General features: G+C 62.8%; 64 protein-coding genes and 1 tRNA gene (2 of these 65 cut by a window edge). 37 read left to right on the forward strand and 28 right to left on the reverse strand.

Annotated elements, in window-relative coordinates:
- Positions 1-795, forward strand: the 3' portion of a protein-coding gene (locus R4P70_RS07910) for a PucR family transcriptional regulator (protein WP_317830637.1). 723 nt of this gene lie to the left of the window's left edge; 795 of the gene's 1518 nt are visible here — the last part of the coding sequence; the start codon falls outside the window, past its left edge; its stop codon occupies positions 793-795.
- Between the two features lie 36 nt (positions 796-831).
- Here the strand turns inward: R4P70_RS07910 and R4P70_RS07915 are convergent, their stop codons facing one another.
- From R4P70_RS07915 to rpmB, 7 genes are all read right to left on the reverse strand, one after another.
- Positions 832-2193: a flavin monoamine oxidase family protein gene (locus tag R4P70_RS07915; protein ID WP_007727552.1), complete on the reverse strand. Its 1362-nt coding sequence runs from the start codon at positions 2191-2193 to the stop codon at positions 832-834.
- 152 nt (positions 2194-2345) lie between these two features.
- Positions 2346-2810, reverse strand: coding sequence for a hypothetical protein (locus R4P70_RS07920; RefSeq protein ID WP_007727550.1), 465 nt, complete (start codon positions 2808-2810; stop codon positions 2346-2348).
- Positions 2811-2829: 19 nt separating this feature from the next.
- Positions 2830-3765 (reverse strand): AEC family transporter, encoded by a 936-nt coding sequence (locus tag R4P70_RS07925; RefSeq protein ID WP_029255926.1) that lies wholly within the window; start codon positions 3763-3765, stop codon positions 2830-2832.
- Positions 3766-3877: 112 nt separating this feature from the next.
- Positions 3878-4135, reverse strand: a complete 258-nt coding sequence (gene rpsR, locus R4P70_RS07930; RefSeq protein ID WP_003946414.1) for a 30S ribosomal protein S18 — start codon at positions 4133-4135, stop codon at positions 3878-3880.
- Between the two features lie 9 nt (positions 4136-4144).
- A complete protein-coding gene (rpsN, locus tag R4P70_RS07935) occupies positions 4145-4450 on the reverse strand; it encodes a 30S ribosomal protein S14 (protein ID WP_095971064.1) in 306 nt (101 codons plus the stop codon).
- Positions 4451-4452: 2 nt separating this feature from the next.
- Positions 4453-4617, reverse strand: coding sequence for a 50S ribosomal protein L33 (gene rpmG / locus R4P70_RS07940; RefSeq protein ID WP_003946358.1), 165 nt, complete (start codon positions 4615-4617; stop codon positions 4453-4455).
- Positions 4618-4621: 4 nt separating this feature from the next.
- Positions 4622-4858 (reverse strand): 50S ribosomal protein L28, encoded by a 237-nt coding sequence (gene rpmB, locus R4P70_RS07945; protein ID WP_020908631.1) that lies wholly within the window; start codon positions 4856-4858, stop codon positions 4622-4624.
- A gap of 104 nt (positions 4859-4962) precedes the next feature.
- Between rpmB and mrf the strand changes: the two genes are divergently transcribed.
- The 9 genes from mrf (at position 4963) to R4P70_RS07990 (ending at position 11917) form a co-directional block, all read left to right on the forward strand.
- Complete coding sequence (gene mrf, locus R4P70_RS07950; protein WP_279163661.1) at positions 4963-6216, forward strand: ribosome hibernation factor-recruiting GTPase MRF; 1254 nt, start codon at positions 4963-4965, stop codon at positions 6214-6216.
- Positions 6213-6467 carry a type B 50S ribosomal protein L31 gene (locus R4P70_RS07955; RefSeq protein ID WP_003946367.1) on the forward strand — a complete coding sequence of 85 codons (255 nt, stop codon included), beginning with the start codon at positions 6213-6215 and terminating at the stop codon, positions 6465-6467. Before mrf ends, R4P70_RS07955 begins: the two co-directional genes overlap by 4 nt.
- Positions 6467-6640 (forward strand): 50S ribosomal protein L32, encoded by a 174-nt coding sequence (rpmF, locus tag R4P70_RS07960; protein ID WP_007727540.1) that lies wholly within the window; start codon positions 6467-6469, stop codon positions 6638-6640. The genes R4P70_RS07955 and rpmF overlap by 1 nt, the downstream gene beginning before the upstream one ends.
- An 18-nt stretch (positions 6641-6658) precedes the next feature.
- The gene (locus tag R4P70_RS07965) at positions 6659-7270 is read left to right on the forward strand and encodes a trimeric intracellular cation channel family protein (protein WP_003946409.1); all 612 of its coding nucleotides are present in this window, start codon (positions 6659-6661) and stop codon (positions 7268-7270) included.
- Between the two features lie 70 nt (positions 7271-7340).
- The gene (locus R4P70_RS07970; protein ID WP_003946387.1) at positions 7341-8027 is read left to right on the forward strand and encodes a response regulator transcription factor; all 687 of its coding nucleotides are present in this window, start codon (positions 7341-7343) and stop codon (positions 8025-8027) included.
- A gap of 65 nt (positions 8028-8092) precedes the next feature.
- Complete coding sequence (locus R4P70_RS07975; protein ID WP_020908630.1) at positions 8093-9472, forward strand: sensor histidine kinase; 1380 nt, start codon at positions 8093-8095, stop codon at positions 9470-9472.
- A 226-nt stretch (positions 9473-9698) separates the two neighbouring features.
- A complete protein-coding gene (locus tag R4P70_RS07980; RefSeq protein WP_169801354.1) occupies positions 9699-11156 on the forward strand; it encodes a S1C family serine protease in 1458 nt (485 codons plus the stop codon).
- Positions 11157-11236: 80 nt separating this feature from the next.
- On the forward strand, positions 11237-11734 hold the full coding sequence (locus R4P70_RS07985; RefSeq protein ID WP_176720912.1) for a molybdenum cofactor biosynthesis protein B: 498 nt from the start codon (positions 11237-11239) through the stop codon (positions 11732-11734).
- 6 nt (positions 11735-11740) lie between these two features.
- Positions 11741-11917 carry a hypothetical protein gene (locus tag R4P70_RS07990; RefSeq protein WP_020908628.1) on the forward strand — a complete coding sequence of 59 codons (177 nt, stop codon included), beginning with the start codon at positions 11741-11743 and terminating at the stop codon, positions 11915-11917.
- Positions 11918-11977: 60 nt separating this feature from the next.
- On the opposite strand, the gene mscL is transcribed toward R4P70_RS07990, so the two are convergent.
- The 4 genes from mscL to R4P70_RS08010 form a co-directional block, all read right to left on the reverse strand.
- On the reverse strand, positions 11978-12400 hold the full coding sequence (gene mscL, locus R4P70_RS07995) for a large conductance mechanosensitive channel protein MscL (RefSeq protein ID WP_029255923.1): 423 nt from the start codon (positions 12398-12400) through the stop codon (positions 11978-11980).
- Between the two features lie 99 nt (positions 12401-12499).
- Positions 12500-13246 carry an SAF domain-containing protein gene (locus R4P70_RS08000; RefSeq protein WP_060939734.1) on the reverse strand — a complete coding sequence of 249 codons (747 nt, stop codon included), beginning with the start codon at positions 13244-13246 and terminating at the stop codon, positions 12500-12502.
- A 77-nt stretch (positions 13247-13323) separates the two neighbouring features.
- The gene (locus tag R4P70_RS08005) at positions 13324-13635 is read right to left on the reverse strand and encodes an FmdB family zinc ribbon protein (RefSeq protein WP_003946378.1); all 312 of its coding nucleotides are present in this window, start codon (positions 13633-13635) and stop codon (positions 13324-13326) included.
- A 111-nt stretch (positions 13636-13746) separates the two neighbouring features.
- On the reverse strand, positions 13747-14325 hold the full coding sequence (locus R4P70_RS08010; protein ID WP_019744726.1) for a 5-formyltetrahydrofolate cyclo-ligase: 579 nt from the start codon (positions 14323-14325) through the stop codon (positions 13747-13749).
- 59 nt (positions 14326-14384) lie between these two features.
- On the opposite strand from R4P70_RS08010, the gene R4P70_RS08015 reads away from it, so the two are divergent.
- From R4P70_RS08015 to R4P70_RS08035, 5 genes are all read left to right on the forward strand, one after another.
- Positions 14385-15296 (forward strand): UTP--glucose-1-phosphate uridylyltransferase, encoded by a 912-nt coding sequence (locus R4P70_RS08015; protein WP_019744725.1) that lies wholly within the window; start codon positions 14385-14387, stop codon positions 15294-15296.
- A gap of 125 nt (positions 15297-15421) precedes the next feature.
- Positions 15422-16681, forward strand: coding sequence for a gephyrin-like molybdotransferase Glp (glp, locus tag R4P70_RS08020; RefSeq protein ID WP_003946353.1), 1260 nt, complete (start codon positions 15422-15424; stop codon positions 16679-16681).
- Between the two features lie 21 nt (positions 16682-16702).
- Entirely contained in the window at positions 16703-17338 is a 636-nt protein-coding gene (locus R4P70_RS08025; RefSeq protein ID WP_007727523.1) for a GNAT family N-acetyltransferase, read from the forward strand.
- 267 nt (positions 17339-17605) lie between these two features.
- Complete coding sequence (gene glpR, locus R4P70_RS08030) at positions 17606-18340, forward strand: gephyrin-like molybdotransferase receptor GlpR (protein WP_060939735.1); 735 nt, start codon at positions 17606-17608, stop codon at positions 18338-18340.
- Positions 18341-18442: 102 nt separating this feature from the next.
- A tRNA-Ala gene (locus R4P70_RS08035) sits at positions 18443-18518 on the forward strand.
- A 292-nt stretch (positions 18519-18810) separates the two neighbouring features.
- Here R4P70_RS08035 and R4P70_RS08040 read toward each other — a convergent pair.
- Both R4P70_RS08040 and R4P70_RS08045 read right to left on the reverse strand, forming a co-directional pair.
- A complete protein-coding gene (locus R4P70_RS08040; protein WP_172933040.1) occupies positions 18811-19026 on the reverse strand; it encodes a hypothetical protein in 216 nt (71 codons plus the stop codon).
- Between the two features lie 8 nt (positions 19027-19034).
- Positions 19035-19649: a hypothetical protein gene (locus R4P70_RS08045; protein ID WP_317830638.1), complete on the reverse strand. Its 615-nt coding sequence runs from the start codon at positions 19647-19649 to the stop codon at positions 19035-19037.
- Positions 19650-19827: 178 nt separating this feature from the next.
- Here R4P70_RS08045 and R4P70_RS08050 point away from each other — a divergent pair, with 178 nt between their 5' ends.
- Positions 19828-20328: an ImmA/IrrE family metallo-endopeptidase gene (locus tag R4P70_RS08050; protein WP_003946241.1), complete on the forward strand. Its 501-nt coding sequence runs from the start codon at positions 19828-19830 to the stop codon at positions 20326-20328.
- Entirely contained in the window at positions 20325-21326 is a 1002-nt protein-coding gene (locus tag R4P70_RS08055; protein ID WP_020908623.1) for a hypothetical protein, read from the forward strand. The genes R4P70_RS08050 and R4P70_RS08055 overlap by 4 nt, the downstream gene beginning before the upstream one ends.
- 60 nt (positions 21327-21386) lie before the next feature.
- Here the strand turns inward: R4P70_RS08055 and R4P70_RS08060 are convergent, their stop codons facing one another.
- Positions 21387-21803 carry a helix-turn-helix domain-containing protein gene (locus tag R4P70_RS08060; RefSeq protein ID WP_003946231.1) on the reverse strand — a complete coding sequence of 139 codons (417 nt, stop codon included), beginning with the start codon at positions 21801-21803 and terminating at the stop codon, positions 21387-21389.
- Positions 21804-22295: 492 nt separating this feature from the next.
- Here R4P70_RS08060 and R4P70_RS08065 point away from each other — a divergent pair, with 492 nt between their 5' ends.
- From R4P70_RS08065 to R4P70_RS08075, 3 genes are all read left to right on the forward strand, one after another.
- Entirely contained in the window at positions 22296-22439 is a 144-nt protein-coding gene (locus R4P70_RS08065; protein WP_162267916.1) for a hypothetical protein, read from the forward strand.
- A 142-nt stretch (positions 22440-22581) separates the two neighbouring features.
- Entirely contained in the window at positions 22582-23427 is an 846-nt protein-coding gene (locus tag R4P70_RS08070) for an SDR family oxidoreductase (RefSeq protein ID WP_019744717.1), read from the forward strand.
- Positions 23428-23475: 48 nt separating this feature from the next.
- The gene (locus R4P70_RS08075; protein WP_029255916.1) at positions 23476-23958 is read left to right on the forward strand and encodes a DUF2505 domain-containing protein; all 483 of its coding nucleotides are present in this window, start codon (positions 23476-23478) and stop codon (positions 23956-23958) included.
- Here the strand turns inward: R4P70_RS08075 and soxR are convergent.
- Together soxR and R4P70_RS08085 are read right to left on the reverse strand one after the other, a co-directional pair.
- Positions 23944-24423 carry a redox-sensitive transcriptional activator SoxR gene (gene soxR / locus R4P70_RS08080; protein WP_019744715.1) on the reverse strand — a complete coding sequence of 160 codons (480 nt, stop codon included), beginning with the start codon at positions 24421-24423 and terminating at the stop codon, positions 23944-23946. The genes R4P70_RS08075 and soxR overlap by 15 nt on opposite strands.
- 5 nt (positions 24424-24428) lie before the next feature.
- Complete coding sequence (locus R4P70_RS08085) at positions 24429-24917, reverse strand: FABP family protein (protein WP_020970333.1); 489 nt, start codon at positions 24915-24917, stop codon at positions 24429-24431.
- Between the two features lie 99 nt (positions 24918-25016).
- Between R4P70_RS08085 and arcA the strand changes: the two genes are divergently transcribed.
- Positions 25017-26234 (forward strand): arginine deiminase, encoded by a 1218-nt coding sequence (arcA, locus tag R4P70_RS08090; RefSeq protein ID WP_019744713.1) that lies wholly within the window; start codon positions 25017-25019, stop codon positions 26232-26234.
- 10 nt (positions 26235-26244) lie between these two features.
- Here the strand turns inward: arcA and arsC are convergent, their stop codons facing one another.
- Entirely contained in the window at positions 26245-26598 is a 354-nt protein-coding gene (arsC, locus tag R4P70_RS08095; RefSeq protein WP_020970331.1) for an arsenate reductase (glutaredoxin), read from the reverse strand.
- 94 nt (positions 26599-26692) lie between these two features.
- Between arsC and R4P70_RS08100 the strand changes: the two genes are divergently transcribed.
- From R4P70_RS08100 to R4P70_RS08115, 4 genes are all read left to right on the forward strand, one after another.
- Positions 26693-27376, forward strand: a complete 684-nt coding sequence (locus R4P70_RS08100) for an SDR family oxidoreductase (protein WP_020970330.1) — start codon at positions 26693-26695, stop codon at positions 27374-27376.
- A 25-nt stretch (positions 27377-27401) separates the two neighbouring features.
- Positions 27402-27761, forward strand: a complete 360-nt coding sequence (locus R4P70_RS08105; RefSeq protein ID WP_020970329.1) for a GntR family transcriptional regulator — start codon at positions 27402-27404, stop codon at positions 27759-27761.
- A 48-nt stretch (positions 27762-27809) separates the two neighbouring features.
- Complete coding sequence (locus R4P70_RS08110) at positions 27810-28241, forward strand: DoxX family protein (protein WP_020908616.1); 432 nt, start codon at positions 27810-27812, stop codon at positions 28239-28241.
- Between the two features lie 84 nt (positions 28242-28325).
- Entirely contained in the window at positions 28326-29960 is a 1635-nt protein-coding gene (locus tag R4P70_RS08115; protein ID WP_019744709.1) for a BCCT family transporter, read from the forward strand.
- 54 nt (positions 29961-30014) lie between these two features.
- On the opposite strand, the gene R4P70_RS08120 is transcribed toward R4P70_RS08115, so the two are convergent.
- A complete protein-coding gene (locus tag R4P70_RS08120; RefSeq protein ID WP_080909177.1) occupies positions 30015-31574 on the reverse strand; it encodes a dolichyl-phosphate-mannose--protein mannosyltransferase in 1560 nt (519 codons plus the stop codon).
- 23 nt (positions 31575-31597) lie between these two features.
- Here R4P70_RS08120 and rsmI point away from each other — a divergent pair, with 23 nt between their 5' ends.
- Positions 31598-32428 carry a 16S rRNA (cytidine(1402)-2'-O)-methyltransferase gene (gene rsmI, locus R4P70_RS08125; protein ID WP_019744707.1) on the forward strand — a complete coding sequence of 277 codons (831 nt, stop codon included), beginning with the start codon at positions 31598-31600 and terminating at the stop codon, positions 32426-32428.
- Here rsmI and R4P70_RS08130 read toward each other — a convergent pair.
- Entirely contained in the window at positions 32425-33672 is a 1248-nt protein-coding gene (locus R4P70_RS08130) for a DUF2786 domain-containing protein (protein ID WP_315873667.1), read from the reverse strand. The two genes, rsmI and R4P70_RS08130, sit on opposite strands and share 4 nt — an antisense overlap.
- 81 nt (positions 33673-33753) lie before the next feature.
- On the reverse strand, positions 33754-35352 hold the full coding sequence (gene metG / locus R4P70_RS08135; RefSeq protein ID WP_070385507.1) for a methionine--tRNA ligase: 1599 nt from the start codon (positions 35350-35352) through the stop codon (positions 33754-33756).
- Positions 35353-35373: 21 nt separating this feature from the next.
- Between metG and R4P70_RS08140 the strand changes: the two genes are divergently transcribed.
- Together R4P70_RS08140 and R4P70_RS08145 are read left to right on the forward strand one after the other, a co-directional pair.
- Entirely contained in the window at positions 35374-36201 is an 828-nt protein-coding gene (locus R4P70_RS08140) for a TatD family hydrolase (protein WP_317830639.1), read from the forward strand.
- A gap of 77 nt (positions 36202-36278) precedes the next feature.
- On the forward strand, positions 36279-36668 hold the full coding sequence (locus tag R4P70_RS08145; protein WP_317830640.1) for a DUF6578 domain-containing protein: 390 nt from the start codon (positions 36279-36281) through the stop codon (positions 36666-36668).
- A gap of 36 nt (positions 36669-36704) precedes the next feature.
- Here R4P70_RS08145 and R4P70_RS08150 read toward each other — a convergent pair whose 3' ends face one another.
- Together R4P70_RS08150 and R4P70_RS08155 are read right to left on the reverse strand one after the other, a co-directional pair.
- A complete protein-coding gene (locus R4P70_RS08150) occupies positions 36705-37472 on the reverse strand; it encodes an amino acid ABC transporter ATP-binding protein (RefSeq protein WP_317830641.1) in 768 nt (255 codons plus the stop codon).
- The gene (locus R4P70_RS08155) at positions 37469-38917 is read right to left on the reverse strand and encodes an amino acid ABC transporter substrate-binding protein/permease (protein ID WP_020908609.1); all 1449 of its coding nucleotides are present in this window, start codon (positions 38915-38917) and stop codon (positions 37469-37471) included. The genes R4P70_RS08150 and R4P70_RS08155 overlap by 4 nt, the downstream gene beginning before the upstream one ends.
- Positions 38918-39153: 236 nt before the next feature.
- On the opposite strand from R4P70_RS08155, the gene R4P70_RS08160 reads away from it, so the two are divergent.
- Genes R4P70_RS08160 through rsmA form a run of 3 tightly spaced genes read left to right on the forward strand, consistent with a single transcriptional unit; the run spans position 39154 to position 42348 of the window.
- Positions 39154-40278 carry a resuscitation-promoting factor gene (locus R4P70_RS08160; RefSeq protein WP_019744700.1) on the forward strand — a complete coding sequence of 375 codons (1125 nt, stop codon included), beginning with the start codon at positions 39154-39156 and terminating at the stop codon, positions 40276-40278.
- A 33-nt stretch (positions 40279-40311) separates the two neighbouring features.
- Complete coding sequence (locus tag R4P70_RS08165; protein WP_317830642.1) at positions 40312-41439, forward strand: transglycosylase family protein; 1128 nt, start codon at positions 40312-40314, stop codon at positions 41437-41439.
- A 9-nt stretch (positions 41440-41448) separates the two neighbouring features.
- Positions 41449-42348: a 16S rRNA (adenine(1518)-N(6)/adenine(1519)-N(6))-dimethyltransferase RsmA gene (gene rsmA, locus R4P70_RS08170; protein ID WP_003946263.1), complete on the forward strand. Its 900-nt coding sequence runs from the start codon at positions 41449-41451 to the stop codon at positions 42346-42348.
- Between the two features lie 58 nt (positions 42349-42406).
- Here the strand turns inward: rsmA and R4P70_RS08175 are convergent, their stop codons facing one another.
- Genes R4P70_RS08175 through R4P70_RS08185 form a run of 3 tightly spaced genes read right to left on the reverse strand, consistent with a single transcriptional unit; the run spans position 42407 to position 45799 of the window.
- On the reverse strand, positions 42407-44668 hold the full coding sequence (locus R4P70_RS08175) for a heavy metal translocating P-type ATPase (protein WP_151531999.1): 2262 nt from the start codon (positions 44666-44668) through the stop codon (positions 42407-42409).
- Positions 44668-45582: a hypothetical protein gene (locus R4P70_RS08180; protein ID WP_317830643.1), complete on the reverse strand. Its 915-nt coding sequence runs from the start codon at positions 45580-45582 to the stop codon at positions 44668-44670. Before R4P70_RS08180 ends, R4P70_RS08175 begins: the two co-directional genes overlap by 1 nt.
- A gap of 7 nt (positions 45583-45589) precedes the next feature.
- The gene (locus R4P70_RS08185; protein WP_003946267.1) at positions 45590-45799 is read right to left on the reverse strand and encodes a heavy-metal-associated domain-containing protein; all 210 of its coding nucleotides are present in this window, start codon (positions 45797-45799) and stop codon (positions 45590-45592) included.
- Positions 45800-46113: 314 nt separating this feature from the next.
- Here R4P70_RS08185 and R4P70_RS08190 point away from each other — a divergent pair, with 314 nt between their 5' ends.
- Positions 46114-46317 carry a cold-shock protein gene (locus tag R4P70_RS08190; RefSeq protein WP_003946232.1) on the forward strand — a complete coding sequence of 68 codons (204 nt, stop codon included), beginning with the start codon at positions 46114-46116 and terminating at the stop codon, positions 46315-46317.
- A 97-nt stretch (positions 46318-46414) separates the two neighbouring features.
- On the opposite strand, the gene R4P70_RS08195 is transcribed toward R4P70_RS08190, so the two are convergent.
- Complete coding sequence (locus R4P70_RS08195; RefSeq protein WP_097387077.1) at positions 46415-47383, reverse strand: helix-turn-helix transcriptional regulator; 969 nt, start codon at positions 47381-47383, stop codon at positions 46415-46417.
- 96 nt (positions 47384-47479) lie between these two features.
- On the opposite strand from R4P70_RS08195, the gene R4P70_RS08200 reads away from it, so the two are divergent.
- The 4 genes from R4P70_RS08200 to R4P70_RS08215 all read left to right on the forward strand — a co-directional run bounded on the left by R4P70_RS08200 (position 47480) and on the right by R4P70_RS08215 (position 52114).
- The gene (locus R4P70_RS08200) at positions 47480-48475 is read left to right on the forward strand and encodes an ABC transporter ATP-binding protein (protein WP_081329010.1); all 996 of its coding nucleotides are present in this window, start codon (positions 47480-47482) and stop codon (positions 48473-48475) included.
- Between the two features lie 37 nt (positions 48476-48512).
- A complete protein-coding gene (locus R4P70_RS08205; protein WP_317830644.1) occupies positions 48513-49289 on the forward strand; it encodes an ABC transporter permease in 777 nt (258 codons plus the stop codon).
- Between the two features lie 81 nt (positions 49290-49370).
- Complete coding sequence (locus R4P70_RS08210; RefSeq protein ID WP_060939748.1) at positions 49371-50306, forward strand: 4-(cytidine 5'-diphospho)-2-C-methyl-D-erythritol kinase; 936 nt, start codon at positions 49371-49373, stop codon at positions 50304-50306.
- Positions 50306-52114, forward strand: a complete 1809-nt coding sequence (locus R4P70_RS08215; RefSeq protein ID WP_195790628.1) for an ABC-F family ATP-binding cassette domain-containing protein — start codon at positions 50306-50308, stop codon at positions 52112-52114. The genes R4P70_RS08210 and R4P70_RS08215 overlap by 1 nt, the downstream gene beginning before the upstream one ends.
- Here R4P70_RS08215 and R4P70_RS08220 read toward each other — a convergent pair.
- A complete protein-coding gene (locus R4P70_RS08220; RefSeq protein ID WP_317830645.1) occupies positions 52111-52608 on the reverse strand; it encodes a TetR/AcrR family transcriptional regulator in 498 nt (165 codons plus the stop codon). The two genes, R4P70_RS08215 and R4P70_RS08220, sit on opposite strands and share 4 nt — an antisense overlap.
- 273 nt (positions 52609-52881) lie before the next feature.
- Between R4P70_RS08220 and R4P70_RS08225 the strand changes: the two genes are divergently transcribed.
- Positions 52882-54120 carry an HNH endonuclease signature motif containing protein gene (locus tag R4P70_RS08225; RefSeq protein WP_317830646.1) on the forward strand — a complete coding sequence of 413 codons (1239 nt, stop codon included), beginning with the start codon at positions 52882-52884 and terminating at the stop codon, positions 54118-54120.
- 66 nt (positions 54121-54186) lie between these two features.
- Here R4P70_RS08225 and R4P70_RS08230 read toward each other — a convergent pair whose 3' ends face one another.
- On the reverse strand, positions 54187-54319 hold the final stretch of the coding sequence (locus R4P70_RS08230) for an acetyl-CoA acetyltransferase (protein WP_317830647.1). It continues 1358 nt past the right edge of the window; the window shows 133 of its 1491 coding nt (coding positions 1359-1491); the start codon falls outside the window, past its right edge; it ends in the stop codon at positions 54187-54189.

The raw sequence follows: 54319 nt of genomic DNA on the forward strand, positions 1-54319 counted from the left end.
ATACTGCTCGGTCACGCGAACTCGTTGCTGGCGTTGGACTTCGAGAAACCTGCGCGCCTGCGCGCCACTCAGGATCAGTTGAATTCGCATGCCCTCGGATTGCTGCTCACCGAAGACCGTGACCCGGCGCCGGCGTGGCAACAGATCCGGCAAGCCGCCGACGGCGAGGGAATGATCCGAGGGTTGACAGTTCTTGCCGACACGTCCGACGTAGCGGGACGCGTCGGAGTCGAGATTGCCGAGTTCATGAACAAGGCAGGGCGGCAGTTGTTCTCGCGGATCAACGACACTCGCGTCACGGTGCTGCTGCGTGGAACCGACGACGTCCAGTTCGCCCGAGAGCTACTGGGTGGGGTATCGAGGTCGGATCTTCGCGCGCTTCGAGTCGGCTTGAGCGCGCGACGGGTGGTCGCTGCGCTGGCGGTCGCCGTCGAGCAGTCTCAGCTGTGTGCGTCTGCCGCGGAAATCGGCGCCGAGCCTTTGGAATTCGCGGCGCTGACCGGAAGTGTGCTGCTGTCTTTCGATTCGACGCGTGAAGTGCTCAACACGCTGGCGGAAACGATGATCACGCCGATCGAGGACTATGACCGTGACAACGGCACCGAACTGCTGGCGTCGCTGCGGGCATTTCTCGAGGCCAACGGGCACTGGGAAGCGGCAGCCATCACGATGGGCGTCCACCGGCACACGCTGCGAAGCCGAATGGCGAAGGTGGAGAGCTTGATCGACTGTCGACTCGAGGTAGCGAGAGTTCGTGCGGAACTGCTGCTCTCGATCATTGCCCGGCAGTCGTGACTGCCGGGCAATGATCGAGACTTGGCAAAGTGGCCGTCAGGCCTTGCTGCGGGCGATGATGTCGGCGGCGGTTCGCTGCCCCATCCGAACAGCACCGTCGACGTGCTGGTACCCCTCGGCCGCGATGTCGGAGCACGAGAAGTGGATCGGGCCGACGGGTGTGCGGGAATCCGCGCCGTATCGGTGCAGGCCACCGAGGTCGAAGCTGGCCGCGTACGCACCGCGGGTCCATTCCTCCGAGCCCCAGTCGGATTCGTAGTACACAACCGGTTCTTCGGCCTTCGGGCCCAGGTAGCGGGCAAGTGAGGCCAGAATCGTGGCCTTACGCTCCTCGACGGAAAGCTCGAACATCGCGTCGGCCTTCTCGTCGGAGACGAAAGCGACCAGTGTGCCGCGATCGTCCTCGTGGTTGGTGTTGTCGTACACCTCCTGTACTACCTCGGACGCGCCGAAGCCGGTGCCGGAGAGGCCGTCTTCGCGCCAGAAAGGCGTCTCGTACACCGCGTGCACCTTGATGACGAGGCCGAGGGACTGGTGCTGGTGCATCTGGTGCTGACGACGCGGCAGCGGGGGATCGTACGAGATCCGGGAGTAGAGGTTGGGCGGTACGGCCAGGATCACTCGGCTTGCCTCGACGCGAACATCGCCGTCCGCCAACACCGTTGCACCGGATTCGTTCCACTTCACCGTTCGCACGGGTGCGTTGAGGAAGACGTCGTCACCGAGGGCCTCCGCCATGCGGATCGATACCTGCTGCATTCCGCCGATCACTCGCTTGTCGAGGATGAAGTCCTCGTCGACGAGGTGGGAGAACGAGCCTGCGGAAGCGGCCATGAGTACGGCCTGCAGGGCAGAGAACGAGTGGGCGGGCTTGGTGAGCATGCCACCGGCGATGAAGAGGCCGATGTTGTCACGTGCCTCGGCGTCGTCGGACTGATTGATCAGCCACTGCTTGAAGGAGACTGTGTCGAGATCGCGGGCGAGGGGATGTGCCCACGGTTCCTCGGCGCCGATCTGTGCTGCGAGATCGTCCATCTCGTCGATGAGACGGTCCATCTCCTTCTTCGTGGTGTCGTTCGTGGGGAAGGAATCACCCGTGTACTGCGTCCGCTCACCTGCCGACGAGATGTAGACGGACTCGCCCTCGCGGTAGCGCTCGAAAGTTTTCAGGCCGAGTTCGTCGAGCAAGGAGATCAGCGCGGTCTGGTCGGGGGAGACCCACTGGCCGCCGATTTCCAGAACTGCTCCGTCGATGGTGTCGGTCCACGTGCGGCCGCCGACGCGGTCGCGCGCTTCGATCACAGCGACGGTCAAGCCGGCCTTGCGCAGCGCGGTTGCAGCTGCCAGGCCAGAGGGGCCGGCGCCGACGATTGCAACGTCTCTCTGGAGAGTAGGCACTTGCGAGCTCCTTCATGTTGAGCACCGCTCGAGTCGAAAGCTGCCGACGAGCGAGTGCACGGGTGTCGGTTTTCAGTCTGTCCCGACGAGACGCACACCACACCTGACGAAACGGAGTGTTCGATCGTTGATCTTGTGCCGTTTAGGCGCGGCTAGCCGTTGATGACGTGGCGATCGCCGAGCGGTCGGCTCAGCGGAACGTCCAGGCTGCCGAACACGGCAACCAAGATGCACATCTTGTCCGCGGCCTCCGGCAATGCTCCGGTTCGGAGCGTGACGATCACCGTCGTATCAGTCTCTTCGACGGTTGCGTACGCGCCGTAGCACTCCGGAGTGCCGGTCACGAAGTGGACTGCCACCGTGTGATCGTCGACCTCGGACCACGATTCGAACATGGTGGCCGTCGCACCCACGATGTCGGTGCGGCTGTCGAACTCCGTGCCCATCTCGCTGTCGTCGACCTCGTCGGGAACGGGGGTTCCGAGCGACCAGTCGGCGGGACTTGCTTCGTTGGCCGCCATCGGATTCGGCGCAGCAACCGGCCCCGTTGTCTGGGCCCCGACGGAGCATCCGGCCACAGCAAGGCAGGCCAGAACGGCGAGGGTTAGTACACGCATGAATCCACCGTAACCCTGCTCAAGCGAGTAGCGCCGTGACCAGCGCAATCGCCGGTATCGACGCCAAAGTGGTGACAAAGGCGCTGTCTCGGGCGAGGACCATTCCGCGCCGATATCGGCTTGCGTAGATGAAGACGTTCTGTGCCGTCGGCAACGTCGAGACGACCACGATGGCGAACAACTGATGGCCGTCGATGCCGAGTAGGAAGTGCGCCATCAGGTAAGCCAGCACTGGTTGGACGACGATCTTGAGGGTCGACGCAAGCGCGACGTCGCGGCGCGGACTGGAGCCCTTCTCGAGCACTCGTACGCCGTACAACGAGAGCCCGAATGCCAGCAGTGCGCCGGGGACCGAAGTGGCGCCGATCAATTCGAAAGGCTGCATCAAGGGTCTCGGCGGCACCCAACCGATCAACGCCACGATCAACCCCGCAGCGCCCGCGAGCACGATCGGATTCTTGAACGGAGCGGTGACAGTGTCGATCAGTGACAGTTTTTCGGCTTCGCCCCGCAATGCCGTGAGATCGAGGATCGTCAAGGCGATCGGGGAGTACACGACGATCTGGAAGAGCAGGAGCGGCGCGACGAACGTGGCATCGCCGAGCACGAACACCGCGATCGGGATACCGAGGTTGGCCGAATTCACGTACGACGCCGACAGTGCGCCGATGGTCAGCTCGGGCAGCGGCCGGTCGAGCCAGATTTTTGCGACGACGACGTACAAGGCGCCGACGGCAAAGGCGGTGGCCGACGCGACCGCGAGCGTCGGCGAGAAGATCACCGAAAGATCGGACGACGCGAGCGTGGTGAACAGCAGGGCAGGCGTCGCGACGAAGAAGACGAGCCGACCGAGAACGAACTGTCCTTGGCTACCGAGGGTGCCGAGGCGACCGAGGAGATACCCGACCGCGATGACGACAAAAATGACGGTGAAACCCGCAACAACTCCCGACACGCTGCGGGCACCTCTCGACTGGAATGAACGACTCCGGGAAATCTTAGTCCGGGCAACGAAAAGGCCGCGCAGTCGAGTGACTGCGCGGCCTCTTCGGTACTTCTACGTATGACTACCGTGCGGCGGTGAAGGGGAGCAACGCCATTTCGCGGGCGTTCTTCACTGCAACGGCGACCTGACGCTGCTGCTGCGGGGTCAGGCCCGTGACGCGACGGCTGCGGATCTTGCCGCGGTCCGAGATGAACGTGCGAAGCAAGTTGATGTCCTTGTAATCGACATGCGTGATCTTCGCTGCGAACAACGGGTTCTTCTTGGGCTTACGACCCTCTACGGGGCGTGGCTTCTTCGACGGTGAACGCTTGACTGCCATCCGACTTCCTTACCAGCTCGACTTGTGTACGCCAGGCAGTTCCCCACGGTGCGCCATTTCTCGCACGCGAATCCGGGAGAGCCCGAACTTCCGCAGGTGGCCGCGCGGACGTCCATCCGCAGCGTCTCGATTGCGCAATCGTACCGGACTGGCGTCGCGTGGTAGACGTTGCAGGGTCGCTTGGGCCTTCGCGCGCTCCTCGGGTGAGCTTTTCGGGGAGCGGATCGTCTCCTTGAGTGCCGACCTCTGCTCCGCGTATCGCTCGACGACGACCCGTCGCTGGTTGTTCTTCGCGATCTTCGACTTCTTGGCCATGCCTACTTCTCTTCTCGGAAATCGACGTGCTTGCGCAGCACCGGGTCGTACTTCTTCAGTACGAGTCGATCGGGGTCGTTGCGACGGTTCTTGCGGGTCACGTACGTGTACCCGGTGCCCGCGGTGGACTTGAGTTTCACGATCGGGCGGATCTCGTTGCGTGCCATCTGCTCAGACCTTCTCGCCGCGCGCGCGGATCCGGGCGACGACGGATTCGATGCCGTCGCGGTCGATCGTCTTGATGCCCTTGGTCGAGAGGGTGAGCGTGATGCGACGACCCTCGCTGGGCAATACGTATGTCTTGCGCTGGATGTTCGGGTTCCAGCGACGATTCGAACGCTTGTGGGAGTGCGAGACGGATTTTCCGAACCCCGGCACACGTCCGGTCACTTGGCAGTGAGCCGACATGGGTGTTCCTTTCAACTTGCAGATGACAATCATTTTCGACAATGCGGTGAGATCAATGTAGCGTTCATCCCCGGTAATGACAATCATTCCCAGAAAGGTCCGCTGTGAACACGATCCTGGACGGCAGGACTCCGCTGGTCCTGGTCGCCGGCATGAGCGAATCCACTCCACACACCGCACGAGCGTTGCTGCGAACCGGAACTGTTCTGGTTCACCACGACCTGAGCCACGTCCGTGAAGGGGTGGTCCGGCGGACGGTCACCTCGATGACCGGGGGCACCGGGTCTGCCGGGACGGTGTCCGAACGCGAGACGATCCTCGAGCTCGCGCACGGCTGCGTCTCCTGCACCCTGCGCGAAGACTTGCTGCCGCTGCTGCGTCGCCTTCACTCGCACAGTTCGGTTCAGCGGATCGTCTTGCTGCTTGACCGCCAACTCGAACCCGAAGCGCTGTGCTGGGCGATCGAGCATGTCGTCGTGACCGGCGTCGTCGGCCAATTGGACGGACCGGCGCAGCGTGACTGCCGCGTCGACGCCGTCGTGACGTGCATCGACGCCCAGACCTGGCTTGCCGACGCCACCGGCGACGAAGCTCTCGACGACGACCGCACCCTGGCTCAAGTCGTCGTCGGGCAGGTCGACTTCGCCGACGCTCTCGTAATGCGCGGGTCCGATGGACTCGACGGCTGGCAGCGGTCCCGCTTGAACGCGGTTCTCGCGCGCATTGCTCCGCGCGTACCCGTCTTCGATGAGGGAGACGACATCGAGGCACTGCTCCTCGAGGTGCCTGCGGATGCGCGACGCGGTGAGCTGGCCGACGCTCACTCACCGCTGTTGCGTCGTCAGCCGCCGCTCGACGACGACGGCGGAGTGATGCTCGTCGAGTTTACCGCTAACCGGCCGTTCCACCCCGAGCGTCTGCACGAGGCGATCGACGTCCTGCTCGAAGGTGTCGTCTATTCCCGCGGGCGCGTCTGGGTGGCGACTCAACCGGGCGAAGCGCTCTGGCTCGAATCGGCGGGCGGTGGCCTGCGAGTTGCCAGCGCGGACACCTGGCTGGCCGCGATGACGCCGCAGCAACGCGAGCGCGTTCCAGCCGAGCGCCGTGCGCTCGCGGCCCTGAAATGGGACGAGCGTTTCGGCGACCGCGATACCTCGATGGTGGTTCTGGCGTGCGGAGCCAATCCGCTCGAGATCGACCGAACGCTGCAGCACGCCCTGGTCACCGACGAGGAGTTGGCCGACGAAGCGTCGTGGACCACCTGGGAAGACCCGTTCGGAGAGTTCCACGAAGACCCGTGCGACGAATCCGAATCACCTTATGCCGAAACCGAATCAACGCGAGAGGGAAACGAATGAAGAAGCAGATGCACCCCGACTACCACCCCGTGGTGTTCCAGGACGCCAGCACCGGCAAGAGCTTCCTGACCCGGTCGACCGTGACGAGTGAGCGCACCGTCGAATGGGAAGACGGCGGCACATACCCGCTGTTGGTCGTCGACGTCACGAGCGACTCGCACCCGTTCTGGACTGGAGCACAACGAGTGATGGACACCGCCGGACGCGTCGAGAAGTTCGAGCGTCGCTACGGAAAGCGCAAGGCACTCTGATGGCCGTTCCCAAGCGGAAGATGTCGCGTTCCAACACCCGCAGTCGCCGTGCCCAGTGGAAGGCGACGGCGCCCGATCTGGTCGAGGTCACGGCCTTCGGCCAGACCCACCGGGTTCCTCGGCGACTGGTCAAAGCAGTTCGACTCGGGGTGATCGACCCGAGCCGCATCTGACCGTGCGATCCTTGGCCGGTGCTGCTGAGGATCCTCGAACTGGTGGGCATCGTGGCGTTCGCGGCCTCGGGTGCCCTGGTGGGCGTCACCAAGCGACTCGACATCTTCGGGGTGTGCTCGGTGGGTGTGTTCACCGGCATCGGCGGCGGTATCGTCCGCGACGTCCTTCTCGGCGTCCATCCGCCCAGCTCGCTGAGCAGTTGGCCGTACTTCGGAACGGCCGCCGCCACCTCACTCGCCGTGTTCTACCTACACGAGCCGCTCAATCGACTGCGTCGTGAAATCCTGGCGCTCGACGCGCTGGGGATGGGCTTGTTCGCGAGTACCGGCGCCGTCATCGCGCTGGACAACAACGCCAGTTCGCTGGCGGCGACATTGATCGGTGCGACCGCGGCGATCGGCGGCGGAGTGATCCGCGACGTCCTCGTCAACGAGGTACCGCTGCTCCTGCACAAAGACCTGTACGCGGTTCCCGCACTGCTCGGCGCTGCGTTGGTGGTCACAGTCTCGCAAGCCGGACTGTCCACCAACGCCGCGCTGGTGTGCGGCACGGCGTTCGCCGCGGTGTTCAGACTGCTTGCGTTATGGCGTCATTGGAGCCTGCCCGGGCCCAGGCGAACCCGGGACTGACCGCGACACGCCGGAGGCCGGAATCGGACCCTCTCAGCCGCATCTCAGCACTTCAGTCCAAACTGTCGGTATGCGTATTTTGGTGGTCGACGACGACCGGGCGGTTCGCGAGTCGCTTCGGCGGTCGCTCAGCTTCAACGGCTACACGGTCGAGCTCGCGGTCGACGGGCTCGACGCACTCGAGAAGATCCTCGCCAACCGGCCGGACGCCGTCGTGCTCGACGTCATGATGCCGCGACTCGACGGACTCGAAGTGTGCCGTCGTCTTCGCAGTGCCGGCGACGACCTGCCCATCCTCGTGCTCACCGCCCGCGATTCGGTCAGCGAGCGAGTCGCCGGCCTCGATGCCGGAGCGGACGACTACCTGCCCAAGCCCTTCGCTTTGGAAGAGTTGCTTGCCAGGTTGCGTGCACTACTGCGTCGCACCGCGCCCGATCTGGACGCCGATTCCGAAATGATGGCCTTCGAGGACCTCACCCTCGACCCGGTCACCCGTGAGGTCAAGCGCGGAGAGCGATCGATCAGCCTGACCCGCACCGAGTTTTCCCTCCTCGAAATGCTCATGGCCAACCCGCGTCGCGTGCTCACCCGTGGACGCATTCTCGAAGAGGTGTGGGGGTACGACTTCCCGACGTCCGGCAATGCGCTCGAGGTGTACGTCGGCTACCTGCGTCGCAAGACGGAAGCCGACGGCGAACCGAGGTTGATCCACACCGTCCGCGGAGTCGGCTACGTCCTGCGGGAGACGCCTCCGTGATCACCGCTCCGTTCGGCAAGAATGCCGAACCGAAGAAATCCTCCACCACCCAAGCGTCCGTCGAAATGCGCCCGCCGATGCCACTGACCCGTTCGGTGTCATTGCGTTGGCGTGTGACGCTCCTCGCTGCGTCGGTGGTGGCCATTGCCGTCGCGGTCATGGCGATCGCGGCGTACGCGGTGGTTTCGCGTGCGCTCTACGCGGACGTCGATCACCAGTTGCGGACCAGAGCAGCGGTGCTCATCGACAGTAATGTCGTGCGCTTCGATCCTCGCTACATCTCCGGCGCGACGCTCTACACCACCGACATCAGTGTTGCCCTGATCTTCTCGGATCTGAGCACGTACCAGCCGCCCGGTTCCGACGTGCCGATCGGCGAAGCTGAAGATGCCGTTGCGCGGGGCGAATCGGATTCCTCGCTGCGAACCGTCGACGGCCAGCGCGTGTTGGCCCAACGAACCCATGACGGAAGCACTTTGGTGATCGGGCAGCGGCTCGCGCCGACCGTTGCGGTACTGGACCGTCTGGCCTGGGTTCTCTTCGTGGTCGGTGGGTGTGGTGTCATTCTTGCGGCGGTGGCGGGTACTACCGTGGGCCGCACCGGTTTACGGCCCATTGCCAGGCTGACTGCAGCCACCGAACGCGTCGCCCGGACCGACGATCTGACGCAGATCCCCGTGACAGGCAGCGACGAATTGGCGCGCCTGACAGAGAGTTTCAACACGATGCTGCGGGCACTCGCCGAGTCCCGCGAGCGCCAGTCGCGTCTCGTCGCGGATGCCGGACACGAGTTGCGCACACCGTTGACTTCGTTGCGTACCAACATGGAATTGCTGATCGCGTCCAGTCGCCCCGGTGCGCCGCAGATTCCCGACGAGGACATGGCCGAACTGCGCGCCGACGTCGTCGCGCAGATCGAGGAACTGTCGACTCTTGTCGGTGACCTTGTCGATCTGGCCCGCGAAGACGCGCCCGAAACCGTGTACGAGCGCGTAGACGTCAGCGACGTCGTCGAGCGTGCGCTCGAACGAGCGCGGCGCAGGCGCAACGAAATCGAGTTCGAAGCGGTCACCACTCCGTGGTACGTCTACGGAGATCAAGCGGGCCTGTCGCGTGCGGTGCTGAACGTCCTCGACAACGCTGCGAAATGGAGTCCGAAGGGCGAACAGGTACGCGTCGAAATGCGTCCGGTCGGCCAAGGATTGTTGGAATTGACCGTAAGTGATGCGGGACCCGGCATTCCGGAGGAGGATCGGGAGTTGGTGTTCGATCGTTTCTACCGGTCGACCGCGGCACGTTCGATGCCGGGATCGGGTCTGGGACTTGCGATTGTGCGTCAGGTCGTCGTCAAGCACGGCGGCACCATCGCGATCGACGAATCCGATCGTGGGGGAGCGCTTGTTCGTATCGTGCTTCCCGGCGAACCAGGGCCGAGCGCCGAGTAGCGTGTTCTGTAGACCCGTTGGTCCCGTGCTTCGGTGACTGACGTCACGAGTTAATGCGTTCGGCCCGAGAGTCTTTCACGCCGAACCGACAACACCGGATTTTCACGTCGAACTCTGGGTAAAGTGACAGGCACGTCTCAGCGCCTTCTCAGCAGCGCAAGGCAGCATTGTCGGCAGAACAGTTGTGACTGCCCGTCCGGTGGTCACCGTAGACGAAAGCGAGCCGATGACCGAGGACCGTAACGTCGGGCCGACCCGGCCCGAGCAGCCCAACAGCGAGCCCACCGCCCAAGCGCAGCCGCAAGCACCTCAAGTGCAGCCGCAGCAGCCTCAGGGGCAGGCGCCTCAGCAGCCGTACCAGCCGACCGAATCCTTTTCTCGACCCACCGAAGCCTTCGGGCAGGCGCAGCAGCAGCCCACGCAGGCTTTCGGCCACCCGCACGGTGCCCATGAGGCCGCGTACCAGCAGAGCGCCCCGTACGGCGCACCCAACCCTGGTGGCCCCAGCGGTCCGAACGGCCCGGGCGGCCACAACCAGATCCCCGCACCGCTACAGGGGCCGAACTCCGGTTCGACCACCACCAAGCCGAAGTCGGGACGCATGGCGCTGGTTGCCGGCGCTCTCGCCCTGGTCCTGGTCAGTGGTGGTGTCGGTGGCGTGGTCGGTGCCGTCGTCGCGGACCGCAACGGTGGAACCGCGACGGTCACCAACTCTCTGAACGCTCCGAAGCCTACTGCGACCAACACGTCCAACGCTCCCGCCGGCTCGGTTCAGGCCGTTGCCTCGAAGGTGGTGCCCAGCGTCGTGCAGATCGAGGTGGCCACCGCGCAGGGACAGGGCGGTGAGGGTTCCGGTGTCATCCTGTCCTCCGACGGTCTGATCCTGACCAACAACCACGTTGCCGGTGCTCAGGGAGCGCAACTTCGCGTCGCGTTCTCCGACGGAACCAAGGCCTCGGCCACCCTTGTCGGTGCCGATCCCGTCTCCGACATCGCCGTCATCAAGGTCGACGGCCGCAACGACCTCACGCCCATCGATCTCGGGAACTCCGGCGACGTTCAGGTCGGACAGCAGGTTGTGGCCGTCGGGTCCCCGCTCGGCCTGGCCGGCACGGTCACCGAGGGCATCATCTCCGCACTCGATCGCCCGGTGTCCACGAGCGGCGAGTCCGGCAACCAGAACACCGTCATCGACGCGCTGCAGACCGACGCAGCGATCAACCCCGGCAACTCCGGCGGCGCCCTCGTCAACATGGACGGCCAGCTGATCGGCATCAACACGGCGATCGCCTCGCTCGGAGCCTCGTCGGGTACCCAGGGCGGTTCGATCGGCCTCGGGTTCGCCATCCCGATCGATCAGGCACGCCGCGTCGCCGACGAACTGATCAAGACCGGCAAGGCGACTCAGGCCATGATCGGCGTGACCGTGCCGTCGCAGGACAACGCCGACGGCGCAACCGTCATGGATGTCACTGCTGACGGGCCGGCCGCCAAGGCCGGTATCCCGAAGGGTGCAGTCATCACCAAAGTCGACGATCGTGTTGTCGCAGATGGCGATTCGCTGATCGCGGCAGTGCGTTCACATGCTCCCGGCGACAAGGTCTCGATCACGTACAGCGACGGCGGGCAGACCAAAACCGTCGACGTCACGTTGGGAACCGCGGCAGCGCAGGGCGGCCGATGATGTTCGGCGATCAGCAGACGATCGACCCGATCTTCGGCCAGATCGCAACGGCGTCGGGATCGGACACTACGGTAGGTGTCATGGAACTCGAAGCCACATCGGCCGGCCGCGCTCTGGTCGTCATCGTCGACGATCGCACAGCCCACGGCGACAACACCGACTCCATCGGTCCACTGGTTACGGAACTGCTGAACGAAGCGGGTTTTCTCGTCGATGCGACGGTCGCCGTCGCCGCCGACGAAGTGGAGATCCGCAACGCTCTCAACACCGCAGTCATCGGTGGCGTCGACCTCGTCATCTCGGTCGGCGGTACCGGGGTATCCCCGCGTGACGTCACTCCCGACGTGACCGCAGAGGTTCTCGATCGCGAGATCCCGGGAATTGCCGAAGCACTTCGCGCTTCCGGTCTGTCGGCCGGATCGCTCGAAGCAGGCTTGTCCCGCGGCCTCGTCGGGGTTTCGGGAAGCACCGTGGTCGCCAATCTGGCGTCGACCAGGCCGGCAATTCGCGACGGCATGGCAACCCTGACGGCATTGGCGAGTCACGTCATCGCCGAGCTGTCCAGCCTCGAGGGCTGAGATAGCTTGTCGGAGCAACCAGATACCCCGAAGAAGCCGCCAGTCGACAAGAAGCGCCTGGCGCACATCTTCGGGGACGTCTTTCCCGAGACGACGTCGGACGAGCGGGGTCCTGAAGGTTCCTCGCGATCCTCGGACGACGACTGGCTGCGCAGTCAGCGGCCCCCGCACCACGGCGGTTGAGAAGTAAATCAGGCCCTCGGACACAATGTCCGAGGGCCTGATTTGTTCTGTGAGCGCTGCCTATTCGAGCGTCTTGGCGTGAGCTCCCGTGTCGGCGCCACCGGCATTGGCGGAGAGGATGTCGCGGATCTGGATGAGCAGATCGGTTTCGCTGGCTTCCTTGTCCTCGGGCTCGGAGACGAACTTCTTCTTCGCCGCATTCGCGGGAACGATCAGCACGAAGTAGACGACCGCCGCGATGATGATGAAGTTGATGATCGCGGTGACCACGGCGCCGAAGTTCAAGAACGTCTCAGCGGTGTCACCCGTCAGCTGAATGCCCCACCCGTATTCGTTGCCGCCGCCGATCGAAGCGACGAGTGGGTTGATGATGTTGCTGGTGAATGCCGTGACGATGGCGGTGAAGGCTGCGCCGATGACCACGGCGACGGCCAGGTCGAGCACGTTTCCGCGAAGCAGGAAATCCTTGAATCCCTTGAGCATGTCGGTGTCCCCTCGAGTCTCCGATGGCAAGTGCCAGATGGTCCGTTGATACCGAACCGACTGGAAAAATCCTAGAGGAGCTTCGGACGCTTTGTGCGGTCAGCGGAATGTCACGGTGATCGCATTGGACAGGGATGCCGCGGCAACGACGTTGGCTGCCGGTGTCGGCAGAGCCAGCAGAATCACCTGTTCCTGCTGGTTACGTGTACTTTCCGACGTGGTGACCAGAGCGACTACTGCTCCCGCCGCAAGAATCTGCGGGGCCTGGTCGGCAATTGATTCGTTGGGTGTGTCGGGGCGGGATGTGTCAGTGCGGGATGTGTCAGGGCCGACGGTCAGGACGTCGACGACATCCCCGCTGCGCAACATGTCCGCGACGGCTGCATCGGCCAATCGAACGGGGACGATACGGGCGTCGTCGGTTCCTACCGACAACCCGGCCAGCCGTGGGCTGAGAACGCGCACGTCGGTAACGGTTTCTCCGGAGCGAATCGGGCCGGCAACGGTTCTCCCGACTACCAGGTCGGTATCGGAGACAATTCCTTCGGGAAGTTGTTTCGAGTCGATCTCTCGGATCTCGACATCCGAATCCGCGATCACCTGTCCGGGAGTGAGATCGCGACTCGAGACAACTGCAGAGACGGTATCGGTCGCTGGATCGCCTCGGAAGAAAAGAACGACGCCGAGTGCGGCCAGGGCAACGGCTGCGATCTTGCGGACTGTCGCCGTGCGGAACCGAGTGCCGCGCGTCAGTTCGACGACGCGATCGAAGGTGCTCGGGGTGAGATCGAGCTGGGCGCGCAGTGGATCGGAGCGCCTCGGCGAGCGAGAACGTGCTGACGGCATTCATGCACGTTAGGGCCGGAAGCGGTGCTTCCGGCCCTAACGATGTGAAACTGTGGACAACCCGGAGGTTGTGGAAATCAGCTTGCGGCAGCCTTCGCGGGCGCCGGCGTGCTGGTCGACGAACTCGATGTCGAAGAGGAGTCCGACTTGGACTCGGACTTCGCAGCGGGTGCCGAATCACTCTTGGCGGGCTCGCTCGCAGTCCCGGAGCCGCCGCGGCTGTCGGTGCGGTAGAAGCCGCTGCCCTTGAACACGATGCCAACAGAGTTGAACAGCTTGCGGAGCTTGCCTGAGCAAGCTGGGCAGACCGTCAGCGAATCTTCGCTGAAGGACTGGACGATGTCGAAACGGTTGTCACATTCCGTACATGCGTATGAGTAGGTGGGCACCGGGCTTCCTCCGCACTGTGATGTTCGAGCAGCCGCGTATTTACACCGCAGCCTTTAGCACTCTACAAGTGACAGTGCCAACAGCGCTAATCAGGGATCTATTCCCGCAGATCAATCGCCTTGGAGCCGCGTGAGACCGCCGCTCGGCGTCAATGCCCATCCCATCGGAATGTCGTGGTCGTCGGCAGGCAAGGTCTCGACGAGTTCGGAGTCTCTGACAATTGCCACGAGCCGAGTCTGCGGTCCGACCGACCCGAGCGTCCGGTCGTAGAAGCCTGCGCCGCGGCCGAGGCGTGTTCCACGAAGATCCACCGCGAGAGCAGGGATCAGCATGCATTCCACGTCGGACAGGGTTTCCGGTGGTAGGACGGGTCCGGCGGGCTCCCGAATGCCGTACTTCGCGGGGCGTAAACCGTCGGCACCGCTGTATTGAACCCAGGACAACGGTCCGGGTTCCCCGGTGATCGGAAGTAGTACACGCTGCGCGATCTCGGCAACGGCGTCGAGCAAGTCGGTGGATCCTGGTTCGGTGCGGGTGGGGACGTACGCACAGACGGTTGAGCCGTCGACAATCACTGAACGTATGTGCGTGATCAACGCCGCAGTTTCCGTATTTCGAGTGTGCTCGGAGACTGCATCACGTGCTGCGAGTGCGATTTGTCGCCATTGTGCTTTTGTCTGAGGTGTCACCCCGCAACGATATTCGTCGTGCTGACCGAGCGGTAACAAGCGGCGGCTAAGGTGTTGGCATGACAGACGTTGTCGCTAGCAGCACGAGGGCCTTCCGTACGGCCGTGGTTCCCGCAGCCGGACTTGGTACGCGTTTCCTGCCTGCCACCAAGACGGTTCCGAAAGAATTGCTGCCGGTCGTGGACACACCGGGTATCGAACTGGTGGCGGGTGAAGCTGCGGACTCGGGAGCCGAGCGGCTCGTCATCGTGACGTCCCCGGGCAAAGACGGAGTGGTTGCGCACTTCGTCGAGGATCTCGTGCTCGAAAGCAAGCTGGAAGCGAGCGGAAAACTTGCTGCCCTGGCAAAGGTGCGCAAAGCGCCGGGTTTGCTCGAAGTCGATTCCGTGATTCAGGAGCAGCCCCTCGGCCTCGGGCATGCAGTCGGTTGCGTCGAGTCGGTTCTCGACGACGACGAAGATGCCATCGCGGTCCTTCTGCCCGATGATCTCGTACTCCCGCGTGGCGTCCTGGAGATCATGGCGCGAGTTCGGGCCAAGCGCGGCGGGTCCGTTCTCTGTGCAATCGACGTTCCCAAGGACGCAGTGAGCGCTTACGGCGTCTTCGACGTCGAAATCGTTCCCGACGCGGTCAATCCCGACGTCCTCAAGGTCGTCGGCATGGTCGAGAAGCCGGCTGTGGAAGACGCGCCGTCGACCTTTGCCGCTGCGGGTCGCTATCTGCTCGATCGTGCGATTTTCGACGCACTTCGTCGCATCAAGCCGGGAGCCGGCGGTGAGTTGCAACTCACCGACGCCATCGCTCTCCTGATTTCCGAGGGTCATCCGGTTCACGTGGTGGTGCACCGCGGAACGCGTCATGACCTGGGCAACCCCGGCGGGTACCTCCGCGCTTCGGTTGACCTGGCACTCGACAGCGACGATTACGGTCCGTCCTTGCGTAAGTGGCTCGCGGATCGGCTCGACCGCTGAGCGTGTCGCCACGGTGGTTGATCGCCCGATAACGCAGTATCAATGTGCTTGTCCCTTTTCGAAGGCAAGGCATCATGAGCTGACGGATATCACCGAATTTCCAGACACAGGAGGACGCGGACCAGATGCGGTCGGTTGAGGAGCAGCAGACCAGGGTTACCGCTGCTGCAGTGGCACCCCGTCCGGTTCGGGTCGCCATCTCGGAGGCGCAGGGACTGCTGTGTGCCGAGGAAGTGGTGACCGAACGCCCATTGCCGGGATTCGATCAAGCTGCCATCGACGGTTACGCGGTTCGCAGTGTCGATGTCGCCGGCGCTGGAGCCGACCTCCGCGGCGAGGACGGCGAGCCTACGGACCTCAGCTTGCCGGTGGTCGGCGAGGTGACGGCGGGCTCACGCCAACCGATCCGGTTGCAACCGCGTCAGGCCGTGCGAGTCGACACGGGCGCGCCGTTGCCCACGCTGGCCGACGCAGTTCTTCCGCTCGAGAACACCGACGGTGGTCGCGCTCGCGTTCGGATCTTCGAGCCGGTGCGTTCGGGCGATTACGTTCGCCGTGCAGGCGACGACGTCCAGCCGGGCGACGTGGCCGTTCGGGCAGGCACCATCATCGGAGCCGCGCAGGTCGGTTTGCTTGCCGCGGTCGGTCGCGACAAAGTGCTCGTCCATCCGCGTCCGCGTCTCTCCGTCATCAGCGTCGGTGGAGAACTTGTCGACGTGGATCGCACGCCGGGGCCTGGTCAGGTCTACGACGTCAATTCGTATGCCCTCGCCGCCGCAGCGCGCGATGCCGGCGCCGACGTCAACCGTGTGGGAATCGCAGGCAACGACTCGCGCCGTCTTCGCGAAGTAGTCGAGGGACAGCTGATTCGCTCGGAAATCGTTGTCATCGCCGGTGCCGTGGGCGGCGGAGCGTCCGACGAGGTTCGTGAAGCGCTTGCCGACCTGGGGACACTCGAGGTGGAGCGCGTTGCCATGCATCCGGGATCAGTGCAGGGCTTCGGCAAGCTGGGACGAGACGAGGTTCCGACCTTTCTCCTACCGTCCAACCCGGTCAGCGCACTGGTGGTATTCGAAGTCATGGTTCGCCCGCTGATCAGAATCGCGCTCGGACGCCGCCAACCGATGCGGCGAGTAGTGAAGGCGCGCACGGTGGGAACGATCACGTCGATTGCCGATCGCAAGGGTTTCCTGCGTGGTCAGCTGATGCGTGACGAAGCGACGGGGGAGTACCTGGTGCAGGCACTCGGGGGTGCGCCCGGTGCGTCCTCACATCTCCTCGCGACCTTGGCGGAAGCCAATTGCTTGGTTCTTGTCGATCGAGACGTCACCGAAGTGCACATCGGTGAAGAAGTCGACGTAGCTTTTCTCGCCCAACGTGGGTAACGCCGACCCGAGTGGGGTGTGATGTCAGTCCATCCAGGATGGCCGGAAGATCTCGGCCCACTGCGAGTGCCCGCGGGAGTGGTGACCGTCCGCCCCGTGAAGCTCCGTGACGCTGCTGTGTGGAGTCGCCTCCGCATTCGCGATCGCGAGCACCTGGAGCCGTGGGAGCCCACCGGAGAGTCGCCCTGGGATGCTCGCCACCACATCACTGTCTGGCCGTCCCTGTGCGGGAATCTTCGCTCCGAGGCGCGCAAGGGCCGGATCCTTCCCTTGGTGATCGAACTCGACGGGAAGTACTGCGGGCAGGTCACCATCGGAAATGTCGTGCGCGGCGCTCTGCGGTCCGCCTGGGTGGGCTATTGGGTCGCCTCGCACGTCACCGGTGGGGGCGTAGCCACAGCGGCCGTGGCGCTCACACTCGATCACGCATTCTCGAAGGTCGGTCTGCATCGAGTGGAGGCGACCGTTCGGCCGGAGAACGCGTCGAGTCGCGCAGTCCTACGAAATGTTGGGTTCCGGGAGGAAGGTCTTCTCAAGCGCTATCTCGATGTCGACGGCCAATGGCGTGATCATCTTCTGGTCGGAATGACCATCGAGGAAGTACCCACCACCGTCGTCGACAGATTGGTGCGGTCCGGACGCGCTTCGTGGGTGTGACCAATACGGCGCCACGAGCGTGAGAAACGCGAGCTAAACGGCAGTTACCGCTGAGTAGTCCTACTTTCGGCCGGAAAAATGTGGTTTTTGATTCAACCAGAACTTGAGACTTTTGGGACTGAACCGGAAGTTCAGTTCGGTACGCGTGTGACACATGAGTATGGTGGGGTTCGGCGCGTCGGCAACGATGCGAGGGCGTCGGCCGTTAACCTTGACTCGTCAACGGCTGGCATAGGTGCTGGTAGGTGATCGGGAGGAGGCCGCGGCATGCCTAGCTCATTCGTGTGGATCGGGCTGGTGGCCGTGTGGCTGTTCGTCCTGGTGCCGATGCTTGTCAACAAGCGCCCCAGGATCCGGCAGACGAGTGACGCGGCGCTCGCGACTCGAGTACTCCACCGCGGCGACAGCAACCCTGTTCAGCGCGGGCCGGCAGCAGGACATCGAAGCGATCCGAACTGGCAACCAGAACCAGTGCGCAGCAGCTACGACGCGGAGGACCAGATGGACACTCACGCAGAAGACGACTACACCGGCGGTCGTGCACCGGTCGGAGAATTTGTTCCCGTTCGGCGCGGCCGAGGCGGATTCGACCCCGAAGCGGATGCCATCGCCCGGGAGGCGCGGTACGCATTCCGTCAGCGGACATTGTTGGGCCTGGCATTCGTCGCGATTCTCTCGGGCGCTCTCGCATTGATCATCTCGCCGATGGTGTGGTGGTTGTTTGTGCTGACCGTGTGCGGCCTCGGTGGGTACATGGCGTACCTACGTCGGCAGGTTCGTATCGAGCAGGAGATTCGCCGTCGTCGCACCGAGCGCCTCAACCGATCGCGACTCGGAGTCGAATCGCACACCGACGAAGAGTTGCGCCTGATTCCAGCGCGATTGCGCCGGCCAGGAGCGGTTGTCCTCGAGGTCGACGACGAAGATCCGGCGTTCGATCACTTGGATCACTACGAAGAAGAGGTCAGGCACACCGAGATGCGTCGCGCATCCGGTCAGTGACCTTCTGGGCCGATCTTGTCAGGTCGAAAGTTCGTGTCGGGTGATTCCAACGGGAGTATTCGTTCCTGTTAGAGTTGCCGAGCACCGCTGAGGCGGTGGCACGGGGCTGTGGCGCAGTTGGTAGCGCGCTTCGTTCGCATCGAAGAGGTCAGGGGTTCGATTCCCCTCAGCTCCACCAAGAAGTACCAGCAAAAAGGGTCTTTCAACGAAAGTTGAACGGCCCTTTCCTGCATTTTCAGAGCCTGCCCGAATTGTGAAGATTTAGCTCGAGTGTGCGCCGTTTCATACGATTGCGACCGCTGATCCGGACCGTTGAGCTTCCAAGTGAGGGATGATCCTTGGGCGGATACATGTTTGCCGGAAATGTAACGAGGGTGTGTCCGGTGCGATAGGCACGATGAGTCTGCCGCAGTTTTTCGCAGGTCGGACGTATGTGTCGGGGAGGAATGTCGATGAGCCAGCCACGACGGCTAGCGATGATGCTTGTTGCTGTGATGTGCCTGATGGGTATCGGCGTCCTTGCCGTATCGGTCTTCCCTGCCATCGTCGCCGCCCAACCTGGCGGCAACAGTGGCGGTGGAAACAATGGCAACGGAAACGGCAACTACGGCAACAACGGCGGCAATAACAACGGCAACAACGGTGGCGGTAACAACGGCAACGGCAACGGCAACTACGGCTGGCATTGCCACCATCACAACTGCGGTACAACGGTAATTCCGACGCCGACCACGACGACTGAGCCGACCACGACGACTGAGCCCACGACGACGACTGAGCCGACCACGACGACTGAGCCGACCACGACGACTGAGCCGACCACGACGACTGAGCCCACGACGACGACTGAGCCCACGACGACGACTGAGCCCACGACGACGACTGAGCCCACGACGACGACTGAGCCGACCACGACGACTGAGCCCACGACCAACCCTTCGGCGTCGCAACGTCCGAGCAGCAGCGCTTCCCCTGCGACCAACGCAACTTCGCAGACTGAGAGTTCATCTAGCGAAGCAGCCTCCGAGACGACGCAGTCCCCTTCCGAGTCGCAGTCGAGTTCCGAGCCATCCTCGGAGGCCGCGGTTCCGCCGGCTGGACCGTCTGATCCGCAGGGGCCGTCAGCGGGCGGCGGAGCACCTGCACCCTCTGCCGGTGGACCGGCGAACGCTGCGCCGGGCGCAGTCGCAGCACCGTCCGCGCCCGAGGTTCTGGCCGCACCGGCTCCCGTAGCTCCCCAGGTACCGTCGAACGCTCCGAACGTCGCGAGTCCCAGTGAGAACCCGCAGGCATTCCCGACGGCGTTCACTCAAGGCCTTCCACCGATTCTCAACGCTGCCGCCGTCGCAGGCGGTGTGGGCGGAATGGCAGTCGTAGCGGCCGGTGCGGGAGCAATGACTTTCCGCGGAGCATCGTTGCAGAAGGCACGTTTGGCTGCCGCACGTGCCGAATTCCTGGCACCCGGATCACAGGGAGGTGCGTGAGTCGTGCCGGACAGACGTTCACATCGCCGCGTTCTGGCCGCGGTGGATGCCGTATGCGACGCAGCAGCGTCATCGGAGGCTGTGTCACTGCTGACGGTGGTGCAGACAGTCGCTCGCGAGCGTGGGCGCCCGATCGAGATCGATCTGGAAACCCCGCTCGCCACCGGAGTGTGCGGTCAGCGCCGGGCCTACGACGACCACGACGTCATCGTTTTGGCTCCCGGACTACCCAATGTCGAGCGAACTCTGGCACATGAGTTGGGACACATAGTGTTTCGCCACGAAGGTGCCGAGATCGCCGAGGCGACGCTCGAGGTCAGTGACGATTTGATCGCCTACATGTTGAGTCAACGTTCTCTGCGGCGCAACGAACCCGTGCCGATGGATGACATCGCGGAGTGGGAAGCCGAGACGTTCGCGTCGATGTTGATCATGCGTCTGCGAACGATGAGTGGCCGTGGGACACCGCTGTCGGTATTGCGGTACGACGAGGCGATCGGATGATCTTTTGGGCTGTGGCCCTTCTCGTCTGGGTTGCAGCCGGCGCGAGACTGGGTCGAGTTGTCGCGCGCACCGCGACGCCGTTGCGAATGTCGATGGTCTTCGCAGGCTTCTCGGTCGCATTGTCGTCGACGGTCATGGTGCCTGCGGTGTGGGACATCGTCGATCGAATTGCGCCGGAGCAACATGCCGCAGCGATGATCGTCATCGTCTTGTGGACCGCGTTGTCCGCGGCCAGCGCAGTCGGCGCCGTGTCTGCCTGGCCGGTGATGTCGCGTCCAGCCATGCGCGGTCTCGCCACGGTGCTGTACTCGGTGGGACTGCTGGTGGCGATCGCGGTTTTCTTCGGATACCCAGCGCCGGCTCTGATCTTTATCATCGTCGCTCTGTCCCTTGTCATTTCGACGGGGCTACGGCACGTTGCTTGGGCGCCGTTGGGGCGCGGAATCGCATTGATCGTGACAGGTTCGTCGGTCTTGCTTGTCGTGGTCGTCGTGATGCTGGTCGAATCGATCGGTGGCACCAGCGCACTCGAATCGGATATCTGGACGGGCGCAGGGGTGTGGTTCATCGCTGCCTCGAGTGTTCTGATAGCGCTGGGCATTACGTGGGTGCTTCTCGAGACGTGGTTGCGCGCACGACGAGACTTGTATCGCCTACGGCGGATGCATGCGCTTCTGGTGAAGCGATTCCCTGAGGTTGTCGACGCGGACAGTGCCGGAAGTACGTCAGTACTCCGGGCATCGGACATGATCGCCCAGATCATGGATGCGATGTACATACAGTCCGGCGCCGGGATGTTCGACGTCGGTGGTCAGGAACCGCCCCGGGCAGTTACCGCCCATGCAGGAATACTTGCGGGGTGGATCGCGGATCCATTGGCCTCGGATGTGTTGGACACCAGATGGATTGCGCCACCTGAGAAGATGTCGGCGCGCCGATGGGTGTTGTTGTTGGCGAAGGAACTCGATGAAACGACAAAAGTAGGTCGACGATCGTAGTCGACCTACTCCATGTCAATTCAGTGCTTCAGATAAATTCAGTGCTTCAGCACATTTGCATCAGCGTGACGCGTCGGGCGGAACCTCTGGCAAACCCTCACTCGCGCGGAGCTTTTCAGCCATCGTGGTGAGCAGATTCTGCGATTCTTCCGACAGGTCGAATGCGCGGCTCGAGAGGCGGCGAAGGCCGTAACCTTGGAGCTGCGAGAGCAGTTCGAGGTCGTGATCGATCTTGGCAGCGTAGATGTCGTTGAAGAAGTAGTCGGGCTTCACCTTGAAGAACCGGGCGAACGCAGCGACTGTCTCGTCCGAGGGGTTGGTGCGCTGTCCCGAGCGGAGCTGCGAGATGTACGGCTTGGAGATCTGATGGCCGTCTTCGATGAGCGCTGCCGCAACCTCGGCGTTGGTGTGGGGTTTGCGCCCCGGAGGATGAACACTGTCGAACAGTTTGTTCAATCGTTCTGCAAAGTCAGCCATTGTGAACCGCCCCGTAATCCTCTCTAGCTAGCAATTGTCCGTTCAGTGAATCCTACGGTATCACGCGGATAACCGATCGGTAGCTCACCGTAGTCTGTTTAGTGGACCAGTTGTCAAATGTGTCCGAGATTCGATTCGTTCGGCCATTGAGTGCTCAGCTATGTCTCAGCGCACATTGAGTATCGGCCGCACGAAGATTGTGCAGCTACGGTCGCGCTATTCGAACCTTCCATTACTTGGTTAATGTGCCCAGTATCAAACCTTTTACCCGTTTTGGCGATATTAGCTAAGCGTTAGCCTGGTTTTTCATATGTGTTCCGAAAGGAAAACCGCAGTTCAGTGACGGTGTGGAGTGATGCGGTTGCAATTATGGCGACTGTTCGCGATGTTGCTCGAATCACTTCGGGGTTGAACCTTGAACGGTTTGCCGGAATGCAATCTGCGCTAGCTAAACCCCCTGCGTAGGTGCAGAATTGTGATATGAAACACACGATGAGCGATGACGAACTGCGCCGCGCGATCCGTGAAATCCAGGATCGAGCCCACGACGCACGCAAGCGTGGGGACGATGTAGCGGCGGAAGAACTCGACCGTACGGTCAGGGGCTATCAAGAGCAGATGGCTCAGCGTCTGTAGCTGTCGGTGGGTTCGGCGGCTGCCGCCGAGGTCGTGGGTTCTGGCATGCTCACGGCCGCAATGCGTGTTTCGGGGCGGCCGCACAACGCGTGCGTAGACTTTCCCGCATGTCCACAGTACGAGTGCGGGGGAGTGTCGATCCATGTCAGTAAGGTCGCTCGAGGGTAAGAAATGCCTGATCACCGGCGCTGGTAGTGGGATAGGACGCGCAACTGCACTGCGGGCATCCGAGGCCGGAGCCGAATTGTTTCTCACTGATATCAACGACCGTGGATTGCAAGAGACTGCCGCAATGGTTGGTGCCGGAGGCGGCACGGTCAGTTTGGCCAAGGCACTCGATATCTCGGATTACGACGAGGTTGTGAAATTCGGTACCGAGATTCACACTCAATTCTCTCCGATGGATGTCGTCATGAATATCGCCGGCATTTCAGCGTGGGGAACTATCGAGAACCTCGAGCATCGGCACTGGAAGTCGATGGTTGACGTCAACCTGATGGGACCGATCCATGTCATGGAGACGTTCGTTCCGCCCATGATCCGCGCCGGCAAGGGTGGGCACCTGGTCAATGTGTCTTCGGCCGCTGGGCTCTTGGCACTGCCGTGGCATGCCGCTTACAGTGCGAGCAAGTTCGGCCTTCGTGGGGTCTCCGAGGTGCTGCGATTCGATCTGAAGCGGCACGGAATCGGCGTCAGTCTGGTTGTGCCTGGTGGGGTGAAGACGCCTTTGGTGGGAACCGTGGAGATCGCGGGTATCGACCGGGATGACCCGCGGGTCAAAAAGCTCACGCACCGGTTCGAGAAGCGCGCGGTCTCCCCGGAGAAGGTGGCCTCGTGCATTCTGCGGGGAATCGAGAAGAACACGTACCTCGTGTATACGTCCAATGACATTCGATTCGGATACTGGTGGGCCCGCAAATTCGCCCCGCCTTACGAGTTCGTGATGCAAAAAGCGAACGACCAGTTCAGTAAATTGCTCAAGCGATGAGCATTACCTCCGACGGGACTTTTATCTAGTCGAATAGGGACCAAAGTCATGCCGAAGAGTTTTCACTTCGATATCGAATTCAAATATCCGATCGACGACGTGCATCGAACTTTGACTGACCCGAGTTATTGGAAAGTCCGACTCGGAGACCTTTATGCCACCTCGGACATCGAAGTTGGAGACGGATCGATCGAAGTATCCGTGTCCGAGGAAATCGACTCTGCCTCCCTCCCGACCCTGGTCGCCAAGGTTGCGCCGAGTCGACTGGGTCTGACACGGGTCGACCACTGGGGGCCTCTGTCTGACGGGAAGGCCGCAGGGTCGGTCACCGGAATCGCGCACGGACTGCCGATACGAATCGAGACGACGCTGGACCTCACCGCCGCCGAGTCCTGCACGCGACTGGTCGTCGACGGGACGGCCGAAGTGAAGATGCCGATCATCGGCGGCCAGATCGAGAAGTTGCTGAAGAAGACCGTCGAGGACTTGCTGGGGCGCGATCGGGACGCTGTCGAGTCATTTCTCGCCTGAGTCGGCGCCGAAATCCACCTCCAGAACGCGTGCACCTGGGCCGGCGGCAGCGAGTTGATCGTGAGGGTTTGCGAGGGCGCATCCCTCCAGTGAGAGACACCCGCAACCTATGCAACCGGTGAGATTGTCGCGTAGTCGTTCCAGTTGCTCGATGCGGAGATCGAGGTGGCGCCGCCATCCGGTCGACAACCGTTCCCAATCTGCGCGGTTCGGGGTACGGCCTTCAGGAAGTGTGCCGAGGGCTTCCCGGATTTCCGACAGCGGAATGCCGACGCGTTGCGAGATTCTGATGAAGGCGACACGTCGAAGCGTGTCTCGTTGGTATCGACGCTGGTTGCCGCTGGTCCGGCGACTGACGATGAGGCCTTCTCGTTCGTAGAAATGCAGGGCCGAGACGGCGACACCGCTGCGCTCGGAGAGCTGGCCGGGCGTAAGTTCCTTGGCTTTCCACGACGGCATCTCCATGGCGACTACCGGTCCGTCGCCCGGTGGAGGGTGGCGTGGAGATGATGCGTCAGCGGGGTGTCGCCGTGCGCCATCCACAAGTCGTAGGTCAGGGTGTCGCCTTGGACGCGCATGACTCGCCGGACGTCGTGAACCGGTTTTGCGTCGGGCGATGCTGCGAGCGTGAGACGGGTCAAGGCAAGAGTGCCTTCGGAGTCGACGGTGCCGCGATGGATCTCCACAAATCCGGTGGGCTGGCTGACCAGCAGTTCGAGCTCACCACCAGGTGTCGGGCGCAGGTAGCCCGATTCCATGTGAAGTGGTCGGCCGTCGGGGAGCCCTCGAGTGCGCGACGAGTAGGTGACAAACGGTTTCGGAGTCGGAGCGAACTCGATCTCCTCGGAGTACTCGAAGTCGTCGATGGTGGGGAAATGTCCGGCTCCAGCGCCGACCCAGCGCCCGGTGAACCTGTCGATTCCGGCGCCGCCCAGCGCCGCCTGATCCGTGCTACTCATTGCGTGGTCCTCTCGCCTGCGTCGGATCAGACGTTACGCGGGAAGATATGGCAGCTGCTCATCCCTGCTGGGTGGGGCCTACGGGATTAGTGTTCACTCATGAACGCTTCTGGCTCCGTCCCCCTCGGTGTCGATTCCGAGGTGGGCCGATTGCGATCGGTCATTCTTCATCGTCCGGGCGACGAGTTGAAACGATTGACTCCGCGCAACAACGACGAGCTGCTGTTCGACGCGTTGCCGTGGGTGGACCGCGCGCAGGAAGAACACGATCAGTTTGCGACCGTCCTTCGTGAGCGCGGCGTCGAGGTACTGCTTTTGTCCGATCTCCTCACCGAGGCGCTCGAGGTCAGTGGCGCAGCGAGGATCCAGGGAATCGCGGCCGCCGTCGACGCACGCAAGATCGGCCACGCGCTCGGGCAACACCTGGCTGCGTACCTGCGAAAGGTAGAGCCGAAGGAGCTGTCGTCGATCCTTACTGCCGGAATGACGTTCGACGAGCTGCCGATCGACGCCGGCTCGACCTCGTTGGTGCGCAGGATGCATCACGGCGGTGACTTCGTGATCGACCCGCTGCCCAACTTGCTCTTCACCCGCGATTCGTCGTTCTGGGTCGGGCCACGGGTCATCATCACGTCCTTGGCGTTGTCAGCGCGAGCTCGCGAATCCTCGATCACGGATCTCGTCTACGCGCATCACCCTCGATTCAAAGGCGTGCGCCGCGCGTACGAGTCGCACACGGCTCCTGTCGAGGGAGGTGACGTGCTGCTTCTCGCGCCGGGGGTGATCGCGATCGGTGTCGGTGAACGTACGTCACCCGCCGGCGCAGAAGCATTGGCGCGTAGCGTGTTCGACGACGGTCTCGCCCACACGGTGTTGGTTGTTCCGATCGAGCAACGCCGAGCGTCTATGCATCTCGACACGGTCTGCACCATGGTCGAGGCCGACGCGGTCGTCATGTATCCGGCCATTCAGGACACATTGGCAGCGTTCACCCTTCGCAAGGAAGACGACGGGGTGAGTATTCGCGGTGCGACGCCGTTCCTCGAAGCGGCAGCCGACGCCATGGGAATCGGAAAACTTCGAGTGATCGACACCGGACTCGACACGGTCACTGCCGAGCGTGAGCAATGGGACGACGGCAACAACACGTTGGCCGTCGAACCGGGCGTCGTCGTCGCTTACGAGCGCAACGTCGAAACGAATGCCAGGCTGGAGGCCTCGGGTATCGAGGTTTTGCGAATCGCGGGTTCCGAACTGGGCTCCGGTCGCGGTGGACCTCGCTGCATGTCCTGCCCGATCGCCCGCGATCCGCTGTGAGCGGTAGACGTCAGAGAATCTCTTCCACCTTGGCTGCCGGACGCGCGAGCACCGTGCCCTTGTCAGTGACGACGAATGGGCGTTCGATCAGAATTGGGTGCTCGATCATCGCGTCGAGGATCTCGGATTCGGAAGCGTCGGCGAGTCCGAGGTCCTTGTACTGCGTTTCGCGCTTGCGAACCGCTTGACTGGGCTCGAGGCCGGCGTCGGCGATGAGTTTTTCCAGCTCGGATCGGGTAGGCGGAGTATCGAGGTACTTGACAATGGTGGGTTCGATGCCGGCTTCCCGGATGAGCCCGAGAACGGTCCGCGAGGTGTTGCACCGTTGATTGTGGAAGATGGTTGCAGATGCCATGTTCGTCATTCTGCCTCTGCGTCCGAACTCGTGGGACAAACAGGGGAACAACGGGCCGCTCCGGAGTGCTGCACCTGAAGTACCGACGTGTGAGGAGAAAACGATGACGGAACATCGAAGTGTGGACGAACGACGCGTGGTCATTGCCGGCGGGCACGGCAAGATCGCGCAGCACCTGACGTACCTGCTGGCAGGACATGGCGATCGGCCGGTAGCGCTGATCCGCAACTCCGCGCACGAGGGTGCGGTCCGCACACTCGGCGCGTTCCCCGTGGTGATCGATCTGGAATCCTCCACGGTCGAGGAAGTTGCGAAGGTACTCGACGGTGCCGACGTCGCGGTCTTCGCCGCGGGCGCCGGACCTGGTAGCTCGATCGAGCGCAAGGACTCCGTCGACCGAGCTGCGGCGGTGCTGTTGGCCGATGCCGCCGAGAAAGCGGGAGTACGTCGGTTCATTCAGATCAGCGCCATGGGTGCTGGTGACGAAATACCGGAGAACACCGACGAGGTTTTTGCCGCCTACCTGCGGGCGAAGACGGCAGCGGAGGAAGACCTGAAGACAAGGTCTTCGCTGGATTGGACGATTCTTCGGCCAGGCCTTCTGACGGACGACGACCCGACCGGTGAAGTATTGCTTGCGCAGCCGCCCGTCGATCGAGGCTCTGTGCCTCGAGCCGATGTCGCCGCGGTCGTCGAAGCGCTCATCGATGCGCCGTCCAGCGTCGGCAAGACATTGGTTCTGACCTCCGGCCCGCATACGATCCGCGAGGCGATCGAGGGCTTGTGACCGAGAAGATACGACGAGGGTGACGATGAAGATCGCAATCGAACACGATTCCTCCACAGCTCCGTACGACCAACTGCGGCAACAGATTATCGAGCAGGTTCACGGCGGCGGATTGATCGCGGGAACCAAGATCCCGACGGTGCGAGCGTTGGCCTCGGAGCTGGGATTGGCGGCCAACACCGTCGCGAAGGCTTATCGCGCGCTCAGCGATCAGGGCGTCATCGAAACGAGGGGAAAGCAAGGGACATTCATCGCTTCGGGGACCGATCCGGTGCAGGCGCAGGCCGAGCAGGCGGCGACCGCGTTTGCGCATAGGGTCCGCTCGCTCGGGTACTCCGACAGTGAGATCGTCGCCATGGTGGAGTCGGCATTGAGAGGTGCATGACACAATGTTTAAGTTGACGCTTCAACTTAAAGCTGTCAGTCTTGGCTCATGAATTCGTCGATTGCTCGTGACCTCGGACTCCTCATCGCCCGTGTCGGCCTCGGGATCATCTTCATCGCCCACGGTTGGCAGAAGTTCTTCACCTACAAGATCGCCGGAACGCAGGCCGCGTTTGAAGGGATGGGCGCCCCGCTCCCCAAGATTTCTGCGGTTGTGGCTGCATCCATCGAACTCGGCGGCGGAATCCTGCTCATCGCGGGTCTGTTGACCCCTCTCGTCGGCGCGCTGCTGTTCCTCGACATGGTTGGCGCGTTCTTCATCGTGCACGCGGACAAGGGTGTCTTCATCGACAACGGTGGCTACGAACTCGTCGTCGCACTCGGTGTCGGATCGCTCTTGATCGCTGTGATCGGCGCAGGACGCATCAGCATCGACGGATTGATCGGCAAGGGCAACGGTTGGGTTAAAACCCCAGCTTGATCGGGGTGAGAAGGCGGGTTCAACGGACGTTGAGCCCGCCTTCCGGCTTGCTTTTGGCCCATAAAGTGACGAACGTAGTCATCTATGGTGACGAAATCTGATCGATCCGAACAAGATTCCGGGGCCAACGAAGAGCGCCCGGAGACGGGCTTTACTCGAGTAGGCGTTCGGACCGACTACGTGGTGTTTTCCGTGGCGGCTGCCGCGGTGCTGGCTATTGTCGTGTGGGGCCTCGTAGCTCCCGACAACCTCGATTCGGTAACCGGAAGTGTTCTCGGCTGGTTGGTGACGAACATCGGCTGGCTCTTCGTACTCGCAGCTTCGGCTTTCGTGCTGTTTTCCATCTACCTCGCGGTCAGTCGATTCGGCGACATTCCGCTGGGCAAGGACGGTGAGAAGCCCGAGTTCCGAACCGTCAGCTGGATCGCGATGATGTTCAGCGCCGGCATGGGGATCGGCCTCATGTTCTTCGGTGTCGCGGAACCGCTTGCGCACTACGTGACTCCGCCTCCCGGCACCGACGGTGGCGTCGGAACTGCCATGGCCACCACCATGTTTCACTGGGGTCTTCATCCTTGGGCGATGTATGCCGTTGTGGGCCTTGCCATTGCATACGGGTCGTATCGCCGAGGACGCAAGCAACTGTTCAGTTCGGCCTTCATTCCGTTGCTCGGTCGCAAGGCCGAAGGGCCGATCGGCAAGGTCATCGACATCCTGGCGATCTTTGCCACACTTTTTGGTACCGCAGCATCTTTGGGGCTCGGCGCACTTCAGATCGGCTCCGGTTTCGAGGTAGTCGGCTGGATGGAAGAAGCCGGCGTATTCCTGCTCGTGGCCATCGTTGCGGTGCTGACCCTGGCATTCGTCGCTTCGGCAGTTTCCGGTGTGGCCAAGGGAATTCAGTGGCTCTCCAACATCAACATGGTGCTCGCGCTGATCTTGGCGCTGTTCGTGTTCGTTCTCGGGCCGACCGTGCTGATTCTCAATCTGCTCCCGACGACCATTGGCGCATACGTTTCCGACCTCGCCCAGATGTCCGCCCGCACGGGTGCGTCGTCGAATCCTGAAACGGGCGCGTGGCTTTCGTCGTGGACGATCTTCTACTGGGCATGGTGGGTGTCTTGGACGCCGTTCGTCGGCATGTTCCTGGCACGCATCAGCCGCGGCCGCACGATCCGCCAGTTCATCGTCGGCGTCATCGCCGTTCCCACGACTGTCAGCTTGCTCTGGTTCGCGATCTTCGGCGGCGCAGGCATCGGCGAGGAACGTGACGGAATCGGCTTGTCCGGCCGAGGCTCGGAAGAGGCTCAACTGTTCGGCATGCTCGACAATCTGCCGTTGGCCGGAGTGACGACTGTCCTCGTCATGCTGCTCGTGGCAGTGTTCTTCGTTTCCGGCGCAGACGCTGCGTCGATGGTGATGGGGACGCTCTCGCAGCGCGGAACGCTCGAACCGAGTCGCTGGGTTGTGGTCTTCTGGGGCATGTTGACCGGTGGCGTCGCGGCGCTTCTGCTGTGGACCGGTGGCTCCGAAGCGCTCGACGGCTTGCAGACCATGACGATCATCGCTGCGGCGCCGTTCGTGCTGGTCATGATCGGACTGTGCTTCTCGCTGTACAAGGATCTTTCGCACGACCCGATCATCATTGCGGCGAAGGAGCAGAAACGTGCTCTCCTACGCCCGAGGCGGGGACGTCGCGTCGGTAAGCCGACAGAGTAATCGTGAAGCGAAGGAGGCACCGAACCAGGTTCGGTGCCTCCTTCGTCTGTCCCACTATTTCCAGCTAGGCAGCCACAGATGGTTTTGCCACGATTCCGGCGTGATCGGCATGGCGGTGAGTATCGGCCAGAGGTAGACGAAGTTGGCCACGACCAGACCGATGTACAGACTGACGGCAAGAAGTCCGGTGGTACGACGCTCGACGGACGCGCTCGCCTTGCCCAGAACATCGCCGAGGACCAGCGCAAATCCCATGACCATGAACGGGGCGAGTGCAACTGCGTAGAAGTAGTACATCTGGCGGTCGAGCGTCGCGAACCACGGAAGGTAAGCGGCGCCGTAGCCCGTCAGGACCACGGCGTATCGCCAGTCCCTGCGCACGAACGTCTGCCAGATCGCCCACGCCAACATCGGTAGTGCCAGCCACCACATCGCCGGTGTGCCGATCAGCATCACGGCCTTGACGCAGCTGGCGGCCCCGCAACCGGTGACCTGCTCGCCGTCGGCGTAGTAGTAGAGCATCGGTCGTAGCCCCATCGGCCACGTCCACGGTTTCGACTCCCACGGGTGGTGGTTTCCGGCGGAGTTGGTCAGACCGGCATGGAACTGGAGAACGTTTCCGCTGTAGTACCAGAGTGAACGCAGTGCGGAGGGAATGAAGCTCCACGTGCCGCCCTCACCGATCTCGTTACCGACGGCGTGACGGTCCACGCCGGTCTCGCTGGTGAACCAGGCCCAGTAGCTCGCGAGGTACACACCGAGCGGAATGACCACCAGCGCATACAGAGCTGGACCGATGTCGCGAACTGCGGTGCCGACCCAGGGGCGCTGCACGCGGTATGCGCGGCGCGCTGACAGGTCGAAGGCAACACTGAGCAATCCGAAGAACAGAATGAAGTACATGCCGGACCACTTGGTTCCGCATGCCAGACCGAGCAGGATGCCGGCGCCGAACCTCCACCACCGGAAACCCAGCCGTGGACCCCAGGCGGAATCGCCGATTCGACCTTCCTCGTACACCTTCGCCATCCGTTCGCGGACTTGGTCACGATCAACCACCAGACATCCGAGGGCGGCGAGGACGAAGAAGGCCAGGAAGATGTCCAGCATCCCCAGGCGTGAGGAGACGAAGGTGACGCCGTCCACGATGAGCAGGATTCCGGCAATCGCCCCGATCAGCGTGGACCGCGTCATGCGGCGGACGATCCGGATGATCAGCAGGACCATCAGCGTCCCGACCAGGGCTGACGAGAATCGCCACCCCCAACCGTTGTAACCGAAGAGTGCTTCGCCGATCGCGATCATCTGCTTACCGATCGGCGGGTGCACCACCAATCCGTAACCGGGATTGTCCTCGATGCCACCGCCGGTCAGAACTTGCCAGCCCTGCGGAACGTAGTGCTTCTCGTCGAATACAGGTGTGCCGGCGTCGGTCGGGTAGGCGAGCATCGTGAAGCGGGTGATCGCCGCGATGACGGTGATGAAAGCGGTGACGATCCAGCCGCGCAATCTGTCGGTCGGGCCGAAATCAGGATCCGGTACCAGCGGGCCGGGACTACGCACTACCCGATCGCTCGTGGCGGGCGTTGGCCGCTCGTCCGTCTGCACAGTCACCTGGCAATCGTAGGCTGTCAGGTATGACTGGTCGTTTGGTACTCGCCGCAACACCCATGGGAGATGTCGGTGACGCGTCCCCGCGTCTTCGGTCTGCTCTCGCAACCGCCGACGTCGTCGCTGCGGAGGACACACGACGCACCAAGTCTCTGGCGTCCGCGCTCGACGTCACCATCACCGGGAAGATCGTCAGTTTCTACGACCAGGTCGAGATTTCGCGGCTGCCCGCGTTGGTCGCCGACGTGGCCGAAGGCAAGACCGTCCTGCTGGTCACCGATGCAGGCATGCCGTCGGTCAGTGACCCCGGATATCGCCTCGTTGCCGCCTGCGTAGCCGAGAACCTCGCCGTCACGTGTCTCCCGGGCCCGTCGGCGGTCACGACGGCGCTGGCACTCTCGGGTTTGCCGGTGGAGCGGTTCTGCTTCGACGGATTCCCGCCGCGAAAGCAGGGGCAGCGCAAGACCTGGCTTTCGGCCCTGGCAACCGAGCAGCGAGCGTGTGTGTTCTTCGAAGCACCCCATCGCCTTGCCGACTGCCTCGCAGATGCGGTGGAAGTTCTCGGGCCCGATCGCCGCGCGGCCGTGTGCCGGGAATTGACCAAGACCTACGAGGAAGTGAAGCGCGGCACTCTCGGAGAGTTAGCTACTTGGGCGGCCGAGGGCGTTCGCGGAGAGATCACGGTGGTGCTCGAAGGCGCAGTACTGGTGGCATCTGATCCTGCCGATCTGGTCGACGAGGTGGAAAGGCTGGTCGAGGGGGGAGCACGATTGAAGGACGCGTGTGCTCTGGTCGCAACGGCCGGAGTCTCCAAGCGTGAGTTGTACGAGACGGTACTGGCCGCTCGAAAGGACTAGCGGGAGCGGTTCACGGCGGGTGCGCCGGGACGCAGGTTGGCGTCGTCGGCTGCGGCCTGGCCGGCGTGCCAGCCTTCGGCGTCGACGGACCGTCCGCGAGTTTTGCGGGTTGTCGGGAACAATCGATCGAATTCGGCGTCGACGGCCTCGGAAGTGGTGGCCAGGATCGGCAGAAGATCCGCGACGTCCATCGATGCCGCGTCGGCCGCTTCGGCGGTGGCTTTGGTGCCGGCGTCACGCAGGCGGTGTCCGATGCGGCTGGCGAACCCGGCCAGGAATCCCTTGCGGAACGAGGTGGTGCGTGAGCCGCCACGATTGCTCGAGTCGGCGAATTGCATTGCACGGGTTGCCTGTACGAGCAAGGAAGTGAACAGCATGTCGACTTGCTGAAGGTCGACCGGAGTGCCGACGACGGTCGCGAGTGCAATGTCGCTGAACCAGACAGTCCTGACTCGATTCGATTCGCCGATCTCGGTCAGGAGGTGAACCTTTTCCTTCACGTACGGGTTCTCGATGTGAATGCGTCGGGCATTCACGGATGTGTCGGTGACCCCGGCGCGAGAGTGGAGCAGCGCGGAATCGATGGCGTACCGGGTCATCAACTCCTGAGCCTTCGCGGTGAAAATCTCGGCTTCTTCCGCGAAGTTGGTGGCTTCCGCTTTGGCGAGTAATCCACGAATTCGCTTGAGTACCTTGGAGTCGACCTCGGTATCACCGACGCCGGCATAGGTGGTGTCGGTCCGTTGCGACGGCCAGGTGGATGGTGGCGCGAGCAACACCGTCCACTGAGGTAGGCGCATCCACGATCGCGCGACGTCGACGATCTGCGAAACAAGGAAGTAGGGATCCTGGAACAGAAGGCCGGCGGCGAGGGAGCGAAAAACGTCGTCGTCCACGGTGATTCGAGAAGCGATGTGCCGAGACTTCGGATACTGTTCGCCGATCGTCTGCAACTGCCCCACCCATTCGAGCGGTGCGCGATCGGAGGCGCGCGACGCTTTCGCATCGAACAGGATGGTGGTGGCGGCGAGATCGGCGTCGGACGCTTCTTTGCTTCGACGCGCCAGATGAATCAGATCCGCCGGCTGCCATCCGCGGTCGTACGCTGCGGACAGTTCGGAAACGAGATCTCGCACCGCGGAAACGGATTGAGGGCTGACCTCCTGAGTGGACACCCGCGCTCCGTTCCATGGCAGTGTCTGCGCCGAAGCGCTGGTTCGAATGTATGTTCTATTCGTCGTCATGGCTGGAGTGTGCACGTGGGGTCCGACACATCCGCCTGTAACCGGATATCTCGGACCCCACGTGCGGCACTCTCGCTTAGCTCATTCCTCGACGAAGCGGGGGAAAACTGGCGCCGGAGCAGGCAGTTTCCGGTTGGCGTCGATGCGAACCGCGATGTCGGCGAACTGCCGGTTCTCTTCGCTCTGGCCGAGCAGATCGAGGATGCGTGACGCCGCGTCGGGCATCACCGGCTGAACGAGAAGCCCGACGATACGGACCACTTCGAGCGTCACGTACAGAACCGTCGCCATGCGTGCCGGATCGGTCTTACGCAGAACCCACGGTTCCTGCTTGGAGAAGTACCGGTTGGTCTCGCCGAGAACGCCCCAGATGGCTTCCAGTGCGAGATGCAGAGCCTGCACGTCGAACTCGCTGCGGCACTTGGCAAGCAGGGCATCCGCCGATGCCAGCATCGCCAGGTCGTCCTCGGTGAACTCGCCGGGGGTGGGTACCTGGGCGTCGCAGTTCTTCGCGACCATCGTCAGCGAACGCTGCGCGAGATTGCCGAGTTCGTTCGAGAGATCAGCGTTCATGCGCGTCACGATCGCTTCGTGACTGTAGCTGCCGTCCTGACCGTACGAGATCTCGCGGAGCAAGAAGAAGCGGACCGCGTCGAGGCCGTACTGATCGACCATCGCGATTGGGTCGACGACGTTGCCGACGGACTTCGACATCTTCTCGCCCTTGTTGTACAAGAAGCCGTGGACGAACACCCGCTCCGGCAGTTCGATGCCGGCAGACATGAGGAATGCCGGCCAGTACACGGTGTGGAACCGCGTGATGTCCTTGCCGATGATGTGCAGGCTCGCGGGCCAGAACTTCTTGAACTCCTCCGAGTCGACGTTCGGGTATCCGACGCCCGTCAGGTAGTTGGTGAGGGCGTCTACCCAGACGTACATGACGTGGTCCGGGTCGCCCGGCACCTTGACGCCCCAGTCGAACGTGGTGCGCGAGATCGAGATGTCCTTGAGGCCGCCCTTGACGAAGCTGACGATCTCGTTGCGGCGAGTCGTGGGGGCGATGAATTCGGGGTGCTCTTCATACAGCGCGAGGAGACGCTCCCCGTACGCCGAGAGACGGAAGGTGTAGTTCGACTCCTCGGTCCACTCCACCGGGGTGCCGGTCTCGGTGGACTGACGGGTGCCGTCCTCCAGAAGCGTGGTCTCGGCTTCGGTGTAGAAGGCCTCGTCCCGAACCGAGTACCAACCCGAGTACGTGTCGAGGTAGATGTCGCCCGATGCGGCCATCTTCTCCCAGATCGCCTTGCTGGCGACCTGGTGATCAGCGTCCGTGGTGCGGATGAACCGGTCGTACGAGACGTTCAGGACTTTGTCGAGGTTCTGGAACACGTCGGAGTTGCGAGCCGCGAGTTCGCGTACGTCGATGCCCTCTTTGATCGCTGTCTGCTGCATCTTCAGACCGTGCTCGTCGGTACCGGTCATGAAGAACACTTCATGACCGTCCAAACGCTTGAAGCGGGCAAGCGCGTCCGAGGAGATGTACTCGTACGCGTGGCCGATGTGCGGAGCGCCGTTGGGATACGCGATCGCTGTCGTGATGTAGAACGGCGATCGTTCCGCGCCTTCCGGGGCGGCGGAGTCCGGGCGCGGGGTCTGGGAGGGTGAGGCAGGCACAGTCATGGTGGGCTTACTCTATCGGGCGTGAGCAAAGACCGTCCCGCCCCCGATGCCCCTGAGCCCTTGTCGCCTCTGATCGACGCCCATACGCACCTCGACGCGTGCGGCGCACACGACGCTGCGACCGTGGCCGAAATAGTCGATCGAGCCGAGGCCGTCGGCGTCGGACGGGTCGTCACGGTGGCCGACGACCTCGATGCTGCACGCTTTGCCGTCGACGCTGCGAACTGGGATTCGAGGGTTTACGCAGCCGTCGCAATCCATCCGACCAGGGCGAACGTCCTGGATGCCGACACCAGGGCCGAGATCGAACGGTTGGCGTCCAATCCGCGGGTCGTCGCGGTGGGGGAGACTGGGCTGGATCTCTACTGGCCAGGCAAGCTCGAAGGGTGCGCCACGATCGAGGAGCAGGTCGACGGTTTCCGGTGGCACATCGACCTCGCGAAGCGTCTCGGTAAGACGCTGATGATTCACAACCGCGAAGCCGACCAGGACTTGCTGCGGGTGCTGAACGAGGAAGGCGCGCCGGAGACAGTGGTGTTCCACTGCTTCTCCTCGGATTCGGAGATGGCGCGGGAGTGCATCGCCGCCGGGTACGTGTTGAGTTTTTCGGGAACCGTGAGTTTCAAGAATGCGAAGGCGCTGCGTGAGGCCGCGCTGTTGGTGCCGTCGGATCAGCTGATCGTCGAGACGGATGCGCCGTTCTTGACGCCGCACCCGTTCCGCGGTGCGCCTAACGAGTCGTACTGCCTGCCGTACACAGTGCGTGCACTCGCAGACATCCGCGGCGAGGATCCGCAGGCCCTGGCAGCGGCGTCCACGGCGACAGCGGAGCGCGTCTACAAGATCTGACGCTATTCTGGTTCGACAGGTAACTCCGCGCCCGGGATCGTCGTGTCCCGGTCCGTCTACTGCGCGGGGTATTTCAGATGAATGACTACAACGTGGTCACAGTCCGCATCGAAACGTGGGAATTAGAGTGCTGTGCACCGTTGCCGGTGGTCGGCGAAAAATCTTCGTGGGCTTTGCACCCGATACCTGACTCGCTGTGGTTCGACGGGTCGGTTCATGGAGGAATCTTTCCCGACGACGTGGAACCTACTGCCGGGATCGTTCTCTCGATCCGACTCGAGCGCGGCGAATTTGTCGAACAAGAACCCAGACACTGGGTGTTGGTACCTGGGAGCATCGATCATGTTCGAGTCGAGAAGGTCCCACGGTCTTTTCGCGGCATGTCATCACTGGTTGCCGGTCGTCGTGGCTGGATGGAGACGGCTGTTGTCGTCGAATTGGCCACCACCCGTGCGCCTTTCCGGTAGTCCCCACTACCAAAAAGGCGCACAGGGGGCTTGCCCCTACAGAACTTTCGCCAGGAAGTCCTGGGTGCGCTGCTGCTGGGGGTTGCCGAACAGACTCTCCGGCTTACCTTCTTCGACGATGTATCCGTCGGCCATGAAGATGACTCGGTCGGAAACCTCACGGGCGAAGCCCATCTCGTGGGTCACGACGACCATGGTCATGCCCTGCTTGGCGAGGTCGCGCAGCACCTGCAGAACCTCACCCACCATTTCGGGGTCGAGAGCGCTGGTGGCCTCGTCGAAGAGCATGATGTCCGGGCTCATCGCCAGTGCGCGGGCGATGGCCACACGTTGCTTCTGCCCACCGGACAGGCTGGCGGGCTTGGCATCTGCCTTCTCCGCGAGACCGACCTGGCCGAGCAGTTTGACGGCGATCTCGCGAGCCTGATCCTTGGTCGATCGCCCGGTCTGCACCGGGGCGAGCATCACGTTTTCGACGACGCTCATGTGTGGGAACAGGTTGAAGTGCTGGAACACCATCCCGATGTGCTGGCGCACCTTGTCGATGTCGACGTCCGTGTTCGTGAGGTCGAACTGGTCGACGCGCACGGAGCCGGCGGTGATGTCTTCGAGGCGGTTGAGGCAGCGCAGGAAGGTGGACTTACCCGAACCGGAAGGCCCGATGACGCAGACCACTTCACCGCTCTTGATGTCGACGTCGAGGCCTTTGAGGACCTCGTTGTCGCCGAACGACTTCTTCAGTCCCTTGACCGAAATCTTGACCTCGGTGTCGGACTTGCCCATGTTGACGGCTGTTTCGGTCACTTGTTGATCCTCTTCTCGAGGCGGTTCGACAGCTTGGTGAGCGCCATGATGATGATGAAGTACATGACGCCGATGATCAGCCACATGTTGAACGACTGGAAGTTGCGCGCGATGATGATGCGCCCTGTCTGAGTGAGCTCGGCGAGTCCGATGACCGACAGGATCGACGTGTCCTTGAGGGTGATGACGAACTGGTTGATGTACGACGGGATCATCGTGCGAATTGCCTGCGGCATGATGACTTTTCGCATCGACTTCATGTAGCTGATGCCCAGGCTTCGTGACGCCTCCATCTGTCCCTTGTCGACGGACAAGATGCCGCCGCGGACGATTTCAGCCATGTACGCACCGGCGTTGAGCGAGAGCGTGATGATGCCTGCGGTGAAGGCGGACATCTGGAAATGCAGGGCTGCCGGGATGCCGAAGTAGATGAAGAACGCCTGCACCAACAGCGGTGTGCCGCGGAAGATGTCGACGTAGGTCGTGCCTATACCTCGGACGAACATGTTGGTGGACACGCGGCAGAGACCGAAGATCGCACCCAGGACCAGAGCGATCGCGATCGAGACGACCGAGAGAACGATCGTCAACCACAGGCCCTTGAGGAGCTGGGGATAGGTGCTCTTGATCAAGCCGATGATGGAGTTGTCCGACGTCGACGCGCCCTGACCGAGGTAGGTCGAGACGATTTCGTCGTACTGGCCGTCGTCGCGCAGGTTCTGCAGTCCAGCGTTGAACATCTGGAGCAGTTCGGCGTTCTGGCCCTTGTTGACTGCGAAGCCGTAGCTCGCACCCACCTCTTTTTCGGTGACCGTCTTGAGGCCGTTGCCCTGTGTGATGCCGTAGGCGAGGACGGGGTAGTCGTCGAAGACTGCGACGGAGTTTCCGGTGCGGACCTCGTCGTACATGCTGGCGGAGTCGGCGAAATAGACTGTGGTGAAGCCGTATTGGTCCTTGATGGACTCGGCGAAGCTGGCGCCCTCGGTGCCGTTCTTGACGGCGACGCGCTTGCCCTTCAGATCCTCGTACGACTTCACGTCGTTGTCGGTCTCGAGGACCGCCATCTGCACGCCCGACTCGAAGTACGGGTCGGAGAAGTCGAAAACCTGCTTGCGGGCGTCGGTGATGGACATGCCGGCGATGACGCCGTCCGCCTGCCCGGCCTGCACGGCCTGAAGCGCAGCGTCGAAGCCGAGCTGCTTGATGTCGACCTTGAAACCTTGGTCCTCGGCGATCGCGTTGAGGAGATCGATGTCGATGCCGACGAGTTTGCCGTCTTCGTTCTCGAATTCGAACGGGGCGAATGTCAGATCGGTGGCGATCGTGTAGGTGCGACCGGGTTGCGCGCTCGCGATTCCGGGGGCGAACAGCGCTGCGATCAGCGCCAGCAGGATGGCCAGGATCGGCCACCTGGCATTACGTGGTCTGTCGAATCTTCTTCGCACTATCGCCCAGCTTTCTTCTGTCGCGCCCGGGATCGCCGGACTGCTTTGAACCAGACGAGAACATACTGCGCCCAGAGCTGAATCGATACACGGGTATCGGAGCCGGAAAGTGTAGAACACACGACACGCCGTTGCCGTTCCGTGACAAAAGTCGCATTTCGTTGTGATTTGGTTGCCGATACAACGCTCGGTCGTTACCGTATTGTGATCGAACGTCGTCTGCCTTGGGATTTCCTGTGTCGCCTTTTGCCAAGATCAACTCCACGAAGTCACCACTTCTCTATTCAGTGGTGGGTGCGTTGCTTCTGACGCTCATCGTCGGAGGTGCACTCGCCGTGGTTCGGCACAAGACGATCACCCTCGACGTCGACGGCGACATGATTTCGCTGTCCACGATGTCGAGCAGCGTCGGTACCGCTCTCGAGGACGCCGGATACCCGGTCGATCCCAAGGACGCGCTCGCTCCGAGCGCCGATTCCTCGCTGTCCGACGGCGATACCGTCGTACTGCGCCGTGCCCGTGAGTTGGCGCTGACCGTGGACGGTCAGCCGACGACCATCTGGACCACGGCATTGACGGTCGACGAGGCACTGAAGCAGGTTGATGTTTCCGACGACTTCGCAGTCTCGGCTTCGCGCTCGCATCGTCTGCCCCTCGAACGCACCGAGCTCGACGTCGTCAGCCCGAAGACCGTCAGCGTCAGCGACGGTGGTGCTCCGGCGGCCGAGATCAAGCTCGCCGCCGTAACCGTCGGTGATCTTCTCGCGGCCAAGAATGCGCCGCTCGAGCAGGCCGACTCGGTGGTTCCCACCGCTGACACACCCGTTACCAACGGCCTGACCATCCAGGTCACCCGCGACCGCACGGACACTCGCGTCGAGACGCAGCCGATCGCGCCGCCCGAGAACAAGGTCGAAGATCCCGAGCTCGAGAAGGACAAGACCGTCGTCGAAAACCCGGGTGTTGCCGGCGAGCGCACGGCCACCGTCGAGGTCAAGACCGTCAACGGCGTCGAGGCCGGACGAACCGAACTGTCCGCGACCGTGATCAAGGAACCGGTCGCAGCAGTGGTGAAGGTCGGAACCAAGCAGACTTCCGCGCCCGCTGTGTCCAACGCGTCGACGTGGGACTCCATTGCTCAGTGCGAAGCGACCGGAAACTGGGCCATCAACACGGGCAACGGTTTCTACGGAGGACTTCAGTTCACCCAGAGCACCTGGGAAGCATTCGGCGGCGGTCAGTACGCAGCGCGCGCCGACCTCGCATCACGTGAACAGCAGATCGCGATCGGCGAGAAGGTCCGCGCCGGTCAGGGCTGGGGTGCGTGGCCGTCCTGCACCAGCAAATTGGGCCTGCGCTGACGCGCCCACACTCCACACAGAACTCAGGAACCCATGTCACCGTTCGCCAAGATCAACTCGACCAGGTCGCCGTTGTTGTACTCGGCGATCGCCGCTCTTCTCCTGACGGTTCTCGTGGGTGGCGTTCTGGCCGTCGTCCGGCACAAGACCATCACCCTCGACGTCGACGGTGAGCAGATTCACCTGAGCACCATGTCGACCAACGTCGACGGCGCTCTCGAGGACGCGGGTTACCCGATCGGTGACAAGGATGCGGTTGCTCCCGCGGCCGACGCGTCGCTGTCCGACGGCGACACCGTGGTGCTCCGTCGTGCTCGTGAGATCACGCTGACGGTCGACGGACAGCCGCAGAAGCTCTGGACCACCGCCTTGACCGTCGACGACGCGCTCAAGCAGTTGGATGTCTCAGCGGATGTGCACGTGTCGGCGTCGCGCTCGCAGCGTCTCCCGCTCGACGGCGCCGCGCTCGACGTCTTGACACCTGTCGTCGCAAAACTGGTCGACGGCGCAAACGCGGCGGCCGACGTGCGTATCGCGGCACCGACGGTGGGCGAGTTCCTTACGGCCAACGGCACTCCGCTCGAGCAGTCGGACACGGTGGTTCCCGCCGCCGACGCTCCGCTGACCGAGGGCCTCGAGGTCACGGTGACGCGCAACCGCACCGAGAACAAAGTCGAGACCTTGCCGCTCGATCCGCCGGATCAGCGCATCGAGGATCCGACGATGAACCAGAGTCGCACGATCGTCGAGAATCCGGGCGTTCCCGGCGTGCGTGACGTGACGTTCGCCGTGAATCTCGTCAACGGTGTCGAGGCCGGACGTAGACAGGTATCGGAGACGATCACCACACCGGCGCAGCCGAAGGTCGTGCGCGTGGGAACGAAGCCGGGCACCGAGGTGCCGCCCGTGGAGAACGGTTCGACGTGGGACGCGCTCGCACAGTGCGAGGCCACCGGCAACTGGGCTATCAACACCGGCAACGGTTTCTACGGCGGCGTGCAGTTCGACCAGAACACGTGGGAACGGCAGGGCGGGTTGAAGTATGCGCCTCGCGCCGACCTCGCAACCCGTGAAGAGCAGATCGCGATCGCGACGCAAACGCAGCGCACTCAGGGCTGGGGCGCATGGCCGTCGTGCTCGGGTCGCCTCGGACTGGGATAAGTTCTACTGGTGTCAGACGCCGAACAATCGAACGAACCCATCGCTACTCCGCGCGGGCAGGCAGCCCTGCTCGGTCCGGTCGAGGTGCGCGCTCTTGCCGAGGAATTCGGTGTCCGGCCCACGAAACAGTTGGGGCAGAACTTCGTTCACGACGCCAATACCGTGCGACGCATCGTCACCACGGCAGGCGTCACTCGTGACGATGTCGTTCTCGAGGTGGGGCCGGGTCTCGGTTCGCTGACGATGGCGCTGATGGACGTCGTCGATCGTGTGATCGCGGTCGAGATCGATCCCAACCTCGCGGCTCGCCTCCCGAAGACGGTGGCCGAGCGAGCGCCGGAGTTGGCCGATCGACTGACCGTCGTCGAAGCGGACGCGATGCGTGTGCTGCCTTCACAGATTCCCGGCGAGCCGACCGCGCTTGTCGCGAACCTCCCGTACAACGTGGCGGTGCCGGTGCTGTTGCATCTGTTCGCGTCGCTTCCGAGTTTGCGGACCGCACTCGTGATGGTGCAAGCCGAGGTTGCCGATCGCCTGGCGGCTGATCCGGGAAGCAAGATCTACGGCGTTCCCAGCGTCAAGGCCAACTTCTTCGGCGAGGTTCGCCGCGCCGGGGCCGTCGGACGCAACGTCTTCTGGCCGGTGCCGAAGGTGGAATCCGGACTGGTTCGTATCGACCGGTACGCGGAGCCGCCGTGGCCGATGGACGAGAAGCACCGCAAGCAGGTCTTTGCTGCCATCGACGCCGCATTCGCGCAGCGCCGCAAGACTTTGCGTGCCGCGCTCAGTGGTTGGGCAGGTTCGCCTGCCGAGGCCGAGCGACGGCTCCTCGCTGCCGGCATCGAGCCACAGACGCGTGGCGAGATGCTCGACGCAGCAGCCTTCGTTCGGCTGGCTGGAGGCGAATAGCCCCGTGCGCGGTTAAGGAGTGCAGGGACTCCCTAACCGCGCACAGGGGCTTGCCCCCTTACTTGAACCGCCGCAACCTCAGGCTGTTGCTCACCACGAACACACTGCTGAATGCCATTGCGGCACCAGCGAGCATCGGGTTGAGCAGGCCGGCCGCAGCCAGCGGGATCGCAGCCGTGTTGTAGGCGAACGCCCAGAACAGGTTGCCCTTGATGGTCTTCAGCGTCTTGCGGGACAGTCGAATTGCATCGGCTGCCGACCGCAGGTCACCTCGAACCAGGGTGATGTCGCTGGCCTCGATCGCAACGTCGGTACCCGTGCCCATCGCCAGACCGAGATCGGCCTGAGCCAGGGCCGCCGCGTCGTTCACGCCGTCGCCGACCATGGCTACGACGCGTCCTTCCGCCTGCAGCTTCTTGACGGCGTCGACCTTGTCCGCCGGCATTACCTCGGCGAAGACGGTGCTGATCCCGACCTGATCCGCCACAGTGCGGGCGACGGTGGCGTTGTCACCGGTCAGCAGAACCGGTTCGAGGCCGAGTGCCTTCAACTGCGCGATTGCTTCGGCGCTCGTGTCCTTGACCGCGTCGGCGATCACGAGGATGCCGTGCGCCTTGCCGTCCCAGCCCACCGCGATTGCGGTGCGCCCGGCCTTCTCTGCTTCAGCTTTCGCGTCACGGAGATTTTCCGGCAACGGCATCGACCAGTCGGCGAGCAGCGCGTCTCGGCCGGCAACAACGGCATGACCGTCGACCATTCCCTGCACGCCGCGACCGGCGACGTTCACGAAATCCTCGACCGCAGGCAATTCGCCCACGGCTTCGGTCGCACCCTTCGCGATCGCAGCGGCGATGGGGTGCTCGGAGCGATGTTCGAGGGCGCCGGCCAGCCGAAGGACCTCGTCGACGGTTGTTCCTTCGCCCACCACGGTGTCCAGCAATGTCATCTGACCGGTGGTGACGGTTCCCGTCTTGTCGAGCACGACGGTGTCGACTGCGCGCGTCGATTCGAGCACCTCGGGTCCCTTGATGAGGATTCCCATCTGGGCTCCGCGGCCCGTGCCCACCAACAGAGCTGTGGGCGTTGCCAATCCGAGAGCACAGGGGCACGCGATGATCAGGACGGCGACCGCAGCGGTGAATGCCATCTCGATGGGGTTGCCGGTACCGAGCCAGTAGCCCAGTGTCGCAACGGCAATCGCGATGACGACCGGTACGAAGATACCGGCGATCCGATCGGCGAGGCGCTGAACTTCGGCCTTGCCGTTCTGGGCGTCTTCGACCAGTGCCGCCATCTGGGCGAGTTGGGTGTCGCTCCCGACGCGGGTGGCCTCGACGGTCAACGTTCCACCGACGTTGACGGTGGCGCCGACGACGGTGTCTCCGACACCGACCTCCTCCGGGACGGATTCGCCGGTCAACATGCTCATGTCGACGGCTGAGCGGCCTTCGGTGATGATGCCGTCGGTGGCGATCTTCTCGCCGGGCCGAACGATGAAGGAGTCGCCCGCTGCCAGTTCTTCGGCGGGGATTCGTACTTCGACGCCGTTTCGCAGTACCGCGACGTCTTTTGCACCGAGTTCCATGAGCGCGCGTAGTGCGGCGCCGGACGTGCGCTTGGACTTGTGCTCGAAGTAGCGTCCGGCGAGCACGAACGTGATGACGCCCGCGGCAACCTCGAGGTAGATGTTGGCGCTGCCGTCCATCCGGTCGACCGTCAGTCTGAACGCGTGTTTCATTCCCGCTTCGCCCGCGGTGCCGAAGAACAGTGCATACAGCGACCAGACGAACGCTGCGATGGTGCCCAGCGAGATGAGCGTGTCCATCGTTGCGGCGCCGTGACGCAGGTTGACCCAGGCAGCCCGGTGGAAGGGAAGGGCCGCCCACACGATGACCGGTGCGGCCAGCGTGAGGGAGAGCCACTGCCAGTTGTCGAACTGCAACGCAGGAATCATCGCCATCGCGATGACCGGCACGGAGAGCAGAGTCGAGATGATCAGGCGGGTACGAAGCTCGCGCAGATCACGATCCTGCGGGGTTTCCGCATCCGGGTCGACGGTGTCGGGCGCGCTCGGCGGTTTCGGGAGCGCGGCAGCGTAACCGGCATTCTCGACGGCGGTGACCAAATCTTCGACGGGTACCCCGTCCGGGAAGGTGACCTTGGCTTTTTCCGTCGCGTAGTTGACCGTGGCTGTGACGCCGTCGATCTTGTTGAGCTTCTTCTCGATTCGTGACGCGCAGGAGGCGCAGGTCATTCCGGTGATCGCGAGTTCGACGCTGCTCGAGTTGGCAGCATTGTCGACCGCAGTCGGTGACGTCATCAGTGCCCTCCCTCGTGATTGTCTGGAACTGAAGCTGTGGAAGTGCCTGCATCAACAGTGAATTCGGCGGTGCGAACCACGCCCTCGTGCTGGAAGTCGAGGAACAGTCGGTATATGCCTTCGCTCGGCGCCTGTGCGTGGAAGGAAATTTCAGGACCGGGAGAAGTGACGCCGTCGCCCGGTTCACCCTCGGGGTGAACGTGCAGGTAGGCGAGGTCGCCGGTGCGAAGCGCAACAAGATGACCGTAGGCACCGAGGTACGGATCGAGATCGGTGACCGGGGCTCCGTCGCGAGCAACGCTCAGCGTGATCGGGCCGCCGGCAGTGGTCAGATCACCGTCGAGAGTCACGGTGTATCCGTCGACGGTTGCGGTCGCGCTCTTCGCGGGCAGCGGCGCAGGAGTGAATTCGCCTGCCACGTCGAAGTTTCGGCCGAGTGTCAGTTGGGTGCCGTCGGTGGGATCGAAGTCCGCGAAGACTCGGTAGGTGCCGGCGACGGGCCAGGTCCAGTCGATCGACCAGGTGCCGTCTGCGGCGAGAGAAGGATGTACGTGGCGGAATTCGCTGGTGTCGTTTCGGACGACGATGAGGTGGAGCTTCTTCTCGTGCAGGAGGTCGAAATCGACGACGGGCTTGTTGGTGCTGTCGAGAATCCGGAAGGTCAAGGTTCCCGGCTCCCCAGCTCGACCGGGTGCGGTCACGTCGGTGAGTGTGTATCCGCCGGAAGAGACTTCGAGCCCTGCGGGTGTCGCCGAATCCATGCTTGGCATCGATTCAGCGGTTGATTCGTGGGTGCTGTGCTGGGTAGTGGACATGTCTATCGGGCTTCCGATTGCGGCCCCCACGCCGAGGGCGGCGCCGAAGACGGCGACCAACCCTACGGCGTAGGTGGCAAGTGTTGTCGAGGTGCGCACGGCTGACTCAGCTTGGTACGACTGCGTAGCCGGCTTCGTCGACTGCTGCGACGACGTCGGCTGCGGAGACGGGGGCATCGCTGGTGACAACGACGCGTCCGCTCGCCAATTCGACATCCACCGCGGTTACGCCCGCGATGTTGCCGATCTCTTCCTTGACGGATCCGACGCAGTGTCCGCAGGTCATTCCGGAAACGGTGTATTCGGCGGTGGTCATCGCAGATCCCTTCGCTTGTGTAAAACTCATTTTACGGATACCCGGTGTAGGTATCTCCCTGGGATTGAAGGTACCCCCAGGGGGTATGCCTGTCAACGGGTTGGGCAGTGACGAAGGCCTCAGGGAAGACAACAGGGCGGATGTGTGGTCTACTTGTGTTGGTCGTAAGTGTTTGTGTTTGTGTTTCCACGCTCGCAAATGGTTAGGTTGCGAGCGTTTGGACATCCTCCACGGATTTGTCTCAGAACGGTCGTAGTAAGTGACCCGGGCGGTCGAAGCGACTGCCTGTTGACACTGTGTTAGAGGAGATTTACATGGCAGAGGGCATCGTGAAGTGGTTCAACTCCGAGAAGGGGTTCGGCTTCATCGCTCCCGAAGACGGCAGTGCTGACGTCTTCGTTCACTACTCCGAGATCCAGAGTGGCGGCTTCCGCACTCTCGAGGAGAACCAGCGCGTGGCGTTCGAGATCGGTCAGGGCAACAAGGGCCCGCAGGCCACCGGCGTTACCATCGTCTAAGACGTCCATGTGAGTCGGGCAACCGACGCATGACGTACTGACAAGACCCCAACTCTTCGGAGTTGGGGTCTTGTTGCATTTTGGGTGAAAAGTGCTCTCACGCATCGAGATAACGCTGAGCGGCCACTGCGGTTTCTGCTGCGATCGCGCGGCATTCCTCGCGGAGTTCGGGTGGATTCACAACGGTGAAATCGACGTCGAAAGCCCTGAGCCACATTGCGATCGACCGTAGGGAAGTGCCCGAAAGCACTATGACGCAACGCCCTTCGTCGGTGGACTCCACTGATCCCCACTGCTCATTGACCATTGGTGCTATCTGCTCGATGGGTGCATGCAGTAGAACTGTTGCGCGCGTGGAGGAATAAGCCCGGGCGACGCCGCGCGAAACGAAGTCTGCCGCGCCACCGGCCGGTAGTTCCCGCGGCGTGAACCGCGGACCGGTGGGAATCTTGGGTTCCATCCGGTCGACGCGGAACGACCGCCAGTCTTCGCGAGATAGATCCCAAGCCACCAGATACCACCGAACACCCGACCGTACGAGCCTGTACGGTTCCACCTCGCGTCGGCTCTGGGTGCCGTCGTGAGTGCTGTAGTCGAATCTCAAACGCTCGTGGTTGTGGCATACGGACGCGATGGCGGACAGTACCGACGCATCGACTGCGCTCGCGGCGGGCTCGCGTGGCACGACGTCGATCGACAGCGACTCCAGACGGTGTCGCAGCCTCGACGGCATGATCTGCCGCAGCTTCGCCAGCGCGCGCATCGAAGCCTCGCCGATGCCGACCACAGAGCCGGTCGCTCCGGACTGCAACGAGAGCGCCACCGCGAGCACTTCTTCGTCATCGAGCTGTAGCGGGGGCATCTCCGCGCCTGCTCCCAGGCGATATCCACCGCCGACGCCGACCGTCGCGTCGACCGGGTAGCCGAGATCGCGGAGGCGGTCGACGTCACGTCTGACTGTGCGCGGGGTGATCGCGAGCTTGTCTGCGAGTTCGGCACCGGACCAGTCTCGACGTGTCTGGAGCAGTGACAGCAACCGCAGTAGGCGAGCCGATGTCTCCTTCATGGCAAGAAGTCTGCCAAACATTTAGGACCCAATGCGTCCTCAATTGAATTTAGGTTGGTCCTCATCCGACCAGTCGAGAAGAAATTGGGGCACATCATGAGTCGCATCAACAACGGCAGACCGATGATCGAGACGGAGGCGCTCACCAAGCACTTCGCCCAGGGCAAGAAGCTCGTGGAAGCGGTCAAGGGAGTCACTCTCGACGTAGCGGAGGGCGAGTTGGTTGCCTTGCTTGGGCCGAACGGTGCCGGAAAATCGACGACGTTGCGCATGCTGACCACCTTGCTCGAGCCCACTTCCGGTACTGCGCGGATCGCAGGATTCGACATCGCTGCGGCACGAAACGAGGTGCGCTCCAGCCTCGGATACGTCGGACAGGGGAACGGAGCCGGCCACAACCAGCGGGTTCGCGACGAGTTGGTGACGCAGGGGTTGTGCTACGGAATGCCCAAGGGCGACTCGCAGGTCCGGGCCGACGAATTGCTGCGTGATCTCGAACTCACCGAGTTGGGTACTCGAAAGGTCAGTACGCTGTCCGGCGGGCAGCGACGGCGGCTCGATATCGCTCTGGGCCTGGTCCATCGCCCACCGCTCCTGTTCCTCGACGAGCCGACCACGGGCATGGACCCGCAAAGTCGGGCCAACCTCTGGGACCACATCCTGCGGTTGCGGCGCGAGATGGGCACCACGATCGTGCTGACCACGCACTACCTCGAAGAAGCGGATTCGATGGCAGAGCGGGTCATCGTCATCGACGAAGGCACTGTCATCGCGGACAACACCGCTGCCGCACTCAAGGCCGATCTTGCCGGAGATCATTTGTTGCTCACGTTCGACAACGCCGAAGCGGCCGCCATCGCGGCGTCGGTGGCCGAGCAACTTGTCACTGTGCGTGACGTCACGGTCGAGGCAAGCTCGGTGAGTATCCGTGCCGGCGAGGGTGATTCGACGCTTCCGGTATTGCTGCGTGAAGCCGATGCCCGCGGCGCCCGCGCAGTCACTGCCGACATCACCAGGCCGACTCTCGACGACGTTTTCCTCACTCTCACCGGCCGCAGCCTGCGCGAGAGCGCCGCCGCGGTTGCTTCCTAGAACTACGACGAAGAACTACGACGAACAGGAATCCGCCATGACAATCACACTCGATACCCCACGTAGCGCGCACGGCAACATTGTTCGAGACAGCGCGATCGTGATGGGCCGTGAACTGCGGCCGATGTTGCGTGACCCGGTCAGCGTCATCTTCAGCCTCATCCAGCCGCTGATCCTGTTGGCCCTGTTCGGGCCTCTGCTCAAAGGGGTCCCGGGTACCGGTGACGGCGTATGGAATTGGTTCGTCCCCGGTGTATTGGTGATGATCGCGATCTTCGGCACGACGATGACCGGTTCCAACCTTCTGATGGAGATGCAGCAGGGATCCCACGAGCGAATGTTGGTGACTCCGCTCAGACGCTCTTCGTTGTTGATCGGGAGGGCATGCAAGGAGATGGTTCCGCTTGCGGCGCAGGCGATTCTGATCATCCTTGTTGCTCTACCGCTCGGATTGGACGTCAATGCAGCGGGCGCCGCGCTCGGAATCGTCCTGCTGGGAGTGTTCGGCGTCGGACTCGGTGCGCTCTCGTACGCTCTCGCTCTGGCTGTGCGGGAGCAGGATTGGATGTTCTGGGTCGTTCAGCAGACGCTGATGTTCCCGCTCCTGATCCTGTCGGGCACCATGCTTCCGCTCGACGACGCACCAGGTTGGATGAAGGTCCTCGTGAACATCAATCCGCTGGGCTACGTCGTAGATGCCGAGCGGGCTCTCTTTGCCGGTGACTTCGCGTCGGGCAGCGTTCTGGCAGGAATCTTCGCTGCCGTCAGCGTGGCTGTGGTCGGGCTGGGGATAGGCGTGCGCGCGGTGAAATAGCGTGGGTGTGCTTGCTGTCGGATGGGGTGCGGCGGTCGCAGGTTTTCGCCCAGGTGTTCGCAGCGCCTATTGTTGTTCCTTGTGCTCTCCGTCGTTCCTCGCCCCGTAGTTGTCCGGGCCCCGTCCAAGGTGAATCTCCACCTTGCCGTCGGGGACCTGCGAGACGACGGCTATCACGAACTGACGACCGTTTTTCAGGCATTGTCGCTGGCAGACACCGTCACGGTGGCGCCTGCGGACACCTTGACAGTGCGGGTGATCGGCGACGACGCCGCGGCCGTACCGACCGATCGCACCAATCTCGTGTGGCGTGCCGCCGAGATGCTGGCCGCCGAGGGTGGCGTGGCTTCGAATGTCGAGATCGTCATCGAGAAGGGCATTCCCGTCGCAGGCGGTATGGCCGGCGGGAGCGCCGACGCGGCAGCCGCGTTGGTTGCGCTCAATTCGTTGTGGAAACTCGACTTCTCGCGGCCTGATCTCGACGCCTTCGCGGCACGTCTCGGGAGTGACGTTCCGTTCTCGCTGCACGGTGGCACTGCCCTCGGAACCGGTCGCGGTGAACAACTTGTCCCCGTCTTGACGCGCCGCACCTTTCACTGGGTGTTGGCGCTGGCCAAGGGAGGCTTGAGCACGCCGGTTGTCTTCCGGGAACTCGACAAGCTTCGCGCCGAAGGCACACCGAATCGATTGGGTACCGCTGACGAGTTGATTCACGCGCTCACCACCGGTGACCCTCATGTGCTCGCTCCGCTGCTCGGAAACGATCTGCAGGCGGCAGCACTCTCACTCAACCCGGATCTACGACGGACGCTGCGAGCGGGTGTCGAAGCCGGAGCTTTGGCCGGCATCGTCTCCGGCTCCGGACCGACGTGCGCCTTTCTCTGCGCCGACGCACAGTCCGCGGTGGAAGTGAGCGCAGAACTTGCGGGAGCGGGGGTGTGCCGCACCGTTCGCGTGGCGAGCGGACCCGTTCCCGGAGCACGAATACTCGACAATGCGGCAAAGGGACAGCACTGATGGCGAATCTGATCAATCTGGAAAACGTGTCGAAGTCTTTCGGCGTCAAGCCGTTGCTCGACGGGGTCTCCCTGGGCGTGGAGGAAGGCGAGCGCATCGGTGTCGTCGGCCTCAACGGTGGCGGCAAGACGACCATGCTCGAAGTCCTCGCGGGTGTGGAGCAGCCGGATTCGGGACGCGTGAGCCGCGTCGGCGGATTGCGCATGGCCGTCGTGACGCAGCGCGGTGTGTTGCCTCCAGGCTCGACGGTCGGTGAAGTGGTCCTGGGGCCGCTCGGAGTGGCTCAGCACGAGTGGGCCGGCGACGCTCGCATTCGTTCGGTGCTCTCGGGTATCGGTATCGACAACTTGGGCGCAGGCGGCGAGAGGTCCGCATTGGACGCCAAGGTCGACGGCCTGTCCGGCGGTGAGCGTCGCCGCGTGGCTCTCGCTGCGGCTCTGGTTCAGGACCTCGATCTGCTGGTGCTCGACGAGCCGACCAACCACCTCGACGTCGAAGGTGTTCAATGGTTGGCCGAGCACCTCGTCTCGCGTCGCAGCGCGCTTGTCGTCGTGACCCACGATCGCTGGTTCCTCGACACCGTCGCCACCCGCACCTGGGAGGTTGTCGGTGGCGGCGTCGAAAGCTACGAGGGTGGCTACAACGACTGGGTGTTCGCCCGCGCCGAGCGTTCGCGTCAGGCCGACGCTTCCGAAGAGCGTCGACGCAACCTTGCGCGCAAGGAACTCGCATGGCTGCGCCGCGGTGCGCCGGCCCGTACATCGAAGCCGAAGTACCGCATCGAGGCCGCGGAGGCCTTGATCGCTGATGTTCCGGCACCTCGTGACGCGGTGGCACTTGCGTCCTTCGCCCAGCGTCGACTCGGCAAGGTTGTCATCGAACTCGAAGACGCGCGTCTGGAGACCCCGGACGGCCGCGTACTCGTCGAGGATCTGACCTGGCGTCTCGCTCCGGGTGAGCGTGTAGGCCTGGTCGGCGTCAACGGCTCGGGCAAGACGACTCTGCTGCGGACACTGGCCGGTGAACTCGAGCCGGCAGCAGGCAAGCGCATTCAGGGGCAGACCGTCCACATCGGTTGGCTCAAGCAGGAACTCGACGATCTGCCGACCGACATGCGTGTACTCGACGCGGTCAAGGACGTAGCCGAGCGAATCACGCTGGGGGACAAGGAAGTGTCAGCCGGTCAGCTGGCTGAGCGGCTGGGCTTCACACCGGCGCGTCAGCGCACCCCCGTCGGCGATCTGTCCGGTGGTGAGCGCCGCCGTCTGCAGTTGACGCGTGTCCTCATGGCCGAGCCCAACGTTCTGCTTCTCGACGAGCCCACCAACGATCTCGACATCGACACGCTTCAGCAACTCGAAGATCTGCTCGACGGCTGGGCGGGCACCATGGTGGTCATCTCGCACGACCGGTACCTGATCGAGCGCATCTGTGACACCACCTGGGCTCTCTTCGGTGACCGCAAGCTCACCAACCTGCCGGGTGGTATCGAGGACTACCTGCGTAGACGCGCAGCGATGGGGGATGGCGACAACCCGTCAGTGGCCTCGACCGCGAGTGGTGCGTCGAAGAGCAAGCAGGTCCGCGACGGTGCCGCGGATCGCGCTGCACGCAAGGAACTTTCGAAGCTCGAGCGGTCCATTGCGAAGTTCGACGACCGCGAGAAGAAGCTGCACGCTTCCCTCGCCGACGCAGCCACCGACCCGGACAAGCTGCAGAAGCTCGGGGCTGAACTCAAGCAGGTCATCGCGGACAAGGAAACCGCCGAGGAGCAGTGGATGGAGCTGTTCGCCGAGCTGGACGGCTAGGGGAACTTCGCTCCGAATTTCTTGAAGATTCGCTCTGGATCCACGCCCTCCGGTGCTTGCTCGCGTAGCAGCGCGTCCAGAACGATCCCGTCCAGTGCTGCGACCAACTCCGTTGCATCGGACGATGTCATGCCGCGTTCGACCAAGATGTCGACAAACCGATCCCGACCACGCACCAGTTCCACTGCGAGGTCGGGATCGTGGAATGACGCGATGATCAGTTCGTAACGCGCCCGGGTGCGGCCGGATTCAGGCCCCAGCCACCGGGCCACTTGTTGCTTCGGCGTCTCGCCTGGGCGAGGAAGATCGCCGTCCAGAAGGTGTCGCACCACCTCGACTATCAGTCCACGTTGATTTGCGAAGTAGTGCCGTGCGCTGCCGTGTGGCACGCACGCCTCGTCTTCGACGCCTCTCATCGACCAGGCTCGAAACCCAACCCGGCCCAGCAGGTCGAGCCCGGCGTCCAGAAGTGCATCTCGCGTCGATTTCTCCACGCAGAGAAGATACCGTGATACGTTCTTCTCCGCGTGGAGAAGTTCTTGAACTGGGTTGAACTCACTGGGGGTGAAGCATGGTCGTCTTTTTCGACATCCTGCTCGTGCTGTGTGTTGTTGCGATTGTGTGTTTTGCGGGGTATGTCTTCTATCGCGTGATATTGGACGACTAGGTGAATGTTGATGTACTTCAACAGGTCTCGAGTCTTCATGTTCCTGAAGTTGTCCGCTTTGTCTCTGGCTATCGAAAGTATGTTCGATTACGATTTCGGTATGGACAGTCGGGATGCGTGGCAGCTGGATGGTGAGGACCTCAAGTGTGAGGTTCTGGATCTGGTGCGTGTCCGGCATGAGTTGCAGTCGCGGTTGGTGTTGTTGATCGTGGAGATGTTTTCCCGTGAGGTTCTCGGCGGGAAGGGTTTTCGGGCGATCGCGCAGTGGTTGCATGGTTCGACGAATTTGGAGATCGGTGAGTGCAGTCTGCTGGTCGGTTTGGCGCGGTTGTTGATGCTCGAACCTGTTGTGGCGGATGCGTTTCATCGGGGTGATGTGGATGCGTTGAAAGCCCGGCAGGTGGCGTCGTTTTGTCAGCATCCACCGAAGAACATGACCCCGGCGGATGTGGACAAGGCCCGCGGGATTCTGCTCGGGTTGGCGTCGAAGAACATTGCCGATTGTGATGCGGTGCGGGCGGCGATTCGGCGGATCGAGAAGCAGTACGGCAAGCGTGAGGACGGTGTTCCGGTCGGCGAGGATTCGGAGCGTAACGAGTTCTACGCCTCGAAAGGCTTGTACGGGCGTGTGTCTGTGAAGGGTGATCTGGATGCGGTGAACGGGGCGCGTCTGATCACGTTGTTGTCGAGTTTGTCGGCGCCGACGCCGGAGAAGGACGGTGTCAAGGACACGCGTACTCCGGCGCTACGGCGTGCGGATGGGTTTTGCGAGTTGTTGCGCCGGTATGAGCGGGCGGGGTTGGGTCCGATCGAGGGCGGGGTGAAACCGCACATCACGGTGACCGCGTCGGCCAAGGACATGACGGACCTTAAAGTTCTGAAAGACCTCCTGCCGTCGACCGATGAACTGGGGTTTGCGTGGACGGATTGGGTGGGCCCGATCAGTATCGACACTGCCCGGATGCTGGCGTGCGACTGCACCGTGACGCGGATCTTGTTGGATGAGAATGGTGTTCCGCTCGAGTGCGGTAAGGAAGCGAGAACGGCGACGGTGCCGCAGCGGCGGGCGTTGGCGGTTCGGGATGGCGGGTGCGCGTTTCCAGGGTGCGGGACTCCGTCGGGGTGGTGCGATGCCCATCATATTGTTCACTGGAACGATGGTGGCCCAACTGATCTCGACAACCTGATCTTGTTGTGCGGTCACCATCATCGGACGCTGCACCACACCGAGTGGAGGGTGGAGATCGGCCCGGATCGGAAGACGGTGTTCTACCCACCGATGTCGGTTGATCCGCACCAGCATCCGATCGGCGGGAACAGTCCGCCCACCGCGGCGTGAATCGCGACAACTGAAGACGTGAGCACCGGGGCACAAACATGCCCCGGTGCTCACGGCTGTCTGCCGTCAGAACGTGAGCGTGAGCTTCCCGTTCTCGTCGCTGATATGAACGGTCCGCCCGATCGCCGCCGGGTTGTCACCGCGAAGCTGGGTCAGTTCGGCGGCATTCTCGGGACCGGTGTGACCGGCGACGCGGCCG

The sequence above is a fragment of the Rhodococcus sp. IEGM 1241 genome (assembly GCF_033142365.1).
Lineage (GTDB): Bacteria > Actinomycetota > Actinomycetes > Mycobacteriales > Mycobacteriaceae > Rhodococcus_F > Rhodococcus_F erythropolis.

Excerpts from the sequence above, each read along its gene's own strand:
- R4P70_RS07920 (WP_007727550.1), bottom strand. The coding sequence starts at position 2,810 with ATGCGTGTACTAACCCTCGCCGTTCTGGCCTGCCTTGCTGTGGCCGGA.
- rpsR (WP_003946414.1), bottom strand. The coding sequence starts at position 4,135 with ATGGCAGTCAAGCGTTCACCGTCGAAGAAGCCACGCCCCGTAGAGGGT.
- rpsN (WP_095971064.1), bottom strand. The coding sequence starts at position 4,450 with ATGGCCAAGAAGTCGAAGATCGCGAAGAACAACCAGCGACGGGTCGTC.
- rpmG (WP_003946358.1), bottom strand. The coding sequence starts at position 4,617 with ATGGCACGCAACGAGATCCGCCCGATCGTGAAACTCAAGTCCACCGCG.
- rpmB (WP_020908631.1), bottom strand. The coding sequence starts at position 4,858 with ATGTCGGCTCACTGCCAAGTGACCGGACGTGTGCCGGGGTTCGGAAAA.
- R4P70_RS07955 (WP_003946367.1), top strand. The coding sequence starts at position 6,213 with ATGAAGAAGCAGATGCACCCCGACTACCACCCCGTGGTGTTCCAGGAC.
- rpmF (WP_007727540.1), top strand. The coding sequence starts at position 6,467 with ATGGCCGTTCCCAAGCGGAAGATGTCGCGTTCCAACACCCGCAGTCGC.
- R4P70_RS07970 (WP_003946387.1), top strand. The coding sequence starts at position 7,341 with ATGCGTATTTTGGTGGTCGACGACGACCGGGCGGTTCGCGAGTCGCTT.
- R4P70_RS07975 (WP_020908630.1), top strand. The coding sequence starts at position 8,093 with ATGCGCCCGCCGATGCCACTGACCCGTTCGGTGTCATTGCGTTGGCGT.
- R4P70_RS07980 (WP_169801354.1), top strand. The coding sequence starts at position 9,699 with ATGACCGAGGACCGTAACGTCGGGCCGACCCGGCCCGAGCAGCCCAAC.
- R4P70_RS07985 (WP_176720912.1), top strand. The coding sequence starts at position 11,237 with ATGGAACTCGAAGCCACATCGGCCGGCCGCGCTCTGGTCGTCATCGTC.
- mscL (WP_029255923.1), bottom strand. The coding sequence starts at position 12,400 with ATGCTCAAGGGATTCAAGGATTTCCTGCTTCGCGGAAACGTGCTCGAC.
- R4P70_RS08000 (WP_060939734.1), bottom strand. The coding sequence starts at position 13,246 with ATGCCGTCAGCACGTTCTCGCTCGCCGAGGCGCTCCGATCCACTGCGC.
- R4P70_RS08015 (WP_019744725.1), top strand. The coding sequence starts at position 14,385 with ATGACAGACGTTGTCGCTAGCAGCACGAGGGCCTTCCGTACGGCCGTG.
- glp (WP_003946353.1), top strand. The coding sequence starts at position 15,422 with ATGCGGTCGGTTGAGGAGCAGCAGACCAGGGTTACCGCTGCTGCAGTG.
- R4P70_RS08025 (WP_007727523.1), top strand. The coding sequence starts at position 16,703 with ATGTCAGTCCATCCAGGATGGCCGGAAGATCTCGGCCCACTGCGAGTG.
- glpR (WP_060939735.1), top strand. The coding sequence starts at position 17,606 with ATGCCTAGCTCATTCGTGTGGATCGGGCTGGTGGCCGTGTGGCTGTTC.
- R4P70_RS08040 (WP_172933040.1), bottom strand. The coding sequence starts at position 19,026 with ATGCCAGCCGTAGTTGCCGTTGCCGTTGCCGTTGTTACCGCCACCGTT.
- R4P70_RS08055 (WP_020908623.1), top strand. The coding sequence starts at position 20,325 with ATGATCTTTTGGGCTGTGGCCCTTCTCGTCTGGGTTGCAGCCGGCGCG.
- R4P70_RS08060 (WP_003946231.1), bottom strand. The coding sequence starts at position 21,803 with ATGGCTGACTTTGCAGAACGATTGAACAAACTGTTCGACAGTGTTCAT.
- R4P70_RS08065 (WP_162267916.1), top strand. The coding sequence starts at position 22,296 with ATGAGCGATGACGAACTGCGCCGCGCGATCCGTGAAATCCAGGATCGA.
- R4P70_RS08070 (WP_019744717.1), top strand. The coding sequence starts at position 22,582 with ATGTCAGTAAGGTCGCTCGAGGGTAAGAAATGCCTGATCACCGGCGCT.
- R4P70_RS08075 (WP_029255916.1), top strand. The coding sequence starts at position 23,476 with ATGCCGAAGAGTTTTCACTTCGATATCGAATTCAAATATCCGATCGAC.
- soxR (WP_019744715.1), bottom strand. The coding sequence starts at position 24,423 with ATGGAGATGCCGTCGTGGAAAGCCAAGGAACTTACGCCCGGCCAGCTC.
- R4P70_RS08085 (WP_020970333.1), bottom strand. The coding sequence starts at position 24,917 with ATGAGTAGCACGGATCAGGCGGCGCTGGGCGGCGCCGGAATCGACAGG.
- arcA (WP_019744713.1), top strand. The coding sequence starts at position 25,017 with ATGAACGCTTCTGGCTCCGTCCCCCTCGGTGTCGATTCCGAGGTGGGC.
- arsC (WP_020970331.1), bottom strand. The coding sequence starts at position 26,598 with ATGACGAACATGGCATCTGCAACCATCTTCCACAATCAACGGTGCAAC.
- R4P70_RS08100 (WP_020970330.1), top strand. The coding sequence starts at position 26,693 with ATGACGGAACATCGAAGTGTGGACGAACGACGCGTGGTCATTGCCGGC.
- R4P70_RS08105 (WP_020970329.1), top strand. The coding sequence starts at position 27,402 with ATGAAGATCGCAATCGAACACGATTCCTCCACAGCTCCGTACGACCAA.
- R4P70_RS08110 (WP_020908616.1), top strand. The coding sequence starts at position 27,810 with ATGAATTCGTCGATTGCTCGTGACCTCGGACTCCTCATCGCCCGTGTC.
- R4P70_RS08115 (WP_019744709.1), top strand. The coding sequence starts at position 28,326 with ATGGTGACGAAATCTGATCGATCCGAACAAGATTCCGGGGCCAACGAA.
- rsmI (WP_019744707.1), top strand. The coding sequence starts at position 31,598 with ATGACTGGTCGTTTGGTACTCGCCGCAACACCCATGGGAGATGTCGGT.
- R4P70_RS08130 (WP_315873667.1), bottom strand. The coding sequence starts at position 33,672 with ATGACGACGAATAGAACATACATTCGAACCAGCGCTTCGGCGCAGACA.
- metG (WP_070385507.1), bottom strand. The coding sequence starts at position 35,352 with ATGACTGTGCCTGCCTCACCCTCCCAGACCCCGCGCCCGGACTCCGCC.
- R4P70_RS08145 (WP_317830640.1), top strand. The coding sequence starts at position 36,279 with ATGAATGACTACAACGTGGTCACAGTCCGCATCGAAACGTGGGAATTA.
- R4P70_RS08165 (WP_317830642.1), top strand. The coding sequence starts at position 40,312 with ATGTCACCGTTCGCCAAGATCAACTCGACCAGGTCGCCGTTGTTGTAC.
- R4P70_RS08175 (WP_151531999.1), bottom strand. The coding sequence starts at position 44,668 with ATGACGTCACCGACTGCGGTCGACAATGCTGCCAACTCGAGCAGCGTC.
- R4P70_RS08185 (WP_003946267.1), bottom strand. The coding sequence starts at position 45,799 with ATGACCACCGCCGAATACACCGTTTCCGGAATGACCTGCGGACACTGC.
- R4P70_RS08190 (WP_003946232.1), top strand. The coding sequence starts at position 46,114 with ATGGCAGAGGGCATCGTGAAGTGGTTCAACTCCGAGAAGGGGTTCGGC.
- R4P70_RS08195 (WP_097387077.1), bottom strand. The coding sequence starts at position 47,383 with ATGAAGGAGACATCGGCTCGCCTACTGCGGTTGCTGTCACTGCTCCAG.
- R4P70_RS08200 (WP_081329010.1), top strand. The coding sequence starts at position 47,480 with ATGAGTCGCATCAACAACGGCAGACCGATGATCGAGACGGAGGCGCTC.
- R4P70_RS08205 (WP_317830644.1), top strand. The coding sequence starts at position 48,513 with ATGACAATCACACTCGATACCCCACGTAGCGCGCACGGCAACATTGTT.
- R4P70_RS08215 (WP_195790628.1), top strand. The coding sequence starts at position 50,306 with ATGGCGAATCTGATCAATCTGGAAAACGTGTCGAAGTCTTTCGGCGTC.
- R4P70_RS08225 (WP_317830646.1), top strand. The coding sequence starts at position 52,882 with ATGGACAGTCGGGATGCGTGGCAGCTGGATGGTGAGGACCTCAAGTGT.